This is a genomic window from Streptomyces sp. URMC 123, assembly GCF_051386515.1.
GTDB lineage: Bacteria > Actinomycetota > Actinomycetes > Streptomycetales > Streptomycetaceae > Streptomyces.
Genome location: NZ_JBPQTV010000014.1, coordinates 1 through 47,114, shown reverse-complemented (window position 1 = coordinate 47,114; position 47,114 = coordinate 1). Strand labels below are relative to the sequence as shown.

36 protein-coding genes and 1 riboswitch are annotated in these 47,114 nt (G+C 73.2%); of the genes, 26 read left to right on the top strand and 10 right to left on the bottom strand.

Features of this window, described 5'->3' with window-relative positions; genetic code table 11:
- The first annotated feature begins 156 nt into the window (after positions 1 to 156).
- The 4 genes from rlmN to ACSNOD_RS03940 all read left to right on the top strand — a co-directional run bounded on the left by rlmN (position 157) and on the right by ACSNOD_RS03940 (position 5,279).
- Complete coding sequence (gene rlmN / locus ACSNOD_RS03955) at positions 157 to 1,263, top strand: 23S rRNA (adenine(2503)-C(2))-methyltransferase RlmN (RefSeq protein ID WP_436765305.1); 1,107 nt, start codon at positions 157 to 159, stop codon at positions 1,261 to 1,263.
- Positions 1,264 to 1,325: 62 nt separating this feature from the next.
- Positions 1,326 to 1,430: riboswitch (TPP riboswitch) on the top strand.
- A complete protein-coding gene (locus ACSNOD_RS03950; protein ID WP_436765304.1) occupies positions 1,426 to 2,550 on the top strand; it encodes a thiamine ABC transporter substrate-binding protein in 1,125 nt (374 codons plus the stop codon). It overlaps the preceding riboswitch by 5 nt.
- A gap of 86 nt (positions 2,551 to 2,636) precedes the next feature.
- Entirely contained in the window at positions 2,637 to 4,250 is a 1,614-nt protein-coding gene (locus tag ACSNOD_RS03945; protein WP_436765307.1) for an ABC transporter permease, read from the top strand.
- Entirely contained in the window at positions 4,251 to 5,279 is a 1,029-nt protein-coding gene (locus ACSNOD_RS03940; protein WP_436765303.1) for an ABC transporter ATP-binding protein, read from the top strand.
- Between the two features lie 78 nt (positions 5,280 to 5,357).
- Here ACSNOD_RS03940 and ACSNOD_RS03935 read toward each other — a convergent pair whose 3' ends face one another.
- The 4 genes from ACSNOD_RS03935 to ACSNOD_RS03920 all read right to left on the bottom strand — a co-directional run bounded on the left by ACSNOD_RS03935 (position 5,358) and on the right by ACSNOD_RS03920 (position 9,616).
- The gene (locus tag ACSNOD_RS03935; RefSeq protein ID WP_436765302.1) at positions 5,358 to 6,584 is read right to left on the bottom strand and encodes a hypothetical protein; all 1,227 of its coding nucleotides are present in this window, start codon (positions 6,582 to 6,584) and stop codon (positions 5,358 to 5,360) included.
- Positions 6,566 to 7,294 carry an ABC transporter ATP-binding protein gene (locus ACSNOD_RS03930; protein ID WP_436765301.1) on the bottom strand — a complete coding sequence of 243 codons (729 nt, stop codon included), beginning with the start codon at positions 7,292 to 7,294 and terminating at the stop codon, positions 6,566 to 6,568. Before ACSNOD_RS03930 ends, ACSNOD_RS03935 begins: the two co-directional genes overlap by 19 nt.
- Positions 7,295 to 7,781: 487 nt before the next feature.
- On the bottom strand, positions 7,782 to 9,143 hold the full coding sequence (locus ACSNOD_RS03925; protein ID WP_436765300.1) for an aspartate aminotransferase family protein: 1,362 nt from the start codon (positions 9,141 to 9,143) through the stop codon (positions 7,782 to 7,784).
- Positions 9,144 to 9,145: 2 nt separating this feature from the next.
- Positions 9,146 to 9,616 (bottom strand): Lrp/AsnC family transcriptional regulator, encoded by a 471-nt coding sequence (locus ACSNOD_RS03920; RefSeq protein WP_436765299.1) that lies wholly within the window; start codon positions 9,614 to 9,616, stop codon positions 9,146 to 9,148.
- Positions 9,617 to 9,800: 184 nt separating this feature from the next.
- Here ACSNOD_RS03920 and ACSNOD_RS03915 point away from each other — a divergent pair, with 184 nt between their 5' ends.
- On the top strand, positions 9,801 to 11,255 hold the full coding sequence (locus ACSNOD_RS03915) for a gamma-aminobutyraldehyde dehydrogenase (RefSeq protein WP_436765298.1): 1,455 nt from the start codon (positions 9,801 to 9,803) through the stop codon (positions 11,253 to 11,255).
- Positions 11,256 to 11,311: 56 nt separating this feature from the next.
- Here ACSNOD_RS03915 and ACSNOD_RS03910 read toward each other — a convergent pair whose 3' ends face one another.
- Entirely contained in the window at positions 11,312 to 12,337 is a 1,026-nt protein-coding gene (locus ACSNOD_RS03910) for an adenosine deaminase (protein WP_436765306.1), read from the bottom strand.
- A 100-nt stretch (positions 12,338 to 12,437) separates the two neighbouring features.
- On the opposite strand from ACSNOD_RS03910, the gene ACSNOD_RS03905 reads away from it, so the two are divergent.
- From ACSNOD_RS03905 to ACSNOD_RS03870, 8 genes are all read left to right on the top strand, one after another.
- Positions 12,438 to 13,190 (top strand): DUF4190 domain-containing protein, encoded by a 753-nt coding sequence (locus ACSNOD_RS03905; RefSeq protein WP_436765297.1) that lies wholly within the window; start codon positions 12,438 to 12,440, stop codon positions 13,188 to 13,190.
- 342 nt (positions 13,191 to 13,532) lie between these two features.
- Positions 13,533 to 15,059 carry a gamma-aminobutyraldehyde dehydrogenase gene (locus ACSNOD_RS03900; RefSeq protein WP_436765296.1) on the top strand — a complete coding sequence of 509 codons (1,527 nt, stop codon included), beginning with the start codon at positions 13,533 to 13,535 and terminating at the stop codon, positions 15,057 to 15,059.
- Positions 15,060 to 15,255: 196 nt separating this feature from the next.
- Positions 15,256 to 16,500, top strand: a complete 1,245-nt coding sequence (locus ACSNOD_RS03895) for a polyamine ABC transporter substrate-binding protein (protein WP_436765295.1) — start codon at positions 15,256 to 15,258, stop codon at positions 16,498 to 16,500.
- A gap of 42 nt (positions 16,501 to 16,542) precedes the next feature.
- On the top strand, positions 16,543 to 17,691 hold the full coding sequence (locus ACSNOD_RS03890) for an ABC transporter ATP-binding protein (protein WP_436765294.1): 1,149 nt from the start codon (positions 16,543 to 16,545) through the stop codon (positions 17,689 to 17,691).
- Positions 17,688 to 18,686, top strand: a complete 999-nt coding sequence (locus ACSNOD_RS03885; protein ID WP_436765293.1) for an ABC transporter permease subunit — start codon at positions 17,688 to 17,690, stop codon at positions 18,684 to 18,686. Before ACSNOD_RS03890 ends, ACSNOD_RS03885 begins: the two co-directional genes overlap by 4 nt.
- On the top strand, positions 18,686 to 19,495 hold the full coding sequence (locus ACSNOD_RS03880) for an ABC transporter permease (RefSeq protein WP_436765292.1): 810 nt from the start codon (positions 18,686 to 18,688) through the stop codon (positions 19,493 to 19,495). The genes ACSNOD_RS03885 and ACSNOD_RS03880 overlap by 1 nt, the downstream gene beginning before the upstream one ends.
- 4 nt (positions 19,496 to 19,499) lie before the next feature.
- On the top strand, positions 19,500 to 20,909 hold the full coding sequence (locus tag ACSNOD_RS03875; protein ID WP_436765291.1) for an NAD(P)/FAD-dependent oxidoreductase: 1,410 nt from the start codon (positions 19,500 to 19,502) through the stop codon (positions 20,907 to 20,909).
- Positions 20,910 to 21,023: 114 nt separating this feature from the next.
- Positions 21,024 to 21,479: a hypothetical protein gene (locus ACSNOD_RS03870; RefSeq protein ID WP_436765290.1), complete on the top strand. Its 456-nt coding sequence runs from the start codon at positions 21,024 to 21,026 to the stop codon at positions 21,477 to 21,479.
- On the opposite strand, the gene ACSNOD_RS03865 is transcribed toward ACSNOD_RS03870, so the two are convergent.
- Together ACSNOD_RS03865 and gabT are read right to left on the bottom strand one after the other, a co-directional pair.
- Positions 21,409 to 22,488 (bottom strand): phosphatase PAP2 family protein, encoded by a 1,080-nt coding sequence (locus tag ACSNOD_RS03865; RefSeq protein ID WP_436765289.1) that lies wholly within the window; start codon positions 22,486 to 22,488, stop codon positions 21,409 to 21,411. The genes ACSNOD_RS03870 and ACSNOD_RS03865 overlap by 71 nt on opposite strands.
- Positions 22,489 to 22,840: 352 nt before the next feature.
- Complete coding sequence (gabT, locus tag ACSNOD_RS03860) at positions 22,841 to 24,205, bottom strand: 4-aminobutyrate--2-oxoglutarate transaminase (protein ID WP_436765288.1); 1,365 nt, start codon at positions 24,203 to 24,205, stop codon at positions 22,841 to 22,843.
- A 407-nt stretch (positions 24,206 to 24,612) separates the two neighbouring features.
- Here gabT and ACSNOD_RS03855 point away from each other — a divergent pair, with 407 nt between their 5' ends.
- The 12 genes from ACSNOD_RS03855 to ACSNOD_RS03800 all read left to right on the top strand — a co-directional run bounded on the left by ACSNOD_RS03855 (position 24,613) and on the right by ACSNOD_RS03800 (position 41,615).
- Complete coding sequence (locus ACSNOD_RS03855) at positions 24,613 to 26,901, top strand: ATP-binding protein (RefSeq protein WP_436765287.1); 2,289 nt, start codon at positions 24,613 to 24,615, stop codon at positions 26,899 to 26,901.
- Between the two features lie 138 nt (positions 26,902 to 27,039).
- On the top strand, positions 27,040 to 28,731 hold the full coding sequence (locus ACSNOD_RS03850) for a PucR family transcriptional regulator (RefSeq protein ID WP_436765286.1): 1,692 nt from the start codon (positions 27,040 to 27,042) through the stop codon (positions 28,729 to 28,731).
- A gap of 234 nt (positions 28,732 to 28,965) precedes the next feature.
- On the top strand, positions 28,966 to 30,423 hold the full coding sequence (locus ACSNOD_RS03845; protein WP_436765285.1) for an aldehyde dehydrogenase family protein: 1,458 nt from the start codon (positions 28,966 to 28,968) through the stop codon (positions 30,421 to 30,423).
- 233 nt (positions 30,424 to 30,656) lie between these two features.
- Entirely contained in the window at positions 30,657 to 30,827 is a 171-nt protein-coding gene (rpmF, locus tag ACSNOD_RS03840; RefSeq protein ID WP_436765284.1) for a 50S ribosomal protein L32, read from the top strand.
- A gap of 205 nt (positions 30,828 to 31,032) precedes the next feature.
- Positions 31,033 to 33,000 carry an acyl-CoA dehydrogenase family protein gene (locus tag ACSNOD_RS03835; protein WP_436765283.1) on the top strand — a complete coding sequence of 656 codons (1,968 nt, stop codon included), beginning with the start codon at positions 31,033 to 31,035 and terminating at the stop codon, positions 32,998 to 33,000.
- A gap of 198 nt (positions 33,001 to 33,198) precedes the next feature.
- Complete coding sequence (gene dxr / locus ACSNOD_RS03830) at positions 33,199 to 34,476, top strand: 1-deoxy-D-xylulose-5-phosphate reductoisomerase (RefSeq protein ID WP_436765282.1); 1,278 nt, start codon at positions 33,199 to 33,201, stop codon at positions 34,474 to 34,476.
- Positions 34,473 to 35,774, top strand: a complete 1,302-nt coding sequence (locus ACSNOD_RS03825) for a M50 family metallopeptidase (protein WP_436765281.1) — start codon at positions 34,473 to 34,475, stop codon at positions 35,772 to 35,774. Before dxr ends, ACSNOD_RS03825 begins: the two co-directional genes overlap by 4 nt.
- Positions 35,775 to 35,956: 182 nt before the next feature.
- On the top strand, positions 35,957 to 37,111 hold the full coding sequence (gene ispG, locus ACSNOD_RS03820; protein ID WP_436765280.1) for a flavodoxin-dependent (E)-4-hydroxy-3-methylbut-2-enyl-diphosphate synthase: 1,155 nt from the start codon (positions 35,957 to 35,959) through the stop codon (positions 37,109 to 37,111).
- Between the two features lie 114 nt (positions 37,112 to 37,225).
- Positions 37,226 to 39,178, top strand: a complete 1,953-nt coding sequence (gene dxs / locus ACSNOD_RS03815; protein WP_436765279.1) for a 1-deoxy-D-xylulose-5-phosphate synthase — start codon at positions 37,226 to 37,228, stop codon at positions 39,176 to 39,178.
- Positions 39,175 to 40,572, top strand: a complete 1,398-nt coding sequence (locus tag ACSNOD_RS03810) for an aspartate aminotransferase family protein (protein ID WP_436765278.1) — start codon at positions 39,175 to 39,177, stop codon at positions 40,570 to 40,572. The genes dxs and ACSNOD_RS03810 overlap by 4 nt, the downstream gene beginning before the upstream one ends.
- A 204-nt stretch (positions 40,573 to 40,776) precedes the next feature.
- Positions 40,777 to 41,397, top strand: coding sequence for a helix-turn-helix domain-containing protein (locus ACSNOD_RS03805; RefSeq protein ID WP_436765277.1), 621 nt, complete (start codon positions 40,777 to 40,779; stop codon positions 41,395 to 41,397).
- Between the two features lie 74 nt (positions 41,398 to 41,471).
- Positions 41,472 to 41,615 (top strand): DUF6126 family protein, encoded by a 144-nt coding sequence (locus tag ACSNOD_RS03800; RefSeq protein ID WP_436765276.1) that lies wholly within the window; start codon positions 41,472 to 41,474, stop codon positions 41,613 to 41,615.
- 13 nt (positions 41,616 to 41,628) lie between these two features.
- Here ACSNOD_RS03800 and ACSNOD_RS03795 read toward each other — a convergent pair whose 3' ends face one another.
- Positions 41,629 to 42,444: a tyrosine-protein phosphatase gene (locus ACSNOD_RS03795; RefSeq protein WP_436765275.1), complete on the bottom strand. Its 816-nt coding sequence runs from the start codon at positions 42,442 to 42,444 to the stop codon at positions 41,629 to 41,631.
- A 407-nt stretch (positions 42,445 to 42,851) separates the two neighbouring features.
- On the opposite strand from ACSNOD_RS03795, the gene ACSNOD_RS03790 reads away from it, so the two are divergent.
- On the top strand, positions 42,852 to 43,643 hold the full coding sequence (locus ACSNOD_RS03790) for an SGNH/GDSL hydrolase family protein (RefSeq protein ID WP_436765274.1): 792 nt from the start codon (positions 42,852 to 42,854) through the stop codon (positions 43,641 to 43,643).
- A 93-nt stretch (positions 43,644 to 43,736) separates the two neighbouring features.
- On the opposite strand, the gene ACSNOD_RS03785 is transcribed toward ACSNOD_RS03790, so the two are convergent.
- Positions 43,737 to 44,318 (bottom strand): carboxymuconolactone decarboxylase family protein, encoded by a 582-nt coding sequence (locus ACSNOD_RS03785; protein WP_436765273.1) that lies wholly within the window; start codon positions 44,316 to 44,318, stop codon positions 43,737 to 43,739.
- Positions 44,319 to 44,434: 116 nt separating this feature from the next.
- Positions 44,435 to 46,669: an RNA polymerase recycling motor ATPase HelR gene (gene helR / locus ACSNOD_RS03780; protein WP_436765272.1), complete on the bottom strand. Its 2,235-nt coding sequence runs from the start codon at positions 46,667 to 46,669 to the stop codon at positions 44,435 to 44,437.
- Between the last annotated feature and the right edge of the window lie 445 nt (positions 46,670 to 47,114).

The following is a 47,114-nucleotide window of genomic DNA, read 5'->3' as shown; positions in this document are numbered from 1 at the left end:
GCCGCCCCCGGGCCGGCGGGGCTCCGTCGTCCCCGGCCCCGGCGAACCTCACCGCGCCCCGGAGCACCGGGGGCCGGCGGGGAGGACCCCCGGCCCCGTGCCCCCGCTCCGGCGGCGCCCGGGGCGGGCCCGTTGATCTGCGACACTGGATGGACCATGCCTGCACCAGGAGAACTGACCTTTGTCGCGCCGCGCGGGGCCAAGAAGCCGCCGCGGCACCTCGCCGACCTCACTCCCGCCGAGCGGCGCGACGCCGTCGCCGCGATCGGGGAGAAGCCCTTCCGGGCCAAGCAGCTGTCGCAGCACTACTTCGCCCGGTACGCCCACGACCCGGCGAGCTGGACCGACATCCCGGCGGCGGCCCGCGAGAAGCTCGCCGCCGAGCTGCTGCCCGAGCTGATGTCCGTGGTGCGGCACATCTCGTGCGACGACGACACCACCCGCAAGACCCTGTGGCGCCTCTTCGACGGCACCCTGGTCGAGTCGGTGCTGATGCGCTACCCCGACCGGGTCACCATGTGCATCTCCTCGCAGGCCGGCTGCGGCATGAACTGCCCGTTCTGCGCCACGGGGCAGGCGGGGCTCGACCGCAACCTGTCCACCGCCGAGATCGTGCACCAGATCGTCGACGGCATGCGCGCCCTGCGGGACGGGGAGATCCCGGGCGGGCCGGCCCGGCTGTCGAACATCGTCTTCATGGGCATGGGCGAGCCGCTGGCCAACTACAAGCGGGTCGTCGGCGCCATCCGCCGGCTCACCGACCCCGAGCCGGACGGCCTGGGGCTGTCCCAGCGCGGCATCACGGTCTCCACCGTCGGCCTCGTCCCGGCGATGCTGCGCTTCGCCGACGAGGGCTTCAAGTGCCGGCTCGCGGTGTCCCTGCACGCGCCGGACGACGAGCTGCGCGACACCCTCGTCCCCGTCAACACCCGCTGGAAGGTCCGCGAGGTCCTGGACGCGGCCTGGGAGTACGCCGAGAAGTCCGGCCGCCGGATCTCCATCGAGTACGCCCTGATCCGCGACATCAACGACCAGGCCTGGCGCGGGGACCTGCTGGGCCGGCTGCTCAAGGGCAATCGCGTCCACGTCAACCTCATCCCGCTGAACCCCACCCCGGGGTCCAAGTGGACCGCCTCCCGCCCCGAGGACGAGCGGGCGTTCGTGGCCGCGATCGAGGCCCACGGCGTGCCCGTGACCGTACGGGACACCCGGGGCCAGGAGATCGACGGCGCCTGTGGGCAGCTGGCGGCCGCCGAGCGCTGACCGCGCCCGGCCCCGCCGGCCGGCCGCCCTGCTAGGGTGACCGCCGTCGTTCGTACAAATGCACAATCCGACAGGGGAGCGCGCACAGCGCTGAGAGTGCGGCACGGCCGCAGACCCTCGGACCTGATCCGGGTCATACCGGCGTAGGGAGTCAGTCACCTCATGAGCACCAACCGTCGGCGCGCCCTGGGCACGGCCGCGCTCGCCACCGCCACCGCGCTCGCCGCCACCGCCCTCACCGGCTGCGGCGGCGGCAACGACGGCGGCAGCGGCGCGGCCGGGTCGAAGACCGTCACCCTCGTCGGCCACGACTCGTTCCTCGTCTCGGACGCGGTCCTGAAGAAGTTCACCGAGGAGACCGGCTACACGGTCACCGTGCTGCGCGGCGGCGACGCCGGCGCCGCCGTGAACCAGGCCATCCTGTCCAAGGGCAACCCCCAGGGCGACGTCTTCTTCGGCGTCGACAACACCCTGCTCTCCCGCGCCCTCGACCACGACATCTTCGTGCCCCACGGGGCGAAGGGCCTCGACCGGGTGCCCAAGGAGCTCCAGCTCGACGCCGGCCGGCAGCGGGTCACCCCCGTCGACTACGGCGACATCTGCGTCAACTACGACCGGCGCTACTTCGCCGACAAGAAGCTCGACCCGCCCCGCACCCTCGACGACCTGATCAAGCCCGAGTACAAGAACCTGCTGGTCACGGAGAACGCCGCGACCTCCTCCCCAGGCCTGGGCTTCCTGCTCGGCACCGCCGCGCGCTACGGCGACGCCGACAGCCCCGAGGGCGCGGCCTCCGGCGGCTGGCAGCAGTACTGGAAGAAGCTCAAGGAGAACGGCGTCGAGGTCGTCGACGGCTGGGAGCAGGCGTACACCGAGCGCTTCTCCGGCTCGGCCGGCGGCAAGGCCAAGGGCGACCGGCCGCTGGTCGTCAGCTACGCCTCCAGCCCGACCGCCGAGGTCACCAACGCCAAGGACAAGCCCGCCCAGGCGCCCACCGGCGTCGCCACCGGCACCTGCTTCCGCCAGATCGAGTTCGCCGGACTGCTCAAGGGCGCCAAGAACCCCGAGGGCGGCAAGGCCCTGCTCGACTTCCTGCTGAGCACGACCTTCCAGGAGGACGTGCCGCTCCAGATGTACGTCAACCCGGCGCGCCAGGACGCCAAGCTGCCGGAGGCGTTCACCACCTACGGCGAGAAGATCGCCGACCCGGCCACCATGGCCCCGGAGACGATCGCGAAGAACCGTGAGCGATGGGTCAAGACGTGGACCTCCCTGGTGCGGAAGTAGCCGGGGCGCGGCCGAGCGGCCCCCCGGCAGGCCGTCGGCGGGGCGCCCGCGGCGACCTGCGCGGCAGCGCCCTGCGGCTCGCCCTGATGGCCCTCCCGGCCGCCTTCTTCGCCCTGTTCTTCGCCTACCCCGTGGCCGCCATCGTCGGCCGCGGGCTGCGCGTGGACGGCGCGTGGCGGCTGGGCCGGATCGGCGAGGTGCTGTCCGACCCGGCCGTCCTGGACGTCCTGTGGTTCACCACCTGGCAGGCCGTCGCCTCCACCGCGCTGACCCTGGCCCTCGCCCTGCCCGGCGCCTATGTCTTCGCCCGCTTCGCCTTCCCCGGCAAGGAGCTGCTGCGCGCGGTGGTCACCGTGCCGTTCGTGCTGCCCACCGTGGTGGCGGGCTCCGCCTTCCTGGCCCTGCTGGGGCGCGGCGGGCTCCTGGACGAGCTGTGGGGCGTGCGGCTGGACACCACCGTGTGGGCGATCCTGCTGGCGCACGTCTTCTTCAACTACGCGGTCGTCATCCGTACGGTCGGCGGGCTATGGGCGCAGCTCGACCCCCGCCAGGAGGAGGCGGCGCGGGTGCTGGGCGCAAGCCGGTTCGCGGCTTGGCGGCGGGTGACCCTGCCGGCCCTGGCCCCCGCCCTGGCCGCGGCCACCCTGATGGTCTTCCTGTTCACCTTCACCTCCTTCGGCGTCGTCCAGATCCTGGGCGGCCCCGGGTACGCCACCCTCGAAGTGGAGATCTACCGGCAGACCGCCCAACTGCTCGACCTGCCGACCGCGGCCGTACTGACGCTCGTCCAGTTCGCCGCCGTCATCGTGCTGCTGGCGCTGCACGGCGCGACCGTACGGCGCCGGGAGACGGCCCTGCGGCTGGTGGACGCCTCCCGCACCGCGCACCGGCCGCGCGGGGTCGCGCAGTGGGCCCTGCTGTACGCCGTACTGGCCGTCGTCGCCCTGCTGATCCTGCTGCCGCTGGGGGTGCTCGTCGAGCGGTCCTTCGCCGGGCCCGACGGCCACAGCACGGTCTTCTACGAGGCGCTGGGGTCGGCCGCCGCCGGAGGTGGCACCTTCGTCGTGGCGCCGCTGGAGGCGCTGGGCAACTCCCTGCGGTACGCCGCCGTGGCCACCGTGATCGCCCTGGTGATCGGCGGGTTGGCCGCCGCGGCGCTGACCCGGCGGGCGGGCCGGCTGGTGCGGGGCTTCGACGCGCTGCTGATGTTGCCGCTGGGCGTCTCCGCGGTGACCGTCGGCTTCGGCTTCCTCATCGCCCTGGACGAGCCGCCGCTGGATTTGCGCTCCTCCTGGCTGCTGGTGCCGCTGGCGCAGGCGCTCGTCGGGGTGCCCTTCGTGGTGCGCACCATGCTGCCCGTACTGCGCGCGGTGGACGAGCGACTGCGCGAGGCGGCGACCGTACTGGGCGCGTCCCCCCTGCGCGTCTGGCGCGAGGTGGACCTGCCGCTGGTACGGCGGGCCCTGCTGATCGCCGCGGGCTTCGCCTTCGCCGTCTCGCTCGGCGAGTTCGGCGCCACCGTGTTCATCGCCCGCCCCGACAGCCCGACCCTCCCGGTGGCGGTGGCCCGCCTGCTCGGCCGGGCCGGGGAGATGAACTACGGGCAGGCGATGGCCCTGAGCACCCTGCTGATGCTGGTGTGCGCGGGCGCGCTGCTCGCGCTGGAGCGTCTGCGCGTCGACCGTTCGGGAGAGTTCTAGATGTCCCTGCTGCGACTGGACGGCGTCGGGGTGCGCTTCGGCGACCGCGTGGCGCTGGACTCGGTGGATCTGGCGGTGGCCGAGCACGAGACGGTGTGCGTGCTGGGGCCGAGCGGCAGCGGCAAGTCCACCCTGCTGCGGGTCGTGGCCGGCCTCCAGCCGGCCGACACCGGCCGGGTGCTGCTGGCGGGCCGGGACCAGGGTGCCGTACCGGCGCACCGGCGCGGCGTCGGCCTGATGTTCCAGGACCACCAGCTCTTCCCGCAGCACGACGTGGGCGGCAACGTGGGCTTCGGGCTCCGGATGCGCGGCGTGGGCCGGGCGGAGCGCGAGCGCCGGGTCGTCGAACTGCTGGACCTCGTCGGCCTGCCCGGCGCCGAACGGCGGGCGGTGGCCGCGCTCTCCGGAGGCGAGCAGCAGCGGGTGGCGCTGGCCCGCGCGCTCGCGCCCGAGCCCCGGCTGCTGATGCTCGACGAGCCCCTGGGCCAGCTCGACCGCGGCCTGCGGGAGCGGCTCGTGGTGGAGCTGCGGGAGCTGTTCCACCGCCTGGGCACCACGGTGCTCGCCGTCACTCACGACCAGGGGGAGGCGTTCGCCCTCGCCGACCGCGTCGTGGTCATGCGGGACGGCCGGATCGAACAGACCGGCTCCCCGCTGGAGGTCTGGCAGCGGCCCGCCTCCGCGTTCGTGGCCCGCTTTCTCGGCTTCGACAACGTGGTCGAGGCGACCGTACGGGGTGATGCGGCCGACACCCCCTGGGGGACGCTGCCGGTGCCGGCCGGCTCGGCGCAGGGGGAGGGCCGCCTGTTGGTCCGCCCCGCCGGAGTACGGCTGACCGGCGAGCCGGACGGGCTGCGCTGCGCGGTGGCGGGCCGGACCTTCCGCGGCAACCACGTCACCCTGCTGCTCCAGCCCGAGCGGGGCCCGCGCCTCGAAGCGTCCTGCGCGCTGGCGGACGCGCCGGAGCCGGACGCGGTGGTGCGGGTGGCGTTCGCGGCCGAGGACGTGGTGGTGCTCCCCGGCTCCTGACCGGCGCGACCGGCACCTCGCGCTCGCTGCCGGGCCGGCTCCTGCCGGCCCCCGGCGGCCGGCCGCCCCCCGGCGGTGTCAGGCCGCCAGCGGCAGGGCCGCCAACTGGCCCACCACCCAGGTCACCGGCGCCAGGACGGCCACCAGCACCACCGCCCGCAGCGCCGCCGCCTTGCGCAGCAGCGACCTCGGGGTGCCCAGCCGCAGCAGGGCCGCGGTGGTCTCGCCCCGTTCGCCCTTGGCCTCCAGGGCCGCCGTCAGCACGGTCGCCGTCGCACACGCCATCACCAGAGCCGCGCCGAGGCCCGACAGCGGCCCGAACGGCCGCGCCGCGGCCTGGTCGAGCGCCGTCCCGTAGAGCGTGGCGGCGGCCAGCGCGCCCGAGGCCACCGCGCAGAGCACACCGAGCGGCCGGCCGATGCGCCGCGCCTCCGACTGGAGCACCCGCCCGGCGAGCAGCCGCAGCGCCCCGGGCCGCCCGAGCGCCAGCAGCTTGCCGCAGAAGTGGGTGAAGCCCGGGCCTGCCAGCACCAGCCCGACGGCCGTGAGCGCCCAGCCGCCGATGACCCCGGGCGGGCTCGGTTCGAGCCGGCCGGGCAGCGGCAGCAGCGCGTCCGGCGGCACGTTCGCGCCATGGCCGGCGTACGCCTCCAGGGCGAGGCCCGCCGCCGTCAGGGCCGCCCCCCAGGGCAGCCCGGCGGGGGCCGCGGGAACCGCGGGCGGAACGGGCACCGGGACGGCCGCGTCCGCCGCCGCCCCGCCCTCACCGGCGGCCGCCGGCTTCTTCGGCCGGATCGGCCTGGGCCGTACGGCCAGCGCGGCGGCCAGGGCCGCCGCACCCGGCACCACGGACAGGAGCGTCGCCGTGCCGGCGAACGGCAGCGGCTGCCCGGTGCCCAGGAAGCGCGCCGTCCCGTCCACCGGGACGGCGGCCCCCAGGTCGCCGCGGAGCCACAGGAAGACCAGCAGCGCCACGGCGCTGCCGACCGCGCAGGACAGCGCGGCCGTCACGGCGGCCAGCAGCGACAGCCGCAGCGGTCCGAAGCCGGCCGAGGCCAGCCCCGGCCGCGGGCTCGCCGCCGGGTCCGTACGGGCCACCGCGGCCGCCAGGTGCACCGTGGCGGCCAGCGGCACGACCGACCAGGCCAGCCGCACCGCGCCGCCGCCCGCGTCGTCCGGGTGCCCGGCGGCGTACCCGAGCGCGCAGAGCAGCAGAAAGCCGACGCCGGCCGAGGCCGCGGCCACCAGCAGCCGGCGCAGCAGGACGAGGGGGTGGGCGCCGCGGGCTAGACGGAGAGCGAGCACGCGGCCCTGCCCTCGGAGTCGGGGACCGGGATGGAGCCGACCCGCCGGCCGTCGAGGAGCGTCACCGCGCGGTCGGCGAGCGTCGCCACCTCCGCGTCGTGCGTGGCCAGCACGACGGTGATGCCGTGCGAGCGGGCGGCGGTGGTGAGGGTGCGCAGCACCTGGGCCCGGTCCGCGCGGTGCAGCGGCGCGGTGGGCTCGTCGGCGAAGAGCACGGCGGGCGCGGCCGCCAGGGCGCGGGCGATCGCCACCCGCTGGCGCTGCGCCTGGAGCAGCGCGGCGGGCCGCTTGCGCCGGCAGGCGCCCACGTCGAGCCGCTCCAGCCACTCCAGGGCGGCGGTCTTCGCCGCCCGGTGCGGGGTGCCGCGCAGCAGCAGCGGCAGCGCGGCGTTCTCCCAGGCGGACAGCTCGGGCACCAGCCGCGGTTCGGTGTCGATCCAGCCGAACCGCTCCCGGCGCAGCCGCTCGCGGGCGCCGGCGCTCATGGTGTGCACCGGGGCGCTGTTGAACCACACCTCGCCGCTGTCCGGGACGAGATGCGCCGCGAGGCATTGGAGCAGGGTCGTCTTGCCGCTGCCCCGCGGTCCCGTGACCGCGAGGATCTCGCCCTCGCGGACGCCGACGGAGACGCCGGTGAGCGCGGGGGAGCCATTGTGGGAGTGGTGCAGGGCACGTGCCCAGAGCACGTCGTTGTCCGGCGGGGCCACCATGTCGAACACCTCGGCTTACCTACGACGGTCCGTTCCCCTGTCCGGGTGAACGAACACGGGACCAGTTCGGTCACTGGCACGGTAGGGACTCCGGTGGCGCGGTCGGCGCAGTTCGGAGCGCGCGCGGCTCGGTTTCCTCCAGTTGGGCTCATATGACAGTTCGTGCGGAGCCGTGCGCCGGGGCGCCGACCGGACAGCCGTTCGCCCGTCGACTCGGAGGCGTCGGGGCGGACGTGCGCGGTCCGGCCGGGGACCACGCCGGACGGGTCGGGCCCGCCAGTGAGCGGGCCAAATCATCGCACAACCGCTCGGGTGTTGTGCGAAATGAGGGAATTCCCGGGGAATATGGCCGGGCGACACCACCCGGTCGGAGCAATTCGCCCCCTTTGAGGGGCAGTCGACACGCCCGTTTCGGGGCCCGCCGCGGTCGGACAGGCCGAACCGGGGCCGGTGACACCGGCCCCGGTTCGGGCGGGCCCTTCGGGCCTCAGAGCTTGGTCCAGGCCTCCGTCAGCGTCGCCCGCAGGATCTGCTCGATCTCGTCGAAGGTCGACTGATCCGAGATCAGCGGGGGCGCCAGCTGCACGACCGGGTCGCCGCGGTCGTCGGCGCGGCAGTACAGCCCGTTCTCGAACAGCGCCTTGGACAGGAAGCCGTAGAGAATCCGCTCGGTCTCCTCCGCGTCGAAGGACTCCTTGGTGGCCTTGTCCTTCACCAGTTCGATGCCGTAGAAGAAGCCGTTGCCGCGGACGTCGCCCACGATCGGCAGGTCGTGCAGCTTCTCCAGCGTGGCGCGGAAGGCGCCCTCGTTGTCCAGCACGTGCTGGTTGAGGTTCTCGCGCTCGAAGATGTCGAGGTTGGCCAGGCCCACGGCCGCGGAGACCGGGTGGCCGCCGAAGGTGTAGCCGTGCAGGAACGTGTTGTCGCCCTTGTAGAAGGGCTCGGCGAGCCGGTCCGAGATGATCGCGGCGCCGATGGGGGAGTAGCCGGAGGTCATGCCCTTGGCGCAGGTGATGATGTCCGGCACGTAGCCGAACTTGTCACAGGCGAACATCGTGCCGAGCCGGCCGAAGGCGCAGATGACCTCGTCCGAGACGAGCAGGACGTCGTGCCGGTCGCAGATCTCGCGGACCCGCTGGAAGTAGCCGGGCGGCGGCGGGAAACAGCCGCCGGCGTTCTGCACCGGCTCCAGGAAGACCGCGGCGACGGTGTCCGGGCCCTCGAAGAGGATCTGCTGCTCGATCTGGTCGGCCGCCCAGCGGCCGAAGGCCTCCGGGTCGTCCCCGAAGAGCGGCGCGCGGTAGATGTTGGTGTTCGGCACCTTGTGGGCGCCGGGGACCAGCGGCTCGAAGGGGGCCCGCAGGGCCGGCAGGCCGGTGATCGCCAGGGCGCCCTGCGGGGTGCCGTGGTAGGCGACGGCCCGCGATACGACCTTGTGCTTGGTCGGCTTGCCGACCAGCTTGAAGTACTGCTTCGCCAGCTTCCAGGCGGTCTCGACGGCCTCGCCGCCGCCGGTGGTGAAGAAGACCTTGTTGAGGTCGCCCGGGGCGTGGTGCGCGAGCCGCTCGGCCAACTCCACCGCCTTCGGGTGGGCGTAGGACCACACGGGGAAGAACGCCAGCTCCTGCGCCTGCTTGTAGGCGGTCTCGGCGAGTTCCGTACGGCCGTGGCCGGCCTGCACCACGAACAGCCCGGCGAGGCCGTCGAGGTACCGCTTGCCCTTGTCGTCGTAGATGTAGGTGCCCTCGCCGCGCACGATCGTCGGCACGGGCGCGTTCTCGTACGACGACATGCGGGTGAAGTGCATCCACAGGTGGTCGTACGCCGTCTTCGAGAGGTCGGCGCTCATGACTATCGGGTTCCCCAGGTGTAGGTCTGCTTGCGGAGCTTGAGGTAGACGAAGCTCTCGGTGGACCGCACGCCGGGCAGCGTGCGAATCCGCTTGTTGATCACTTCCAGCAGGTGGTCGTCGTCCTCGCAGACGATCTCCACGATGAGGTCGAAGGAGCCCGCGGTCATCACCACGTACTCCACCTCGTCCATGTCCGTCAGCGCGTCCGCGACCGGGTCCAGATCGCCCTCGGCGCGGATGCCCACCATCGCCTGGCGGCGGAACCCCACGGTGAGGGGGTCCGTCACCGCGACGATCTGCATCACGCCCTGGTCCAGCAGTTTCTGCACCCGCTGACGCACCGCCGCCTCGGAGAGCCCGACGGCCTTTCCGATCGCGGCGTAGGGGCGTCGCCCGTCCTCCTGGAGCTGTTCGATGATCGCCAGGGAGACGGCGTCGACGGTCGAGCCGTTCTTGTCACGTGTGGCCACGGCCTCACTCTGCAACAGAGTCGTCCGTCTGGCAACCCTGAATCGATGAAATCCGTCGTTGTGATATCCAGGAACCACTGATTCCGTTGTCATGTGCTGGCGGGTATGTCGAAAGCGTCGCCTCAGTGGCTAGGGTGGGCTTGTCTCACCCAGCGGACATCCAGCTGACCAGGAGGAGTGGCAAGTGACCACCGAGCCGCGCCGTTTGCGTAACTACATCAACGGGGAGTTCCGGGACGCCGCCGACGGGCGGACGACCGACGTGGTCAATCCCGCCACGGGCGAGGTGTACGCCACCGCGCCGCTGTCCGGCGCGGCGGACGTGGACGCCGCCATGGCCGCCGCCGAGGCCGCCTTCCCGGCCTGGCGCGACCTGGTGCCGGCCGAGCGCCAGAAGGCCCTGCTCAAGATCGCGGACGCCGTCGAGGCCCGCGCCGAGGAGCTCATCGCCGCCGAGTCGGAGAACACCGGCAAGCCCATCGGACTGACCCGGTCCGAGGAGATCCCGCCGATGGTGGACCAGATCCGCTTCTTCGCCGGCGCGGCGCGCATGCTCGAGGGCCGCTCGGCCGGCGAGTACATGGAGGGCCTGACCTCCATCGTGCGGCGCGAGCCGGTGGGCGTCTGCGCCCAGGTCGCGCCGTGGAACTACCCGATGATGATGGCCGTGTGGAAGTTCGCCCCGGCGCTCGCCGCGGGCAACACGGTCGTCCTCAAGCCCTCGGACACCACCCCGGCCTCCACCGTTCTGCTGGCCGAGATCATCGGTGGCGTGCTGGAGGAGATCGGCGCCCCGCGCGGCGTGTTCAACGTCATCTGCGGCGACCGCGACACCGGCCGGCTGATGGTCGAGCACCCGACCCCCGCCATGGCCTCCATCACCGGCTCCGTGCGCGCCGGCATGCAGGTCGCCGAGAGCGCCTCCAAGGACCTCAAGCGGGTCCACCTGGAGCTCGGCGGCAAGGCCCCGGTCGTCGTCTTCGAGGACACCGACATCGCCCAGGCCGTCGAGGACATCTCGGTGGCCGGCTTCTTCAACGCGGGCCAGGACTGCACGGCCGCGACCCGCGTGCTGGTGCACGAGTCCATCCACGACGAGTTCGTCACCGCGCTCGCCAAGGCCGCCGCCGACACGAAGACCGGCGCCCCGGACGACGAGGACGTGCTCTACGGCCCCCTCAACAACGCCAACCAGCTCGCCCAGGTCAGCGGCTTCATCGAGCGGCTGCCGGCGCACGCGAAGGTGGAGACGGGCGGCCACCGCGTGGGCGAGAAGGGCTTCTTCTTCGCCCCCACGGTCGTCTCCGGCCTGAAGCAGGACGACGAGATCGTCCAGAAGGAGGTCTTCGGCCCGGTCATCACCGTCCAGAAGTTCACGGACGAGGACCAGGCCGTCGAGTACGCCAACGGGGTCGAGTACGCCCTCGCCTCCTCGGTGTGGACCAAGGACCACGGCCGCGCCATGCGGATGTCCAAGAAGCTCGACTTCGGCTGCGTGTGGATCAACACCCACATCCCGCTGGTCGCCGAGATGCCGCACGGCGGCTTCAAGAAGTCCGGCTACGGCAAGGACCTCTCCTCGTACGGCTTCGACGACTACACGCGCATCAAGCACGTCATGACGTCGCTCAACTCCTGAGCCGTCACCGCGCCGTTTCCGGGCGCGGGTGGCGAACCGGCGCGCCGTTCGCCGGCCTACGCCTGCTGCCAGGCGGCGGTGTACGCGTCGATCTCCGCGATCAGATCGGCCTTGCCCCGCGGATCGAGGAAGGACGCCTCCACGGCGTTGCGGGCCAGCGCCGCGACCCCGCTCTCGTCCAGCTCCAGCAGCCGGGCCGCGACGGCGTACTCGCTGTTGAGGTCGGTGCCGAACATGGGCGGGTCGTCGCTGTTGACGGTGACCAGCACCCCGGCCGCCACCATCTCCTTGATCGGGTGCTCCGCCAGGTCCCGTACCGCCCGGGTCGCGATGTTCGAGGTGGGGCAGACCTCCAGCGGAATGCGGTGCTCCGCGAGGTGCTCCAGCAGCCGCGGGTCCCGGGTGGCGCTGGTGCCGTGGCCGATCCGCTCCGCGCGCAGCTCGGTGAGGGCGTCCCAGATCGTCTGCGGCCCGGTGGTCTCCCCGGCGTGCGGCACGCTGTGCAGCCCGGCGGCGATGGCGCGGTCGAAGTACGGCTTGAACTGCGGGCGGGGCACGCCGATCTCGGGGCCGCCGAGCCCGAACGAGACCAGGCCCTCCGGCCCGAGGTCCACCGCCAGCCGGGTCGTCTCCTCGGCCGCCGCCAGCCCCGCCTCGCCGGGGATGTCGAAGCACCAGCGCAGCACGACGCCGAGATCGGCCTCGGCGGACTTGCGGGCGTCCTCGATGGCCTCCATGAACGCGGCGTCCGGGATGCCGCGGCGGACCGAGCTGTACGGGGTGAGGGTCAGCTCGGCGTAGCGGATGCTCTGCCGCGCCATGTCGTGCGCGATCTCATAGGTGAGCAGCCGCACGTCCTCGGGGGTGCGGATCAGATCGACGACGGACAGATAGACCTCCACGAAGTGGGCGAAGTCGCGGAAGGTGAAGTAGTCGACCAGCGCCTCGGGATCGGTGGGCACCTTGGAGTCCGGGTGCCGGGCGGCGAGCTCGGCGACGATGCGGGGGGACGCGGACCCGATGTGGTGCACATGGAGCTCCGCCTTGGGCAGGCCGGCGATGAAGGTCTGGAGATCGGTCAACGGTTCCTCCCGGGAACGTCTGGTCACCGATCATCGTAGGTGGCCAGGGGGGCCCGGACACAGGCCGTAGCATTACCGGGCATCCAAAGGAGAGAGGGTCATGTCCGACAACGCCGAGCGACCGCCCCAGCCGGATCGTGGCGATCCCTGGGCGCCGCCGGGGCAACAGCCGCCGCTCGGCGGTCGGTCGATGGCCGAGCATCCGACGGTGACGGCCCTGCCCGCCGCCGGTTCCCCTCACTCCACGAGCCCCGCGCCGGGGCCGGCCCACCCCTACGGCACGGGCCATCCGCCGCAGCCCTCGTACGGCGCCGGGCCGACGGCTTCGTACGGCGCCGGGCCGACGGCTTCGTACGGCGGCGCGCCGACGGCTCCGTACGGCGCCGGGCCGACGACCCCGTACGGCTACGGCGGGCCCGCGCCCGCTCCCCACTACGGCCAGGGGCTCCCGTACGGCTACGGCTCCGGGCTGCCGTACGGCCCGTACGGGATGCCGCCGCCCAGGAACGGGATGGGGGTCGCGGGTCTGGCGCTCGGAATCGTGGGCACCGCCCTGTTCCTGACCAGTTTCTTCGCCTGCCTCCTGGGGCTGCTCGCCGTCGTCTTCGGTGTGATCGGCCGCGTCCGGGCCGGCCGGGGAGAGGCGACCAACGGCGGTCAGGCGCTGGCCGGAGTGATCATGGGCGTGATAGCCATCCTGCTCGGCGGAGGGCTGCTGGCGCTGGCCTTGACGGTTCCCTCGTCCGGCTCCGGTGACACCGACACGTACGGTGACGGCACCCAGGGTTACGGCACCACCCGGCTGCTGGGGGCAGCGGCCCGCCCGGCCCCGCCGCCCGTCCTCGTGCCGTAGGGCGAGGGCCACCGGCGGACGGCGTGTCAGCGCGCCGCCGGGGCCCGGTGGACGAGCCCGTGCCGGGGCAGGCGCGCGGCGCCGCGCCGGCCGGCGGCTGGTGGCGGCCGTTCGCCCGCTCCCTCGGCATGCCGCCACGAACCTCACCCACCACCGCACGTCGACGAAGGTCCCCACCCCGAACCCGGACCCCGCCGCCATGACCGAATTCGTCGCGTGATCAAACGGAAACAACGGAATCCCTTGTTGGCGGCAGGGTCCTCTGTCAGGATCAGCCCTCAATTCGGGCTGGAGCTACGCCGAACCCCGCCCGCGCGGGTGACTTCGGCCGAGGAGAGCGTCATGCGCAATCGCTTCCGGACGGCAGACCGCTTCGCGGACGGCGCCCAGTACATCGCCGGCCGTCCGCGCCGCGGTGGCTCGGGCACCGAGCAGGCGGTCGTCGACCCCGCCACGGGCGAGCGGGTGTACGGCTACGAGCTGGCGAGCACCGCCGATGTCGACGCCGCCGTGGAGGCGGCGGCGCGGGCCTTCCCCGTGTGGTCCTCCGCCACGCCAGGTGAGCGCTCCGACGCCCTGCACCGCTTCGCCGCCGTCCTCGCCGGGCAGGCCGAGGAACTGGCCGCCGCCGAGACGGCGCAGTGCGGCAAGCCGATCAAGCTGTCGACGGAGTTCGACGTGCCCGGCACCCTCGACAACACCTCCTTCTTCGCCGGCGCCGCCCGCCATCTGGAGGGCCGGGCCGCGGGGGAGTACAGCGCCGACCACACCTCGTACGTCCGCCGGGAGCCGATCGGCGTCATCGGCTCCATCGCCCCCTGGAACTACCCGCTCCAGATGGCCGCCTGGAAAATCCTTCCTGCCGTCGCCGCGGGCAACACGATCGTGCTCAAGCCCTCCGAACTCACCCCGCTCACCTCGCTGATGTTCGCCCGCGCGGCGACCGAGGCGGGCCTTCCCGACGGCGTCGTCAACATCGTCAGCGGCGCCGGGAAGGACGTGGGCGAACACCTGGTCGGCCACCCCGGGGTCGCCATGACCTCCTTCACCGGGTCCACCGCCGTCGGCAAGCGGGTCGCCGAGATCGCCACCCGCACCGTCAAGCGGCTCCACCTCGAACTCGGCGGCAAGGCGCCCTTCGTCGTCTTCGACGACGCCGACCTGGAGGCCGCCGTCCACGGGGCCGTCGCCGCCGCGCTCATCAACAGCGGACAGGACTGCACCGCGGCCACCCGCGCCTATGTGCAGCGCCCCCTGTACGACGCCTTCGTCTCCGGCGTCGCCGACCTGATGGCCACCGTGCGGCTCGGCGACCCGTTCGACCCGGCCACCGACCTCGGCCCGCTCATCTCCCTCGCCCAGCGCGACCGCGTGGCCGGCTTCGTGGAGCGCGCCCGCGGCCACGCCAGAGTCGTCACCGGCGGCGAGGCGCCCTCCGCGGCCCGGGACGGCGACCTCGCCCGCGGCGCGTACTACCGCCCCACCCTGATCACGGACGCACCCCAGCACAGCGAGATCGTCCAGGCGGAGATCTTCGGCCCGGTCCTGGTCGTGCTGCCGTTCGACGGCGACGACGAGGGCCTCGCCCTCGCCAACGACACCCCCTACGGGCTCGCCGCCTCCGCTTGGACCCGCGACCTCTACCGGGCCGGCCGGGCCACCCGCGAGCTGCGGGCCGGCTGCGTCTGGATCAACGACCACGTGCCGATCATCAGTGAGATGCCGCACGGCGGGCACCGCGCCTCCGGCTACGGCAAGGACATGTCCGCGTACTCCTTCGACGAGTACACGCAGATCAAGCACGTGATGTACGACAACACCGCGGTGGCTCGGAAGGACTGGCACCGCACCGTCTTCGGGGACCGCTGATCGCTGACCGCGGGCCGTGGGTCCCCGACCCCTGACCCTGACCCCTGACCGCGGGGGCCGTTCACCGGCCGCCTCCCCCCCCACCGGCCGGCCCCCACGGGCGCGGCCCCGCACGTACCGAGACCGGCGGAGCCACCCGACCGCCACCGGCCACCCCCGGCCGGCCGCCGGCCGACACCCTCGAAAGGGCGCAGAAATGGAGCACTACGAGCCCGACCGCCTGTCCCCGCCGCTGGCCGCCGCCATCCGCCGCAGCCTCACCGGCGGCCGCGGCGCCCTGAGCCGGCGGGCCCTGCTGCGGGCCACCGGCGGCGGCGCGCTGGCGCTGGGCGGGCTCGGGGCGCTGAGCGCCTGTGGCATCCCGCCCGCCGCCCGCAAGGACGGCGGCGCGGCCGAGGACCGCTCCGGCGAGGAGAAGCAGGTCGCCTTCTCCAACTGGACGGAGTACATGGACGTCGGCGACGACCAGCGCACCCGGCCCACGCTGGACGAGTTCACCCGCCGCACCGGCATCGCCGTGAAGTACACCGAGGACATCAACGACAACGTCGAGTTCTTCGGCAAGATCAAGCCGCAGCTCGCGGCCGGTCAGGACCCCGGCCGCGACCTGATCGTCGTCACCGACTGGCTCGCCGGCCGGATGATCCGCCTCGGCTGGGCGCAGAAGCTCGACGCGGCCCGGCTGCCGCACGCCTACGCCAACCTCGCCCAGCCCTTCCGCAGCCCCGACTGGGACCCCGGGCGCGCCCACTCCTACCCCTGGGTCGCGATCCCCACCGTCATCGCCTACAACGAGAAGGCCACCGGCGGCCGCGCGGTCACCTCCGTCGCCCAGCTCCTCGACGACCCCGCGCTCACCGGCCGGGTCGGGCTGCTCTCCGAGATGCGCGACACGGTCGGGATGACCCTGCTGGACATGGGCAAGCGCCCGGAGAACTTCACGGCCGACGACTACGACGCGGCCGTCGCCCGCGTCCAGAAGGCCGTCGACCGCAAGCAGATCCGCCGCTTCACCGGCAACGACTACATCAACGACCTCAGCAAGGGCGACATCGCCGCTTGTCTCGCCTGGGCCGGCGACCTCCTCCAGCTCCAGGCCGACAACCCCGCGGTCAAGTACGCCGTCCCGGAGGCCGGCTACATCACCGCCACCGACAACCTGCTGATCCCCAACCGGGCCCGGCACAAGGCGAACGCCGAACGGCTCATCGACTACTACTACGAGCCGGCGGTCGCCGCGAAGGTCGCCGCCTACATCAACTACGTCTGCCCGGTGGAGGGCGTGCGCCCCGAACTGGCGAAGATCGACCAGGCGCTGGCCGACAACCCGCTGGTCGTCCCCGACGCGGCGATGACCGCGAAGTCGCACGAATTCCGCAGCCTCACCCCCGACGAGGAAACGGCGTTCGAAGAGAAGTTCGCCAAGCTCATCGGCGCCTGACGACCGGCCGCCCGACCCACGACACCCCCGGGACCGCACCCCATGACCACCACCACCCAGCACAGCGGCGGCGATGTCCGCCTCACCGGGCTCAGCAAGCGGTACGGCGCCTTCACCGCCGTCCACCCCCTCGACCTCACCGTGCCGGCCGGCTCGTTCTTCGCCCTGCTCGGCGCCTCCGGCTGCGGCAAGACCACCACCCTGCGCATGATCGCCGGCCTGGAGGAGCCCACCGGCGGCACCGTCGCGCTCGGCGACCGGGACGTGACCGCCCTGCCCCCGTACAAGCGGCCGGTCAACACGGTGTTCCAGAGCTACGCCCTCTTCCCGCACCTCGACATCTACGAGAACGTCGCCTTCGGGCTGCGCCGGCGCGGCATCTCCTCGGTGCGCAAGCAGGTCGGTGAGATGCTCGACCTCGTCCAGCTCGGCGACTACGCGCGGCGCCGGCCGCACCAGCTCTCCGGCGGCCAGCAGCAGCGGGTCGCCGTCGCCCGCGCCCTGATCAACCACCCCCAGGTGCTGCTCCTCGACGAGCCGCTCGGCGCCCTCGACCTCAAGCTCCGCCGCCAGATGCAGCTGGAGCTCAAACGCATCCAGACCGAGGTCGGCATCACCTTCATCCACGTCACCCACGACCAGGAGGAGGCCATGACCATGGCCGACACGGTCGCGGTGATGAACGGCGGCCGGGTCGAACAGCTCGGCGCGCCCGCCGACCTCTACGAGAACCCCGGCACCACCTTCGTCGCCAACTTCCTGGGCACCTCCAACCTCATCGAGGCCGAGATCGCCGGGACGGCCGGGGACGACCTCCTGCTCAAGGCCGGCGAGACGCTGCTCAGGCTCCCGGTGGCGCGCTGCTCGGCGCCCACCCGCACGGGCGGCCGGGTGCTCGCCGGCGTCCGCCCCGAGAAGCTCTCCCTCACCCACGCCGACGAGGCGGCTGCCATCGCCGAGGGGCGCAACCGGATCGGCGGCCGGATCGTCGACGCCGGCTTCACCGGCGTCTCCACCCAGTACCTCGTCGACTGCCCCGGCGCCGGCCAGGTCGCCGTCTACGAGCAGAACATCGAGCGGGACGGCCGCCTCGTCCCCGGCGCGGAGGTCGCCCTGCACTGGAACCCCGCCCACACCTTCGGCCTCGACGCCGCGCAGGACATCGACGCGGGAACGGAGGAGGACACATGAGCGAGGAGCCGCGCCCCACCGAGGGGCCCGTGACCCGTACGCCGTCGGCCGGTCCCGCCCCGACCCGTACACCCCCGGCCGGGCACGCTCAGAACGGTGCCCCCGAGGCGTCCCCCGCGACCGTACGGCGCCCGCGCCGCCGCCTCGCTCCGTACTGGCTGCTGCTGCCCGGCATCGTCTGGCTGCTGGTCTTCTTCGCCGCGCCCATGGTCTACCAGGCGTCCACCTCGGTGCAGACCGGCTCGCTCGAAGAGGGCTTCACCGTCACCTGGCACTTCGCCACCTACTGGGACGCCCTCACCGAGTACTACCCGCAGTTCCTGCGCTCCGTGCTCTACGCCGCCGGCGCCACCGGGCTCTGCCTGCTGATCGGCTACCCCCTGGCCTACACCATCGCCTTCCGGGCGGGCCGCTGGCGCAACCTGTTCCTGGTGCTGGTGATCGCGCCGTTCTTCACCAGCTTCCTCATCCGCACCCTCGCCTGGAAGACGATCCTCGCCGACGGCGGGCCCGTCGTCGGCGTGCTCAACACGCTCCACCTGACCGATGTGACGGCATGGCTCGGCCTCACCGAGGGCGACCGGGTGCTGGCCACCCCGCTCGCGGTGATCTGCGGCCTCACCTACAACTTCCTCCCCTTCATGATCCTGCCCCTCTACACCTCGCTGGAGCGGATCGACGCCCGGCTGCACGAGGCCGCCGGCGACCTGTACGCCAGGCCCTTCACCACCTTCCGCACCGTGACGTTCCCGCTGTCCATGCCCGGTGTCGTCGCCGGCACCCTGCTCACCTTCATCCCCGCCACCGGCGACTACATCAACGCGGAACTGCTCGGCTCCACCGAGGAGAAGATGGTCGGCAACGTCATCCAGTCGCAGTTCCTGAGGGTGCTCGACTACCCCACGGCCGCCGCGCTCTCCTTCCTCCTCATGGCGGCGATCCTGGCGATGGTCACCGTCTACATCCGCCGGTCCGGGACGGAGGAGATCGTCTGATGGCCATGACACCGCCCGCCCCCCTGCGCTGGCTGCGCCGCAATCTGGTGGTGCTCGCCGGCCTGGCGACGCTCTGCTACCTCGTCCTGCCGAACGTCATCGTCCTGGTGTTCTCGTTCAACAAGCCCAACGGCCGGTTCAACTACGAGTGGCAGCGCTTCTCCACCGACGCCTGGACCGACCCCTGCGGCGTCGCGGACCTGTGCGGATCGCTCTCCCTGAGCCTGTGGATCGCCCTCTACGCCACCCTCGGGGCCACCGTCCTCGGCACGATGATCGCCTTTGCGCTGGCCCGCTACCGCTTCCGCGGCCGCGGCGCCGTCAACACCCTCATCTTCCTGCCGATGGCCATGCCCGAGGTGGTCATGGCCGCCTCCCTCGGCACGCTCTTCCTCAACATGCGCATCGAGTTCGGCTTCTGGACGATCCTCATCGCCCACATCATGTTCTGCCTGAGCTTCGTGGTCACCGCGGTCAAGGCGCGCGTGATGAGCATGGACCCCCGGCTCGAACAGGCCGCCCAGGACCTCTACGCCGGCCCCGTGCAGACCTTCCTGCGCGTCACCCTGCCGATCGCCGCGCCCGGCATCGTCGCCGGCGCGCTGCTCGCCTTCGCCCTGTCGTTCGACGACTTCGTCATCACCAACTTCAACGCGGGCTCCACCGTCACATTCCCCATGTTCGTCTGGGGCTCGGCCCAGCGCGGAACCCCCGTACAGATCAACGTCATCGGCACGGCCATGTTCGCCATCGCCGTGCTCTGCGTACTCATCGGCCAACTGGCCGGAAGCCGCCGCAAGAGGAGTTGAGATCATGGCCTCGGTCGCCATGAACCCTGCGCAATCACTCGCCGACGCACAGCCGGTCCCGTACTGGCTCGACGACCCCGAACGGCCCCGCCCCCGACCCGCCCTCGTCGGCGAGGAGCACTGCGACCTCCTCGTCGTCGGCGGCGGCTACAGCGGACTGTGGACCGCGCTCAACGCCAAGGAGCGCGACCCGGACCGCGATGTGGTGCTCATCGAGGGCCAGGAGGTGGGCTGGGCCGCCTCCGGCCGCAACGGCGGCTTCTGCGCCGCCTCCCTCACCCACGGCTTCGGCAACGGCCTCGCCCGCTGGCCCGACGAGGCCGCCACCCTCACCGACCTCGGCAAGCGCAACCTCGACGGCATCGAGTCCGCCATCGCCCGCCACGGCATCGACTGCGACTTCGAACGCACCGGCGAGATCGAACTCGCCACCGAGCCGCACCAGGTCGACGAACTCCGCGAGACCGCCGAGGAGGCCGGGCGGCTCGGCCTGGACCTCACCTACCTCGACCGCGACGCGGTGCGGGCCGAGGTCCACTCGCCCACCTTCCTGGCCGGGCTCTGGGACCGCACGGGCGTCGCCATGCTCAACCCGGCCCGGCTGGTGTGGGGGCTCAAGCGGGCCTGCCTGGAGCGCGGCGTCCGGATCTACGAACACACCCGCGCCGCCTCCCTCTCCGGGCGCGGCCCCGGGATGGCGGTCCGCACCCCCTACGGCCGGGTGCACGCCCGTCAGGTCGCCCTCGGCACCAACGCCTTCCCCTCGCTGGTCCGCCGGGTGCGCGCCTATGTCGTCCCCGTCTACGACTACGTCCTGACCACCGAGCCGCTCACCGAGGAGCAGCTGGCCTCCATCGGCTGGCGCGGACGCCAGGGCCTGAGCGACAGCGCCAACCACTTCCACTACTTCCGGCTCACGTCCGACAACCGCGTCCTGTGGGGCGGCTACGACGTGATCTACCACTACGGCAGCCGGATCGCCCAGGACTTCCACCAGCGGCCGGAGACCTTCGTCAAGCTCGCCGCCCACTTCTTCCGCTGCTTCCCGCAGCTGGAGGGCGTGCGCTTCAGCCACACCTGGGGCGGGGTCATCGACACCTGCTCGCGCTTCTCGCCCTTCTTCGGCACCGCCTACGGGGGCCGCGTCGCGTACGCGGTCGGCTACACCGGTCTCGGCGTCGGCGCGAGCCGGTTCGGCGCGGACGTGATGCTCGATCTGCTCGCCGGCGAGCGCACCGAACGCACGGAGACGGAGATGGTGCGGACCAAGCCGCTGCCATTCCCGCCGGAGCCGGTGCGCTGGGCGGGCATCGGGCTCACCCAGTGGTCCCTGTCGCGCTCCGACGCGCACGGCGGGCGGCGCAACCTGTGGCTGAAGGCGATGGACCGGGTCGGGCTGGGCTTCGACAGCTGAGGGTTTTTCCGCAGCTGAGGGCTTTTCGGCGAAGTCGCGTAAGCGGCGGCGCGCGGCCCCCTCTCCCTCGGTGACGCACCTCGAGCGCACAGCGGGACGACAGGAGGGGTCGGCATGCACGGCACGGGGGCACACAGCGCGGTGGACTGGCTCGTATCGGCGGCACCCGACCCCCGGGCCTGCCGGCGGGAGTGGGAGCGCGCCCCGCTGGGGGTGACGCTGCTGCCCGCCGGCCGGCTCTGGGACGTCCTCGTCGTGCCCGGCCCCCTCGGCCGGGCCACGCTCGGCGTGCTCGCGCGCTGCGTGGCGCGCCCGGGGCCGGTGCTCGCCGACTTCGGCGACGCCCGGACGGGGTTCTTCGTGCCGGCGGGCACCTCGACGCGCTGGGTCGGCACGGGCGTACGGGCCGCCGGCCGGGGCAGTTGGATCGCCGTGCCGCACCCGGGCCGGGTCACGAGCGGGGTCCGCTGGCTCGTCGTCCCCGACGGCAGCGGGGCCCTCACCGACCCGGCGCTCCTGGAGCTGTCGATGCACGAGGCCGCGGCCCGGCTCGCCCGGGGCGACGGCTGACCGCCACGGAGACCCGGGCGACGGCCAGGACGAGCGGCACGCACAGCAGCCAGCTGCCCAGGACGTCCAGCGGCCAGTGGTAGCCGCGCCGGACCAGACCGGCCGCCACGGCGAGGTTGAGCAGGACGGCGGCGGTGGCCGGGAGCCACCGTGAGCGCCTCGGCGCCTGGTGCCGGGCCTGTGGTCGTGCCTGTTGCCGGGCCTCGCGATGGGCCTCTCGCTGGGCCTCTCGACGGGCCGGCGGTGGGCCGCTCCTCGCGTGCTGTCGCCGTGCCGCCGCCCCGGCGACCAGTACGGCGGCGGTGCCATAGGCGACGACCGCCGTCGCGGTGTGACCGGAGGGGTAGTAGCCGGAGTAGCCGATCAGGGGACCGCTCGGACCCGGCCGGGCCAGCGCGTGCTTCAGCGGCACCACCAGCGCCGCGGCGGCGCCCATCGCCAGCCAGGCGGACAGCGGCGGCAGCCAGGTCCCGGCCGACCGGGCACGGGCCCCCGCGCGGCGCGCCCGCCACACGGCGTACCCGGTGGCCGCCGCCAGAACGCCCGCGGCCACGGGCAGGTTGCCGAGGTCGGCGCAGAGTTCGGCCACGGCGGACGGGGACTTCGGCCGGCCCAGCGCCCGGCCGATCCGCTCGTCCAGCGACCACAGCGGCCCATGGGTGCCCACCTGCCAGGTGACCAGGGCGAAGAGCAGCGCGCACAGGGCGATGACCGCCCAGGTGGCCGCGGCGGAGTGCGGTCGCGGGCGCGTCTGCCGCGAGGGCGGGCGGCGGAGGAGCGACCGGAGGAATGACGGCCTCCGCGGAACAAGGGGGGAGGTTCCGGGGAGGCCGTCCCGCTCGGCGCACCGCGCGCCCCGGGGGGTGTGGGGCGGGCGGCCGTCCGACCGGTGAGGAGTTCCGGAGCCGCTGGCTCCAGTGGTGTGCGCGAGGGCACGGCCGTGCCGGGGCTGGGTGCGCGCCGGCTCGGAGCCGTTCGCGACCTGCCGCGAACGGGGTGTTTCTCTCATCTGCAGAAACCGTACGGCAGGGGGCGAGCCCGGGATGGCCGGATCACGCCACCCCCATGTCCCCCGCACAGATTCTTCACGTCGCGCGATCACGACCGTATGGTCGCGCAGGGAGACGCCGCGGCGCCGGTTGGAACGCGTACGGGGGCGGGGGCGCTGTCGCGCCGGTTGGAACGCGTACGCGGGGCGGGGACGCCGCCGCACCGGCCGGAACGCGCGGAGGGCACCGGCGTCCGTACTGTCGCGCGGACGCCGATGCCCTCCGTACTGCGTGAGGTCGCCCCCGTACTGCGTGAGGCCGCTCCGTACTGCCTGACGCGGCCCCGTACCGCGTGGGGCGGGGCCGCCTCGGTCAGATGCGGGCGAACGCGCCCTCGATGATGTCGAGGCCCTCGTTCAGCAGGTCCTCGCCGATGACCAGCGGCGGCAGGAAGCGCAGCACGTTGCCGTAGGTGCCACAGGTGAGGACCAGCAGGCCCTCGGCGTGGCAGGCCTTGGCCAGCGCGCCGGCGGCCTCCGGGTTCGGGTCCTTCGAACCCGGCTTCACCAGCTCGATCGCGATCATGGCGCCACGGCCGCGGATGTCACCGATGCGGCAGGTCGCGTGGTCGGCGAGCTTCTCCTGCAGGGTGGTGAGGCGGCCCTTCATGACCTCCTCGATCCGCTTGGCCTTGCCGTTGAGGTCCAGCTCGCGCATGGTCTCGATGGCGCCGAGCGCACCGGCGCAGGCCACCGGGTTGCCGCCGTAGGTGCCGCCCAGGCCGCCCGGGTGGGCGGCGTCCATGATCTCGGCGCGGCCGGTGACGGCGGCGAGCGGCAGACCGCCCGCGATGCCCTTGGCGGTGGTGATCAGGTCCGGGACGATGCCCTCGTCCTCGCACGCGAACCACTGGCCGGTGCGGCAGAAGCCGGACTGGATCTCGTCGGCGACGAAGACGATGCCGTTGTCGTTGGCGAACTTCACCATCGCGGGCAGGAAGCCCTTGGCCGGCTCGATGAAGCCGCCCTCGCCCAGAACGGGCTCAATGATGATCGCGGCGACGTTCTCGGCGCCGATCTGCTTGTTGATCATGTCGATGGCCTGGGCGGACGCCTCGGCGCCACAGTTCTCCGGGCCGGTGGGCCAGCGGTAGCCGTACGCCACGGGCACGCGGTACACCTCGGGCGCGAACGGGCCGAAGCCGTGCTTGTACGGCATGTTCTTGGCCGTGAGCGCCATGGTGAGGTTGGTCCGGCCGTGGTAGCCGTGGTCGAACACCACGACGGCCTGGCGCTTGGTGTACGCACGCGCGATCTTGACGGCGTTCTCGACGGCCTCGGCGCCGGAGTTGAACAGCGCGGACTTCTTCGCGTGGTCGCCCGGGGTGAGCTTCGCGAGCTCCTCGCAGACCTCCACGTAACCCTCGTAGGGGGTCACCATGAAACAGGTGTGGGTGAAGTCGGCGAGCTGCGCGGACGCCCGGCGCACCACGGCCTCGGCGCTGGCACCGACGGAGGTCACGGCGATGCCGGAACCGAAGTCGATCAGGGAGTTGCCGTCCACGTCCTCGATCACGCCGCCGCCCGCGCGCGTGGTGAAGACCGGCAGCACGGACCCGACGCCACCGGCGACCGCCGCCAGCCGGCGCGCCTGCAGCTCCTGCGACTTCGGGCCGGGGATCGCGGTGACGACGCGGCGCTCCTGCGGGAGCGAGGCGCCTCCGGCGGTTGCGGTCATGGGGATCTCCTGTGGTCCGGGGATGAACGTGGCCCCGCACGGGGCCGTGGGCCGGGCCCCGCGCCGCCGGTTGCGGCCCGTGCGGGTCCTCTGCGTGCAGGCTAGGGCCGGGCGGGCAAGGCGGGCATGCGCCGTTCGGTAGGGGTGGGCGCGTCGCGTTGTCCGCGACGGAGGATTTCCTCCGTGCTTTCTCCCATGGTCCGCGCCCGGGGCCTTCCCGCGCGGCGGGGCGCCGCGGTACGCCGTGAGCGGGGGCTCGGGACTGCCGGGCGCGGGCCGGTGAAGCGGGACGCGAACGGGCGGGGCCGCCGGGGCGCGGGCCGGTGAAGTGGGCCGCCGCGACGGCTAGATTGGGCGGCGGAGCGACGTCACGGTGTACGGCGGTACGAGGGGGCGAGGGGCGGCAGATGGGCATCGAGGGCGGTCACGACGCACACGGCACGCGGGGGCGGGCCCTGCCGCCCATGCCGGCCGTCCCACCGGTACGGCTCCCGGACGCGCCGCCTGGTGCGGTGCCGCCTCCTGTCGTGCCGCCTCTTGCTGTGCCGCCTGGTGCGGCGCCTGGCGTGGTGCCGCCACCTCCGGCGCGGGCGCCGTACGGGTCGTACGCGCCGTACGGGCCGTCGGGGCACGCCGCGGCGGGTGCGGCGTCGGTGCCGGTGCCGGCCGCCGAGCGGTTCCTCGGCTGGCTGCGCACGCCCCGGGCGGCGGACGCCCCCCCGGGCATCTGGCGCTACGGGCACCGCCCCAAGCCCCCGCGGGAACCGGACGAGGTCTCCGGCCGCCGCCTGATCAGCGGCGCGGTGATCTCGTTCTTCTGCGGCTGGCTTCTGTGGTCCCTGCTGTACAACCGCTACCTCGGTGACTACTGGCTGTGGCCGCTGCACGTCCTGATGCCGGATGCCTGGATCGGCAGCGGCAGCATGTGGATCGTCACGGCCGGACTTCTGTACTACGCCGTGGTGATCGCCCTCCTGGCAGTCGTCTTCGGCCGCCTCGGCCGCTGGCCCGAGGTCTGGCGCCGCTATGTCCTCCCGCCCCTGCGCCGGCTGCGGGAGGACGGCGACCCGGCCACCGCGCAGGCGCCCCGGTCCGCCTCGCCCGAGGCGGACCCCGCCGCCTTCCCCGATGTGCGCGCGGGCGGCGCCCCGGACGCCGCCGAGCGGCTGGCCGCCGAGGCCCGGGCCGGGCGGATGAACGACGTGGACGCCGCCCGCATCGCCCGCGCCTGGCGCTCCGCCCGCACCCGGCCCGACCGGCTGGCCGACTTCACCGACACCGTGCTGCGCCACGGCGCCACCGCCTGGACGCACCCCTCCGGCGCGCGTGACCTCCCGGCGCCCCGGATCGCCCGCCACGACCTCCTCACGGGCCAGGTCCGCCTCGGCCTCACCGTGGAGGACGAGCGCAACCCCTATCGGCACCGCGGCGCCGGGTTCGCGCTCGACCCCGACCTGCTGGGCACCTCCCTGCTCGCCGTCGGCCCGCCCGCCAGCGGCAAGACGGCGCACCTCGTGCGGCCCGTACTGGAGTCGCTGTGCCTCCAGGCGCTGGCCGGGCAGGCCGCGGTCGTCGCCGTGGGCGCGGCCGGCACGCCGCTCGCCCCCGACGACGCCTTCGACGTCGTCCTGCGGATCGGCCGGCCCGACTCCGACCACGACCTCGATCTGTACGGCGGCACGACCGACCCCGACGAGGCCGCCGGCATCCTCGCCGAGGCGCTGATCGGCGACCTCGCCCTCACCCTGCCCGGCGGCGACGGCCGGCGGCGCGCCGCCACCGCCCTCGCCCAGCTCCTGGGCCCCTTCCGGGCCGCCCACGGCCGCTTCCCCGCCGTGCCCGAGCTGCGCGAGCTCCTCGACGGCTCCCCCGCCGCCCTCACCGCGCTCCGTACGGCCCTCGAAACCGCCGCCACCGGCCCGCACGCCCACCTCCGCGACCTGGAGGCCCGCGAGCGGCAGCTGGGCCGCGCCGGGGACATCGGGGCCGTGCTGGCCGAGCGTGTCGCGCTGCTCGACCGGCCGGCGTTCGCCGGGTTCTTCGACCCGGCGGGGGAGAGCCGCCAGTTCTCGCTGCGCGCCCTCGACCACCCGCTGCGGGTCCGCATCGACCTGCCGGAGCGCGGCCACGCCGAGGCGTCCCGGATGCTGGCGCGCCTGGTGCTCGCCCAGTTCGTCGAGTGCGCCTCCGCCCGTACGGACCACTCGCTCTTCGCCTGTCTGATCCTCGACGACGCCACGCACACCGTCACCCCCGAGGCGCTGCGCGGCCTCCAGCGGCTGCGCTCGGCCGGAGCGGGCGCCGTCCTCGCCCTGCGCACCCTGGACGACGTCCCCGAGGCGCTGCGCGGGGCGCTGCTGGGCGCCGTCGGCTGCCGGATGGCGTTCGCCGGGGTCACCCCCTGGGACGGCGCCCGGTTCGCCGAGGTGTGGGGCACCGAATGGGTGGAGGCGCGCGATGTCACCAGCCGGCCGGTGCTCGCCGACGAGCCGCTCACCCGCGTACTGCACTTCATTCGCGCCCTGGTGACCGGCAAGCCCGTGACCACGGAGTCGGTGACCGTACGGCAGGTGCAGCGCGAGCGCTGGTCCGCCTCCGAGCTCGCCAACGCCCTTCCGGCCGGGCACGCCGTGCTCTCGCTCCGTACGGTGCGAGGGGAGCACGCCCCGCCCCTTCTGGTGAACCTCCGCGGCTGAACCCGGGCCCGTTCCCGCCGGCCACGGGTCTGCCCCCGGCCTGCCCCCGGTCGGCCGGGGTGCCCCTCTTTCATCCGCTGAGGCAGAATTGGGCCAAGCCGTTCATACGGGACGGCGAAGTCGTCGCTGAAGGTCCGGATGCCGCCCACCCTCTCCTCGCTCGTCAACCACTCCGCGCTCAAGCTCGTCGTGCGCGCGGGGGAGGACCGCCTGGGGACCGAGGTGCGCTGGGCCCACACCAGCGAGCTCGCCGACCCGGTGCCCTATCTGGAGGGCGGCGAGCTCCTGCTCACCACCGCGATGAAGCTGGACACCGACGACCCGGAGGCGATGCGCCGGTACGTACGGCGGCTGGCGGGCGCCGGCGTCGTGGGTCTCGGCTTCGGCGTGGGCGTCAATCTGGACGCCGTTCCCGAGACGCTGGTCGCGGCCGCCCGCGAGGAGGGCCTGCCCCTGCTCGAGGTGCCCCGCAGGACCCCCTTCATCGCGATCAGCAAGGCGGTGTCCGCGGCCATCGCCGCCGACCAGTACCGGGCCGTCACCGCCGGCTTCGAGGCGCAGCGCGAGCTGACCCGCGCCGCGCTCGGCGCCGAGGGACCCGCGGCGCTGCTCGGCCGGCTCGCGGCGCACATCGACGGCTGGGCGGCGCTCTACGACGCCTCGGGCGCGGTCGTGGCCGCCGCCCCGGACTGGGCGGCCCGGCGCGCCGCCCGGCTGACCGCGGACGTCGAACGGCTGCGCGAGCGCCCCGCGCCGGCCAGCGCGGTCGTCGGCGGCGGGGACGGCGAGGACGGGGGCGACGACCGCGTCGAGCTCCAGTCCCTCGGCACGGGCCGCCGCGCCCGCGGCGTGCTGGCCGTCGGCACGGGCACCGCGCTGGGCACCGCCGAGCGGTACGCCGTGCACTCGGCGGTCGCGCTGCTCACCCTCACCACCGAACGGTCCCGGGCGCTGCACGCGGCAGAACTGCGGCTCGGCGCCGCCGTACTGCGGATGCTGCTCGCCGGGGAGCCCGACCACGCCCGCGCGGTGGCCGGCGGACTGTACGGCGGGCTGCTGGACGCGCCCTTCCGCATGGTGGTCGCCGAGCCGGCCGCGGTTCCCGCCCCCACCCCCGGGCCCGCCGCCGCCCCGGCCGGTGACACCGCCCCGGCGGCGGAGGGCGAGTCGGCCGGCGCGGACCAGGACCCGCTCGGCTCCTTCGCCGACGCCCTGGAGGCCGCGGCGGCCCGGGGCGGCGAAACGGTGCTCGTGGTGCCGGAGGGCGACCGCCTGACCGTCCTCGCCCCGGACGGGGGAGCGGTGGTCGCCGCCTGTGCCCAGTACGCCGAGGGGGTCGAGGCCCGGCGGGCCGGCGCGGCGCCCTCCCGCGACCAGGGCGCGGCGGCGGCCGCCGGCAGCGGCGATCTGGTGATCGGGCTGTCGGCCCCCACCGGGCCCATCGCCGCGTCCACCGCCCACCGCCAGGCCGAGCAGGCCCTCTCGGTGGCCCGCCGGCGCGGCCGGACCCTGGTCGAACACGAGCAGGTCGCGGCGGGCTCCGTACTGCCGCTGCTGGCCGACGACGCCGTACGGGCGTTCGCCGACGGCATGCTGCGGGCGCTGCGCGACCACGACGCCAGGGGGCGCGGCGACCTGGTGGCCTCGCTCCGGGCATGGCTGTCGCGGCACGGGCAGTGGGACGCGGCCGCGGCGGACCTCAAGGTGCACCGGCACACGCTGCGCTATCGCATGCGGCGGGTGGAGGAGATCCTCGGCCGCTCGCTGGACGACCCGGACGTCCGGATGGAGCTCTGGCTCGCCCTGAAGGCGACCGACGCCTCCCGCTGACCCGACGCCTCCGGCCGGCCCTCACCTCAGTTGACCCGACGCCTCCGGCTGGCCCCCACCCCGCCGGGGGCGACACCGCGCCGGAACCCCGCCCCCACCCCGCCGGAGGCGACAAAGCGGCGGAGCCCGGCCCGCGATCACTCCACGCCGGACAAACCGCATTCCCGCCGACGGCCCCTACGGTGGGGCCAGACATTCGCTCCACCCACCACCCCGGAAGGGCCGGTAACCCCTGTGACCTCCCCGCGCGACGCTGCCCACGCGTTCTGGCTCGCCGGCCGCAAGGCGACCGGCGACGACACGTTCGACGTCACCTCTCCCTGGGACGGCCGCCTCGTCGGCACCGTGAGCGTCCCCACCCCGGCGCAGGTCGAGGAGGCCGTCGCCGCCGCGGACGCCGTGCGTGACGAGTACGCCGCGACCCCCGCCCATGTGCGGGCCACCGCGCTGGACCACGTCTCCCGCCGGCTCGCCGAGCGCACCGAGGAGATCGCCCAGCTGATCTCCGCCGAGAACGGCAAGCCCATCAAGTGGGCGCGCGGCGAGGTCGGCCGCGCCGTCTCCGTCTTCCGGTTCGCCGCGGAGGAGGCCCGCCGGTTCAACGGTGGCGAGGCGCAGCGCCTGGACACCGACGCCGGCGGCGTCGGCCGGCTCGCCCTGACCCGCCGCTTCCCGCGCGGCACGGTCCTCGGCATCGCGCCGTTCAACTTCCCGCTGAACCTGTGCGCCCACAAGGTCGCCCCGGCGATCGCGGTCGGCGCGCCCATCATCCTCAAGCCCGCCCCGGCCACCCCGCTCTCCGCGCTGATCCTCGGCGAGCTGCTCGCCGAGACCGAGCTGCCCGCCGGCTCCTGGAGCGTGCTGCCGGTGCCCAACGACCGGATGCCCGCCCTGGTGCGGGACGAGCGCCTGCCGGTCATCTCCTTCACCGGCTCCGGCCCGGTCGGCTGGTCCCTGCTGGACGCCGCGCCGCGCAAGCACACCACCCTCGAACTGGGCGGCAACGGCGCGGCCGTGGTCCTCGCCGACTGGTCCTCCGAGGAGGACCTGGACTGGGCCGCCTCCCGGATCGCGACCTTCTCCAACTACCAGGGCGGCCAGTCCTGCATCTCGGTGCAGCGCGTCATCGCCGACGCCTCGGTGTACGACCGGCTGGTGCCCAAGGTGGTCGCCGCCGTCGAGGCGCAGGTCACCGGCGACCCGTCGGACCCGGCGACCGAGGTCGGCCCGCTGGTGAGCGAGGACGCCGCCAAGCGCGTCGAGTCCTGGGTGGACGAGGCCGTGGCCGCCGGCGCCCGGCTGCTGACCGGCGGCAAGCGGGACGGCGCCACCTACGCGCCGACCGTCCTCGAGGACGTGCCCGCCGACACCCGCCTCGGCTGCGACGAGGTCTTCGGCCCGGTCCTCACCCTCTCCCGGGTGGACGGCGAGGAGGAGGCCTTCGCCGCGGTGAACGACTCCCAGTACGGCCTCCAGACCGGTGTCTTCACCCACGACGTGCAGACGGCCTTCCGCGCCCACCGCGCGCTCGAGGTCGGCGGCGTCATCGTCGGTGACGTGCCGTCCTACCGCGCCGACCAGATGCCGTACGGCGGTGCCAAGCAGTCCGGCGTGGGCCGCGAGGGCGTCCGCTACGCCATGGAGGACTACACCTACGAGCGCGTGCTGGTCCTCACCGGCCTCGCCCTCTGAGTCCGCTGAGTCCGCCGACGCCGTCCTCCGACGCCGTCCGCTGACGGCACCCCTGGCGCCATCCCACTGGCGTCACCCCACACCCCCTCGGGGGACTCCCCTGACAGGGAGCGGCCGGGCGCACCCCCACGGTGCGCCCGGCCGCTTTTTCGCATCCCCCACCGCGCGCGCCTCGGGGCCCGTCCGCCGCCCCTCGAATGCAATCGACAATCGTTTTCATGTAAGCTCGCGCCATGGCTGTTCCCAAGCGCAAGATGTCCCGCAGCAACACCCGTCACCGCCGTGCCCAGTGGAAGGCGAGCACCCCCGATCTCGTCCCCGTCGTCATCGAGGGCCGCGCGTACACCGTCCCCCGCCGGCTCGTCCGCGCCTACCAGCGAGGACTGCTCGCCCCCGAGGACTGACGCGCCGGGGCCGCCGCCCCGCGCGGGGACGGACGTGGCCGAAGCGCGTACTCCGCCCAGCGCGGGGACTGGTACACCTCGCCCCGATCGGGTACATACGGGCCAGTAGAACCGACCGGTAGGCAGTCGAGGCCCCGCGCGCGGACGCGCTCCGCCCGGTCGGCCGGCCGGACCACCGTCCCGACTCCGCGGCGAGGTGAGCCCCATGTCCGCCCCATCCGCCCAACCCCCCGTTGCCCCCGAGCCGATGGCCAAACCCGCCGTCTCCGAGCGCGAAGCGCGCCAGGTGGCCGAGGCGGCCCGGCAGCAGGAGTGGCGCAAGCCCAGCTTCGCCAAGGAGCTGTTCCTGGGCCGCTTCCGGCTCGATCTCATCCATCCCCACCCGATGCCGGCCGCCGAGGACGTCCGGCGCGGTGAGGAGTTTCTCGCCAAGCTCCGCGACTTCTGCGCCACCCGGATCGACGGCGCCCGGATCGAGCGCGAGGCGCGCATCCCGGACGAGACGATCAGCGGGCTCAAGGAGCTCGGCGCCCTCGGGATGAAGATCGACATCAAGTACGGCGGGCTCGGCCTCACCCAGGTCTACTACAACAAGGCCCTCGCCCTCGTCGGCTCGGCCAGCCCGGCCGTCGGCGCGCTGCTCTCCGCCCACCAGTCCATCGGCGTACCGCAGCCCCTCAAGCTCTTCGGCACCCAGGAGCAGAAGGACGCCTTCCTGCCGCGCTGCGCCCGTACGGACATCAGTGCCTTCCTCCTCACCGAGCCGGACGTCGGCTCGGACCCGGCCCGGCTGGCCACCTCCGCCGTCCCCGACGGCGACGACTACATCCTCGACGGCGTCAAGCTGTGGACCACCAACGGCGTCGTGGCGGACCTGCTGGTCGTCATGGCGCGGGTGCCCGCCTCCGAGGGCCACCGCGGCGGGATCACCGCCTTCGTGGTCGAGGCGGACGCCGAGGGCGTCACCGTGGAGAACCGCAACGCCTTCATGGGCCTGCGCGGCATCGAGAACGGCGTCACCCGCTTCCACCGGGTCCGCGTCCCCGCCTCCCACCGCATCGGCCCCGAGGGCGCCGGCCTCAAGATCGCCCTGACCACCCTCAACACCGGCCGGCTCTCCCTGCCCGCCATGTGCGTCGGGGCCGGCAAGTGGTGTCTGAAGATCGCCCGCGAGTGGTCGGCCGTCCGTGAGCAGTGGGGCAAGCCCATCGCCCGGCACGAGGCCGTCGGCTCGAAGATCTCCTTCATCGCCGCCACCACGTTCGCCCTGGAGGCCGTGCTCGACCTCTGCAGCCAGATGGCCGACGAGGACCGCAACGACATCCGGATCGAGGCCGCCCTCGCCAAGCTGTACGGCTCCGAGATGGCCTGGCTGATGGCCGACGACCTGGTGCAGATCCGCGGCGGCCGGGGCTTCGAGTCCGCCGAGTCGCTCGCCGCGCGCGGCGAGCGGGCCGTGCCCGCCGAGCAGATGCTGCGGGACCTGCGGATCAACCGCATCTTCGAGGGCTCGACGGAGATCATGCACCTGCTGATCGCCCGCGAGGCGGTGGACGCCCATCTGTCGGTGGCCGGCGACCTCATCGACCCCGAGAAGTCGCTGTCCGACAAGGCCAGGGCCGGCGCCAGGGCCGGTGGCTTCTACGCCCGCTGGCTGCCCAAGCTCGTCGCCGGGCCCGGCGGGCTGCCCACCTCGTTCGGCGAGTTCCACCCCGCCGGACACGTCGACCTGTCCGGCCACCTGCGCTATGTCGAGCGCTCCTGCCGCAAGCTCGCCCGCTCCACCTTCTACGGGATGTCCCGCTGGCAGGGCCGGATGGAGACCAAACAGGGCTTCCTCGGCCGCGTCGTCGACATCGGCGCCGAGCTGTTCGCCATGAGCGCGGCCTGCGTACGGGCGGAGCTGCTGCGCACCAGCGGCGACCACGGCCAGGAGGCGTACCGGCTCGCCGACGCGTTCTGCCGGCAGGCGCGCATCCGGGTCGAGGAGCTGTTCGGCCGGCTGTGGACCAACACCGACGAGCTGGACCGCAAGGTCGTCAGCGGTGTCCTCAACGGCTCCTACACCTGGTTGGAGCAGGGCATCCTCGACCCCAGCGGCGACGGCCCGTGGATCGCCGAGACCGCCGCGGGCGCCACCGCCAAGGAGAACGTCCACCGCCCCTTCCGTTGACACGCGGCCGTACGGAGGCGTACGGGCGTACGGCCGTACGGCCGTACGGGGTCCTGTGGGCGCACGGCCCCGCGGCCCGCCTCGGGCGAGGCGGTACGGGCGGCGCCGTACGGGCGAGGCGGTACGGCCGGGGGTGCCCCGCGAGGTGATCGCGGGGCACCTGTCCGCCGCGGCGCCCCGTACGGCCACAATGGAGGGATGACGGACTCCCTCGCCCATCCGCAGTTGCGCTTCCCCGCGGCCGCCGCCGCCTCCGGAGGCCCGCGGGACATCGTGATCCTCGGCTCCACCGGCTCGATCGGCACCCAGGCCATCGACCTGGTGCTGCGCAACCCCGACCGCTTCCGGGTCACCGCCCTCTCCGCCGCCGGCGGCCGGGTGGAGCTGCTCGCCGAGCAGGCACGGAAGCTGGGAGTCCGGCGGGTCGCGGTGGCGCGCGCCGACAAGGCGGACGAGCTGCGCGAGGCGCTGACCGCGCGGTACGGCGGCGAGCCGCTGCCGGAGATCCTCGCCGGGCCGGACGCGGCCTCGGAGCTGGCCCGCGGCGAGTGCCACACGGTCCTCAACGGCATCACCGGCTCCATCGGCCTGGCGCCCACCCTGGCCGCCCTCGAAGCCGGCCGCACCCTGGCCCTCGCCAACAAGGAGTCGCTGATCGTCGGCGGCCCGCTGGTCAAGGCGGTGGCCAAGCCGGGACAGATCATTCCGGTGGACTCGGAGCACGCGGCGCTCTTCCAGGCCCTGCTGGGCGGCGCGCGCGCCGAGGTCCGCAAGCTGGTCGTCACCGCCTCCGGCGGCCCCTTCCGCGGTCGCACGCGGGCCGAGCTGGCCTCGGTCACGCCCCGGGACGCCCTGGCCCACCCCACCTGGTCCATGGGCCCGGTGATCACGATCAACTCCGCCACCCTGGTCAACAAGGGGCTGGAGGTCATCGAGGCCCATCTGCTCTACGACGTCCCCTTCGACCGCATCGAGGTCGTGGTCCACCCGCAGTCCTACGTCCACTCGATGGTGGAATTCGTCGACGGCTCCACGCTGGCCCAGGCCACCCCGCCGGACATGCGCGGCCCCATCGCCATCGGCCTCGGCTGGCCCGAGCGGGTGCCCGACGCGTCCCCGGCCTTCGACTGGTCCCGGGCCTCCACCTGGGAGTTCTTCCCGCTGGACGAGGAGGCGTTCCCGTCGGTCGCCCTCGCCCGGCACGTGGGCTCGCTCGGCGGCACCGCGCCCGCCGTCTTCAACGCCGCCAACGAGGAGTGCGTCGAGGCGTTCCTCTCCGGCCGCCTCTCGTTCAATGGGATTGTCGATACGGTGGCCGCGGTGGTCGCGGAGCACGGCACCCCCCGGGGAACTGGGCTGACCCTCCCGGACGTCCTGGAGGCGGAGGCGTGGGCGCGTGTCCGCGCCCGCGAACTGGCCGCCGGCTCATCGGCGGCGGCATCGGCGACATCGGTGACATCGGAGGCTCGCGTATGACGACCTGGATGACGGTTCTCGGCATAGTCGTCTTCGTCGTCGGCCTGCTCTTCTCCATCGCCTGGCACGAGCTCGGTCACCTCTCCACGGCCAAGATGTTCGGCATCCGGGTGCCGCAGTACATGGTCGGCTTCGGCCCGACCCTGTGGTCCCGGCGCAAGGGGGAGACCGAGTACGGCATCAAGGCGATCCCGCTCGGCGGCTACATCCGCATGATCGGGATGTTCCCGCCCGGCGACGACGGCAAGCTCTCCGCGCGCTCCACCTCGCCCTGGCGCGGCATGATCGAGGACGCCCGGTCGGCGGCCTTCGAGGAACTGCGGCCGGGCGACGAGAAGCGGCTGTTCTACACGCGCGCGCCCTGGAAGCGCGTGATCGTGATGTTCGCCGGCCCCTTCATGAACCTGATCCTCGCCGTGGTGATCTTCCTGTCGGTGCTGATGGGCTTCGGCATCAACACCCAGACCACCACCGTCAGCACGGTCTCCGACTGTGTGATCTCGCAGAGCGAGCAGCGCACCACCTGCCGCGCGGGCGACCCCGCCTCGCCCGCCAAGGCGGCGGGCCTGCGGCCGCGGGACCGGATCGTGGCGTTCAACGGCGAGCCCATCGGCGAGTGGTCCGTGCTCCAGCAGCGCATTCGCGACACCACCGGTCCCGCGACCATCACGGTCGAGCGGGGCGGCGAGCGGCTCACCCTTGCGGCCGATCTGGTCGAGAACAAGGTGGCCAAGAACGACGGCCGCGGCGGCCGGGTGCCGGGGGAGTACGTCACCGCCGGCTTCCTGGGCTTCAGCCCGGCCACCGGGGTGGTGCAGCAGTCCTTCGGCCAGTCGGTGGACCGCATGGGCGACATGATCACCTCGGGTGTGCAGTCGCTGATCAACCTGCCCTCGAAGATCCCCGCCCTGTGGGACGCCGCGTTCGGGGACGGCGAGCGCGAACCGGACTCGCCCATGGGCGTGGTCGGCGCGGCCCGCGTCGGCGGCGAGGTGTTCAACCTCGACATCCCGCCGGAGCAGCGGGTGGCCACGATGCTGTTCCTGGTCGCCGGCTTCAACCTGTCGCTGTTCCTGTTCAACATGCTGCCGCTGCTGCCCCTGGACGGCGGGCACATCGCGGGAGCGCTGTGGGAGGCGGTGCGGCGCCACGCCGCCCGGATCTTCCGCCGGCCGGACCCCGGTCCGTTCGACGTGGCGAAGCTGATGCCGGTCGCGTACGTGGTCGCCGGGATCTTCGTCTGCTTCACCCTGCTGGTGCTGGTGGCGGATCTGGTGAACCCCGTTCGCATCTCCTGACCCGGCAGCCCCACCGGCGATGCGGGCAATGGCGGCGATTGGGTGCGTTTTGTACCTGATCGCCGTCATTGCGTGAACTCCTGGGGCGGAATGTGCCTCGGCTCCCCCGGGTGCCGTAATCTCGGTGGCTGGAGCCCGCCGATCTCGGGACCTCGATTCCACACCTTGGGGTTGCACGCCACATGACCGCGATTTCGCTCGGAATGCCGTCCGTACCGACCAAGCTCGCCGATCGGCGGGTCAGCCGGAAGATCCAGGTCGGGTCGGTGGCCGTGGGCGGTGATGCCCCGGTATCGGTGCAGTCGATGACGACGACGGTGACGGCGGACATCGGTGCGACGCTGCAGCAGATCGCGGAGCTGACGGCGTCGGGCTGTCAGATCGTGCGGGTGGCGTGCCCGTCGCAGGACGACGCGGACGCGTTGCCGATCATCGCGAGGAAGTCGCAGATTCCGGTGATCGCCGATATTCACTTCCAGCCGAAGTACGTGTTCGCGGCGATCGACGCGGGGTGTGCGGCGGTGCGGGTGAACCCGGGCAACATCCGGCAGTTCGACGACAAGGTCAAGGAGATCGCGAAGGCGGCCTCGGAGGCGGGCACGCCGATCCGGATCGGGGTGAACGCGGGGTCGTTGGACAAGCGGCTGCTGGCGAAGTACGGGAAGGCCACTCCGGAGGCGCTGGTGGAGTCGGCGCTGTGGGAGTGCTCGCTGTTCGAGGAGCACGGTTTCCGGGACATCAAGATCTCGGTGAAGCACAACGACCCGGTGGTGATGGTCAACGCCTACCGGCTGCTGGCGGCGAAGTGCGACTACCCGCTGCACCTGGGGGTCACCGAGGCCGGTCCGGCGTTCCAGGGGACGATCAAGTCGGCGGTGGCGTTCGGCGCGCTGTTGAGCGAGGGGATCGGGGACACGATCCGGGTGTCGCTGTCGGCTCCTCCGGCGGAGGAGGTCAAGGTCGGCATCCAGATCCTGGAGGCGTTGAACCTGCGGCAGCGCCGGCTGGAGATCGTCTCGTGTCCGTCGTGCGGTCGGGCGCAGGTGGATGTGTACAAGCTGGCGGATCAGGTGACGGCCGGTCTGGAGGGCATGGAGGTGCCGCTGCGGGTCGCCGTGATGGGCTGTGTGGTCAATGGTCCCGGTGAGGCGCGTGAGGCGGATCTGGGGGTGGCCTCGGGCAATGGCAAGGGTCAGATCTTTGTGAAGGGCGAGGTCATCAAGACCGTGCCGGAGTCGAAGATCGTGGAGACCCTGATCGAGGAGGCCATGAAGATCGCCGAGGGAATGGCGGACGCGGGCACCCCGTCCGGGCTGCCGGAAGTCGTCGTGAGCTGAAGCGCGTCGCGCCCTGTGGCGCGGCGTGAGCCGAAGCGCGGCCGGGAGCGAGTCGGCCGCAACACCGTTGTCGCTGGGGAGTTACCCGGACGAGGGGGTCCAAGCGTGTCGTTGATGGAGAAGATCCGTGGTCCGCGCGACCTGAAGGCGCTGCCGGCGGCGGTGCTCGGCGAACTCGCCGACGAACTGCGCCAGTTCCTCATCCACGCCGTCGCCAGAACCGGCGGCCACCTCGGCCCCAATCTGGGCGTGGTGGAACTGACGATAGCGCTGCACCGCGTCTTCGACTCACCGGCCGACCGGGTCCTGTGGGACACCGGCCACCAGTCGTACGTCCACAAGCTGCTCACCGGCCGGCAGGACTTCTCCAAGCTGCGTGGCAAGGGCGGCCTGTCCGGCTACCCGTCGCGGGCGGAGTCCGAGCACGACGTCATCGAGAACAGCCACGCCTCCACGGTGCTGGGCTGGGCCGACGGCCTCGCCAAGGCCAACGAGGTGCTCGGCCGCCCCGACCACGTGGTCGCCGTCATCGGGGACGGGGCGCTCACCGGCGGCATGGCCTGGGAGGCGCTGAACAACATCGCCGCCGCCAAGGACCGGCCGCTGATCATCGTCGTCAACGACAACGAGCGCTCGTACGGGCCGACCATCGGCGGCCTGGCCGACCACCTCGCCACCCTGCGCACCACCGACGGCTACGAGCGCTTCCTCTCCTGGGGCAAGGAACTCCTCCAGCAGACCCCGGTGGTCGGGAAGCCGCTCTACGAGTCGCTGCACGGCGCCAAGAAGGGCTTCAAGGACGCCTTCGCCCCGCAGGGCATGTTCGAGGACCTGGGGCTGAAGTACGTCGGCCCCATCGACGGCCACGACATCGCCGCCGTGGAGTCCGCCCTGCGCCGCGCCAAGCGCTTCAACGGCCCGGTCATCGTGCACTGCCTCACCGAGAAGGGCCGCGGCTACCGCCCCGCGCTGGAGGACGAGGCGGACAGGTTCCACACCGTGGGCGTGATGGACCCGCTGACCTGCCTGCCCCTCGCCACCCCCGGCGGCCCCTCCTGGACCTCCGTGTTCGGGGACGAGATGGTCAGGATCGGCGCGGAGCGCCCCGATGTCGTGGCGATCACCGCCGCGATGCTGCACCCCGTCGGGCTCACCAAGTTCGCCGAGAAGTTCCCGGACCGCGTCTGGGACGTGGGGATCGCGGAGCAGCATGCCGCGGTGTCGGCGGCGGGGCTGGCGACCGGTGGGCTGCACCCGGTGTTCGCGGTGTACGCCACGTTCCTGAACCGGGCGTTCGACCAGGTGCTGATGGATGTGGCGCTGCACAAGTGCGGTGTGACGTTCGTGCTGGACCGGGCCGGGGTCACCGGCACCGACGGCGCCTCCCACAACGGCATGTGGGACATGTCGATCCTCCAGGTCGTGCCCGGCCTGCGGATCGCCGCGCCCCGCGACGCCGACCAGCTCCGCGCCCAGCTGCGCGAGGCCGTCGACGTCGACGACGCCCCCACCGTGGTGCGCTTCCCCAAGGAGGCGGTGGGCGAGCCGATCCCGGCCGTGGACCGGATCGGCGGCACGGACGTGCTGCACCGGGCGGAGAGCCCCGATGTGCTGCTGGTGTCGGTGGGGGCCCTGGCGCCCGTCTGCCTGACCGCCGCCGAGCTGCTGTCGGAGCGGGGCATCGGCTGCACCGTGGTCGACCCGCGCTGGGTCAAGCCCGTCGACCCCGCGCTGACCGGCCTCGCCGCGGAGCACCGCATGGTGGCCGTGGTGGAGGACAACAGCCGCACCGGCGGCGTCGGCGCGGCCGTCGCCCAGGCCCTGCGGGACGCCGGCGTGGACCTGCCGGTGCGCACCTTCGGCATCCCCGAGCAGTTCCTGGCGCACGCCAAGCGCGGCGAGGTGCTCGCCGACATCGGACTCACCCCGTCCGAGGTCGCGAGCGGCATCGGCGCCGCGCTCATCCGCCACGACCTGCGGACGGGCGAACCCGCGCGGAAGAACGGCCGCCGCCGAGTGGACGAGCGAGCGGCCGAGCGAGTGGAACGAGGAGCACAACAGCCATGACGGAAGCCGATCGCAAGGGCTTCGACCTGAACGGGCTGCTCGCCGAGCGCGCGGCCGAACGCTACGACCTGCACGCGCGCCATCTCAACCACCAGCTGCCGCGCATGCTCCACACCATCGGCTTCGACAAGGTCTACGAGCGTGCCGAGGGCGCCTACTTCTGGGACGACGAGGGCAACGACTACCTCGACATGCTGGCCGGCTTCGGGGTGATGGGCGTCGGCCGGCACCACCCCGTCGTACGCCGGGCCCTGCACGACGCGCTCGACGCCTCGCTGGCCGACCTGACCCGGTTCGACTGCCAGCCGCTCCCCGGGCTGCTCGCCGAGAAGCTGCTCGGCCACGCCCCCCACCTGGACCGGGTGTTCTTCGGCAACAGCGGCACCGAGGCGGTCGAGACCGCGCTGAAGTTCGCCCGCTACGCCACCGGCCGGCCCAGGATCGTCTACTGCGGGCACGCCTTCCACGGGCTGACCACCGGCGCGCTCTCGGTCAACGGCGAGGACGGCTTCCGCGCCGGCTTCGACCCGCTGCTCCCGGACACCCCGATCGCCCTGGGCGACCTCGCGGCCCTGGAGCGCGAGCTGCGGCGCGGCGACGTGGCGGCGCTGATCGTCGAGCCGATCCAGGGCAAGGGGGTGCACGCGCCGCCGCCCGGCTTCCTGCGCGCCGCCCAGGAACTGCTCCACCGGCACAAGGCCCTGCTCATCGCGGACGAGGTGCAGACCGGCCTCGGCCGCACCGGGGACTTCTTCGCCTACCAGCACGAGGACGGGGTCGAGCCCGACCTCGTCTGTGTCGCCAAGGCGCTCTCCGGCGGCTATGTGCCGGTGGGGGCGACCCTCGGCAAGGACTGGATCTTCAAGAAGGTCTACTCCTCGATGGACCGGGTGCTGGTCCACTCCGCGAGCTTCGGCTCCAACGCGCTCGCCATGGCCGCCGGACTGGCCACGCTCTCCGTCCTGGAGGACGAGGAGCTCGTCGCCAACGCCCGGCGCACCGGCGATCTGCTGCGCACCCGGCTCGCCGCGCTCACCGACCGCTACGAGCTGCTCAAGGAGGTGCGCGGCCGGGGGCTGATGATCGGCATCGAGTTCGGCAGGCCGAAGTCGCTGGGGCTGCGCAGCCGCTGGACCATGCTCCAGGCGGCCCGCAAGGGGCTGTTCGCCCAGATGGTGGTGGTGCCGCTGCTCCAGCGCCACCGGATTCTCACCCAGGTCTCGGGCGACCACCTCGAGGTCATCAAGCTCATTCCGCCGCTGGTCATCGGCGAGCCGGAGGTGGAACGTTTCCTGGCGGCCTTCACGGCGGTCATGGACGACGCGCACAACGGCGGCGGGCTGATGTGGGACTTCGGCCGGACCCTGGTGAAGCAGGCGGTCGCCCAGCGCTGAGAGCGGCCCGGTCGCGGGCGAGCCCGCCGCGAGGTCAGGCACGGGCGCGCTCGCCGCGAGGCCGGTCGCGGGCCTGCTCGCCGTGGCCGGGCACCCGCGCTCGGGCCGCGCCTCGGGTCCGGACCGCGCTCCCGAGAACGCAGGGGTTTTTGCCTCTCGGGCAAGAAATTTGCCCCCCGGGTACGGCTCTGGCTGAATCGTTCCATGAGCCTCGCGCCCCACGGCCCCGAGAGCGCCGACGCGCTCCCCGCCGTCGCCCCGCGGCTGCGTGCGCTGCGCCGCCGCAGCGGCCTCACCCTGGAGGGGGCGGCCCGGCGGGTCGGCCTCTCGCCCGCCCACCTCTCCCGCCTGGAGACCGGCCGCCGCCAGCCGTCGCTGCCGATGCTGCTCGCCCTCGCCCGCACCTACGGTACGACGGTGTCGGAGCTGCTCGGCGAGACGCCGGCGGCGCCCGACCCGGTGGTCCGCGGCGACGGCGTGGAGGCCGTCGAGGCCGACGGCTGGCTCTACCGCCAGGCGGGCTGCCCCGGCCGGGCCATGCAGCCGCTGCGCGTGCACGTGCCGCGCGGCCCCCAGCGCGATCTGGTGCGGGTGCACCCGGGCGAGGAGTGGATCTTCGTGCTGGAGGGCGAGCTGCGGCTCGCCCTCGGGAACGCCGAGCATCTGCTGCGGCCGGGGGACTCCGCGCACTTCGACTCGCTCACCCCGCACCGGATCGCCGCGGCCTCGCCCGGCGGCACGGAGCTGCTCTTCGTCCACACCCTGATGCAGAGCCCCACCGCCGAGCTGTGCCTCGGCGGCGCCGCGCGCCCCCGTACGCCGTGACGCCGGCCGGCCCCGCCACGGCGGGGGCGGCCGGGCGCGGGACCGATCACCGCTCGAAAAGGAGCAGGAGCACGATGCCCAAGGACGACGTGGGAGTGGAGCGCGGCGAGGGCCGGTTCCCCCGGGGGCTGGTCATCCGGCTCTTCGCCTATCTCGTGGTCGGCCACGTCTTCGCGGCCTTCCTCTATCTGCTGTTCTACATCGGCGCCAACAAGTAGCGGATGAAGCCCCTCAGCCCGCGTCGAGCAAACGTTCCCGCAGGCGCTCGCGGTCGGCCGGGCCGAACGCCAGCCCCACCGTGAGGTACCGCTCCGTCGTGCCCCAGGTCTCCTCGATCGCGGAGAACGCCGCGGCCAGATACTCGGCCCGGGCGTCGAACAGGGGGGTCAGCAGCTCCACGACCTCCGGCGACAGGCCGTCGGCCGAGGAGTCGCTGCGGTACATCCGGTACCGCCGGTGCGGGGCGGCGCTCTCCAGGTAGTCGGCGACGATCGCGTCCCGCTCCACGCCCAGGGCCAGCAGGGTGACCGCGATGGAGAGCCCGGCCCGGTCCTTGCCCGCGGCGCAGTGCATCAGCGCCGGGACGCTGTCCTCGGCCAGCGCGTGCAGCACCCGGCTGTGCTCGGAGGTCCGCCGGGTGATGATGTCCCGATAGGTGTCCGCCATCCGTCTCGCGCCCTTGCCGTCGGCGAGCGCGGCCCGCAGCTCCGGCAGGGCGCCGTCGCGCACCATCTTCCAGAACTCGGCCCCGTGCGCCGGGTCGCTCAGCGGCAGATTCACATTCCGCACGCCCGGCAGCGGAATGTCCGGCCCCTCCAGCGCCACATCGGCGGCATTGCGGAAGTCGAAGATCGTGTGCAGCCCGAGACCGCCCAGGAACGCCGCGTCCTCGGCGGTCGCATGGGCGAGATGTCCGCTGCGGAAGAGCACCCCGTGCCGCACCCGACGGCCGTCCTCCGTCGGCAGCCCGCCCACGTCGCGGAAGTTGCGCACTCCCACGAGGTCGGGCTCGGTGGACGGAACCTGCGTCGTCTGCTGCCTCGTCACGGGCTCTCCTTGGGTTCGCGGCCGTCGGCGCGCCGGGCGCCGGGCGGGTGGTGTCCGACCTTACGACATGTGTTCCGGGGCCCGGCGGTTCGCGGCTCCCGTCTCCGAGTGGCGCGCCCGGACGCGGCGCGGGACCGTTTCGCCCGCTCGCCACTGAACCCCTCCCACCCCCGTGCCCCTCCGAATCACCGCTCGACGGGCGCGAGGAGGACCCGGTCGAGGGCGGCCCGCGCCTCGCGCGCCCCGCACTGTCCGTGCGCGCCGAGGGCTCCGGGCCGGTGCGCCACCCCGGTGCGCCTCCGCCGTATTCCGACTTTGCCAAAACCTGACCCGGTGGTCTAAATCACGCCACGTCAACCCCTCCTACGGTGGCGTAGCTCACTGTCGAGGCGGAAGGATGTCCTGACGTGGCAGACGATTCGAATTCAATCAGCAAGGGCGCGATCGGGTCGTACGCGGCTGTGGGGGACAGCTTCACCGAAGGTGTGGGCGACCCCGGTCCGGACGGCGCCTTCATCGGCTGGGCCGACCGGCTCGCCGTACTGCTCTCGGACCACCGCGCCGAGGGCGACTTCCGCTACGCCAACCTCGCCGTGCGCGGCCGGCTCCTCGACCAGATCGTAGAGGAGCAGGTGCCCCGCGCGAAGGAACTGGCCCCGGATCTGGTGAGTTTCTGCGCCGGGGGCAACGACATCCTGCGGCCGGGCAGCGACCCCGACGACGTGGCGGACCGCTTCGAGGCGGCGGTGGCCGAGCTGAAGAGCACGGTCGGCACCGTCCTGGTGTGCACCGGCTTCGACACCCGCGGGGTGCCGGTGCTGCGCCATCTGCGCGGCAAGATCGCCACGTACACGGCGCACGTCCGCGCCATCGCCGACCGCTATGACTGCCCCGTGCTCGACCTGTGGTCGCTGCGGTCCGTCCAGGACCGCCGCGCCTGGGACGCCGACCGGCTGCACCTGTCGCCCGAGGGGCACACCCGGGTGGCCCTGCGCGCCGCCCAGGTGCTCGGGCTGGCGGTGCCGACCGACCCGGACCAGCCGTGGCCCCCGCTGCCGCAGCGCGCGCCGGCCGATGTGCGGCGCGACAACATCCAGTGGGCCCGCGAGCACCTGGTGCCCTGGATCGGGCGCCGGCTGCGCGGCGAGAGCTCCGGGGACCATGTGGAGCCCAAGCGCCCGGACCTGGCCCCGCTCTAGGCCCGCGCCAGCCGCACCACCGTGTCCACCCCGCAGCCGCCGACGACCAGGACGTCGTACGGCGGCCCGGGGTGTCGGGGGCGCCGTGGGTGCTCAGCCGGCGTCGGTCCGGGAAGCGGCGTGGGCGCGGGTCGGGACGTCACAGGTGTCCCTGAAGCCTTGGCTGGTCAGCCCCAGCGCGGAGTTGAAGCGGGAGCGGAAGTTCTCCACCGCGACCATGGCCGTGAGCTCCACCAGTTCGGCCTCGTCGAGGTGCTCGCGCAGCCTGGCCACGAGGTCGTCGTCGACCGTCGGCGGGTTCGCCGTCATGGCCTCGGCGTACTCCATGACGGCGCGCTCGAGCGGGGTGTAGACGTCGCTCTCGCGCCACGCGGGCACATCGCGGACCTTGCGCGGGTCCATGCCGTGCCGGGTGTTCTCCCAGTGGCCGAAGTCCATGCACCAGGAGCAGCCGACGGAGGCGGCCGAGGCCATCACGGCGAGCGCCTTCAGCCCCGGGTCGAGCCGCTTCCACCGCGCCAGCGACATTTCGAAGCGCGCGGTGGTGAGCAGGACGCGCGGGTGGTGCGCCATGGCGAGCAGGGGGTCGAGCACCGTGCCGTAGGAGCGCCGCGAGTACCACGCGACGAGCCGCGTGAGCACGGTGCGGGGCGGGGTGAGGGAGATGCGGGCCATGTCTCGTTCCTCTTCTCTGCGCTGTCAGCCGGGTCTCGGCTCTCGAACACTCCTGTGACGAACGGCGGGTGCCGATCCGTGACATCGGGCCCGGGAGGAGATCGAAGAGGGCGGCGTCATGGGCTGGTCAGGATGACGAGTCGCTGGGTCGCCCGGGTCATCGCGACATAGCGGTCGACGGCCCCTTCGACGTCGAGCTGCCCCGGGGCGCCGTTGCCGAACGACTCCGGATCGACGAGGACGACCAGGTCGAACTCGAGCCCCTTCGACAACTCCGGCGTCAGCCACCGGACGCGGGGCGTCGCCCGCACGGTGTCACTGTCCGGCTCACCGGCGCCGATGACACAGGCGATGCCGTCGGCGTGCGCGGCGAGCCAGGTGCCGAGGACCGCGTCCAGGTCCGCGACGGACCCGTGGACGACGGGGGCGCCGCCGCTGCGGACGGAGGTCGGCACGTTGGCGTCCGGGAGCACGGCGCGGATGACCGGTTCGGCCTCCGCCATGACCTCTTCGGGCGTGCGGTAGTTGATGCTCAGGGAGGCCACGGTGATCCGGTCGAGCCCGACCCGTTCGAGCCGCTCCCGCCACGGCTCGGCGAAGCCGTGCCGGGCCTGGGCACGGTCACCGACAATGGTGAAGCTCCGGGACGGACAGCGGTTCAGCAGCATCTGCCACTCGGCGTCGGTCAGTTCCTGGGCCTCGTCCACGATGACGTGCGCGAACGGGCCGGCGAGCCGGTCCGGGTCCGCGACGGGCAGCGCGCCCTCGTCGATCAGGGTTTCCCGCACGTCCTGCCCGTGCAGCATGCCCACCGCGCCCTCGCTCTCGTCGATCTCCATGTTCTGGAGGAGGGAGTCGATGACGTCGGCCCTGCGCGCCCGTTCGGCGGCGATGGCGGCCTCGTGCCGGCGCCTGCGTACGGACGCCTCCGGGTCGCCGAGCCGCTGCCGTGCCGCGTCCAGGAGCGGCAGGTCGGACACCGTCCAGGCCTGGGCGTCGGCGCGCCGCAGCGCGCGGACGTCGTCGGGGCCGAGCCAGGGAGCGCACCGGCGCAGATAGGCGGGCACCGACCACAGGTCCCCGACGAGGTCACGCGCGTCGAGCATCGGCCACGCGCGGTGGAGGGTGCCGATCAGCTCGCGGTCCCGCGGCAGCGCCCTCCGCAGCGCCTCGGGCGGGGCGCCGCTGTCGTCCTTGTCGATCAGGATCGCGATCAGTTCCTCCAGGATCTGGTCGCGTGCCTCGTTGTGCGGAGTACCCGGTTCCACCGCCTCGAACGCCGCCGCCCAGTCGTCGGCGTCGAGCCGGATGTCGGACCAGGGGGTGGACACCGTCATCGCCTCGGTGGGCGGCTCCTCGTACAGGGCGACGGCCGGTTCGATCGCCTTCACCATGTCCGCGGACGACTTCAGACGCGCCACGCGAGGGTCGGTCTCGACCGCCGCCTCGGCTCCCTCGGGGACGAGGTCGCGCAGGGTGCAGGTCTGCACGCCCTCCTCGCCGAGGCTGGGCAGGACGTCGGAGACATAGGCCAGATAGGGCCGGCTCGGGCCGACGAACAGCACGCCGCCCCGGCGGTGACCCAGGCGGGGGTCGGAGTAGAGCAGGTGGGCGGCGCGGTGCAGGGCGACGACGGTCTTGCCCGTGCCCGGCCCGCCGTCGACGACGAGAGCGCCGCGGGAGCCCGCCCGGATGATGGCGTTCTGGTCGGCCTGGAGGGTGGCGAGCACATCGCGCATCCGGGCCGACCGGCTGCCGCCGAGGCCGGCGATGAACGCGGACTGGTCGTCGAGCGCGGCGTGCCCTTCGAGCCCGTCGGCGGTGAACACCTCGTCCCAGTAGTCGCCGACCCGGCCGCGGGTCCAGCGGTACCTGCGGCGGCTCACCAGCCCCATCGGGTCGGCATGGGTCGCCGCGAAGAACGGCTCGGCCGCGGGGGAGCGCCAGTCGAGCAGCAGTCGCCGCCCCGCGCTGTCGGTGAGGCCGAGGCGCCCGATGTAGACGGGCTCGGGGCTGTCCGCGCGGACGACGCGCCCCAGGCACAGGTCCAGCCCGAAGCGGCGCAGGGTACGCAGGCGGCCGGTCAGCCGGTGGATCTCGGCATCCCGGTCCATCGCCTCCCGGCCGATGCCACCGGGCGCCTTGCGCGCGGCCTCCAGACGGGCGGACAGTTCGGCGATCGACTGCCGGAGACTCTCGGATATGGCCGCGAAGTGCCGCTCGTCGCCGCTGATCAGCGCCGGGTCGGCCTTGGCGGAGAGATGCTCGGGCAGATCGAACGCGCTGGTCGTTCCTTCCACCGCCGGTTCGACGTCACCCGATGACCCCTGAACCGACAACAACGCACACATGTAGCGAACCCCCCATTTGCACAGGTTATGAACCAGGTCCGCGATTCTGCCCCAGGGCCGGGGTCTTGCCGCAAGCCCCCCGGTGCGCTATAAGTTGAGAGTGGCAAGGAGTGGGAATCCCTCCTTGCCTTTCCTTTTGCTTTCCTTTTGCCGCTTTTCTTGCGTCCCTTTCGTCGCGTTCCTTTCGCGGCGTCCGTGGGCCGCACCCCGACGCCCGGGCCCCCGGAGCCGCCCGCGCCACCGTGGCGGCGTGGGGCTGCCATGTGGTGCGTCGGGCGCCTTCCGGGGGCCCGGCCTGCTGGTGGGGGCTGTCCCCGCAGGGGTTACTTCAGGGCGGAGTCGACCGTGCTCGAGGCGCCGGCGGTCGCGGCCTGAGCGGTCATGTTGAGGGTGTCCTTGGCGGCGGTGGCCGGGCCCGGCTCAGGGGAGGGGGCCGGAGCGGGGG

What these genes read in the sequence shown, in the direction of transcription:
- ACSNOD_RS03895 (WP_436765295.1), top strand. Translation starts at nt 15,256, where the DNA reads ATGGAGCACTACGAGCCCGACCGCCTGTCCCCGCCGCTGGCCGCCGCC.
- ACSNOD_RS03880 (WP_436765292.1), top strand. Translation starts at nt 18,686, where the DNA reads ATGGCCATGACACCGCCCGCCCCCCTGCGCTGGCTGCGCCGCAATCTG.
- ACSNOD_RS03855 (WP_436765287.1), top strand. Translation starts at nt 24,613, where the DNA reads ATGGGCATCGAGGGCGGTCACGACGCACACGGCACGCGGGGGCGGGCC.
- rpmF (WP_436765284.1), top strand. Translation starts at nt 30,657, where the DNA reads ATGGCTGTTCCCAAGCGCAAGATGTCCCGCAGCAACACCCGTCACCGC.
- ACSNOD_RS03785 (WP_436765273.1), bottom strand. Translation starts at nt 44,318, where the DNA reads ATGGCCCGCATCTCCCTCACCCCGCCCCGCACCGTGCTCACGCGGCTC.
- ACSNOD_RS03905 (WP_436765297.1), top strand. Translation starts at nt 12,438, where the DNA reads ATGTCCGACAACGCCGAGCGACCGCCCCAGCCGGATCGTGGCGATCCC.
- ACSNOD_RS03875 (WP_436765291.1), top strand. Translation starts at nt 19,500, where the DNA reads ATGGCCTCGGTCGCCATGAACCCTGCGCAATCACTCGCCGACGCACAG.
- ACSNOD_RS03850 (WP_436765286.1), top strand. Translation starts at nt 27,040, where the DNA reads ATGCCGCCCACCCTCTCCTCGCTCGTCAACCACTCCGCGCTCAAGCTC.
- ispG (WP_436765280.1), top strand. Translation starts at nt 35,957, where the DNA reads ATGACCGCGATTTCGCTCGGAATGCCGTCCGTACCGACCAAGCTCGCC.
- ACSNOD_RS03800 (WP_436765276.1), top strand. Translation starts at nt 41,472, where the DNA reads ATGCCCAAGGACGACGTGGGAGTGGAGCGCGGCGAGGGCCGGTTCCCC.
- ACSNOD_RS03900 (WP_436765296.1), top strand. Translation starts at nt 13,533, where the DNA reads ATGCGCAATCGCTTCCGGACGGCAGACCGCTTCGCGGACGGCGCCCAG.
- ACSNOD_RS03945 (WP_436765307.1), top strand. Translation starts at nt 2,637, where the DNA reads ATGGCCCTCCCGGCCGCCTTCTTCGCCCTGTTCTTCGCCTACCCCGTG.
- ACSNOD_RS03805 (WP_436765277.1), top strand. Translation starts at nt 40,777, where the DNA reads ATGAGCCTCGCGCCCCACGGCCCCGAGAGCGCCGACGCGCTCCCCGCC.
- ACSNOD_RS03865 (WP_436765289.1), bottom strand. Translation starts at nt 22,488, where the DNA reads ATGAGAGAAACACCCCGTTCGCGGCAGGTCGCGAACGGCTCCGAGCCG.
- gabT (WP_436765288.1), bottom strand. Translation starts at nt 24,205, where the DNA reads ATGACCGCAACCGCCGGAGGCGCCTCGCTCCCGCAGGAGCGCCGCGTC.
- ACSNOD_RS03870 (WP_436765290.1), top strand. Translation starts at nt 21,024, where the DNA reads ATGCACGGCACGGGGGCACACAGCGCGGTGGACTGGCTCGTATCGGCG.
- ACSNOD_RS03835 (WP_436765283.1), top strand. Translation starts at nt 31,033, where the DNA reads ATGTCCGCCCCATCCGCCCAACCCCCCGTTGCCCCCGAGCCGATGGCC.
- ACSNOD_RS03885 (WP_436765293.1), top strand. Translation starts at nt 17,688, where the DNA reads ATGAGCGAGGAGCCGCGCCCCACCGAGGGGCCCGTGACCCGTACGCCG.
- helR (WP_436765272.1), bottom strand. Translation starts at nt 46,669, where the DNA reads ATGTGTGCGTTGTTGTCGGTTCAGGGGTCATCGGGTGACGTCGAACCG.
- ACSNOD_RS03950 (WP_436765304.1), top strand. Translation starts at nt 1,426, where the DNA reads ATGAGCACCAACCGTCGGCGCGCCCTGGGCACGGCCGCGCTCGCCACC.
- ACSNOD_RS03940 (WP_436765303.1), top strand. Translation starts at nt 4,251, where the DNA reads ATGTCCCTGCTGCGACTGGACGGCGTCGGGGTGCGCTTCGGCGACCGC.
- dxr (WP_436765282.1), top strand. Translation starts at nt 33,199, where the DNA reads ATGACGGACTCCCTCGCCCATCCGCAGTTGCGCTTCCCCGCGGCCGCC.
- ACSNOD_RS03930 (WP_436765301.1), bottom strand. Translation starts at nt 7,294, where the DNA reads ATGGTGGCCCCGCCGGACAACGACGTGCTCTGGGCACGTGCCCTGCAC.
- ACSNOD_RS03925 (WP_436765300.1), bottom strand. Translation starts at nt 9,143, where the DNA reads ATGAGCGCCGACCTCTCGAAGACGGCGTACGACCACCTGTGGATGCAC.
- ACSNOD_RS03810 (WP_436765278.1), top strand. Translation starts at nt 39,175, where the DNA reads ATGACGGAAGCCGATCGCAAGGGCTTCGACCTGAACGGGCTGCTCGCC.
- dxs (WP_436765279.1), top strand. Translation starts at nt 37,226, where the DNA reads ATGGAGAAGATCCGTGGTCCGCGCGACCTGAAGGCGCTGCCGGCGGCG.
- ACSNOD_RS03825 (WP_436765281.1), top strand. Translation starts at nt 34,473, where the DNA reads ATGACGACCTGGATGACGGTTCTCGGCATAGTCGTCTTCGTCGTCGGC.
- ACSNOD_RS03890 (WP_436765294.1), top strand. Translation starts at nt 16,543, where the DNA reads ATGACCACCACCACCCAGCACAGCGGCGGCGATGTCCGCCTCACCGGG.
- rlmN (WP_436765305.1), top strand. Translation starts at nt 157, where the DNA reads ATGCCTGCACCAGGAGAACTGACCTTTGTCGCGCCGCGCGGGGCCAAG.